Here is a 57,671-nt window from a genome sequence, read left to right as displayed (position 1 = left end):
GTGCTATCAATGATAAAAGCAAGGCGAGCGCGACTCATTTCAAATTTATCAAATAAATCACGAGATAGAATACCTGCGGTGAGCACACTTAAATTTGATTCAATAAAAATGACCACACCAGTAAACATGGTAACAGCACCAACTTGTCGTTTGCTTTTTGCTATCCCTTTACTTACCAATATATTCACTAAAGCAGTTACCCCTCCTGAATTTCTAACGTAAGCGAGTAATGCACCAATAAGTAAACTAAAAATCAATAATCGAGTGTTGCCCGGTGAACTAAATACCATAATGATACGTTCAACAACCCCAATAAAAGCGTAAAAAATCACATTGGAATGTTCTCGGTAAGCTAATAGTAATTCGGAACTAAATACCGCAATTAACAAAGCAAGAATAACTTCTTTTCGCCATATAACCACTACGATTGCCACAAGTGGTGGGAGTACCGACAACCATTCCATAAACTAAACCTTTAAATAAAAACTAACACAGTGTGACAAATACAAAGAGAATATCCAAGCTTAATAGCGTCAGAAGTTATTTATACCCATTGTAATAATAGTTATATTAACGCGCCATCAACATAGGTATAAATATTACCTTTACGGTAATCATATTTTATATTTTTCTAGACTGAGCATAATTATTATTTACAATGGTTGAACAACTTTTGTTAGAGATACATAATGTCAAAAACTACCATTACCTTTGAACTAGAAAAACAAAACAAGAATAGTGTTAGGTATAAAGAAGTGCCCAAAGATGGTATGCCCCCCATTTTAGGCTCTATCTATGTACAAAAATGGTTTGCAGGTAACAGTAAAACGATTGAAGTAACAATTGAGAAAAAAGAGTAACGTCCTAGGTAAAAAAGGCACTTTAAACGGTGAAAGTCGCGTATAATGTCATTAATATGAATGAACCTTCTTAAATATCACTTTTTATGTCAATATCTTTAAAATACCTGTCAGCATATTCGCCAACCGTGCAAAACCAAGTACAGCAGATGCTTGATAAAAAAACCTTGGAAAAATATTTACTTAATAAATACCCAAGCGTTCATGAGGTAACTAACGATAAAAGCTTACGTTGTTATGTTATGGACATTAAAAATCAATATTTAAAAAAATCATCACCACTAAGCCAAATAAAATTTGATGATAAAATTCATGTAATCAACAATGCTTTAGGTTTGCATACTTATGTCTCTCGCGTGCAAGGCAATAAATTAAAAAGTAAAAATGAAATTCGCATTGGCAGTTTATTTAAAAAAACACCTGAACCCTTTTTATCCATGATTACAGTGCATGAGTTAGCGCACTTAAAGGAAAAAGACCATAACAAAGCTTTTTACAAACTATGTCAATATATGATGAGTGACTACCACCAAGTCGAGCTAGACTTACGAATTTACCTTACCCAAATAGAGCAACTAGGTGATATTTACTAACGTGATAACACTAGGTTAGGTCTTATATTGAGTATATAACTGACACTTTTAGTAAAAATTAACCTGTCGACTTTAAGTGGATAGTATTTATAAATAACCTTGGGTCATCAATTTTATCCAACATTGCAATATCCGGCAAACAATCGTCATCAACATAGTCAACAAAATCGGCCGCTGAATCAAAAACTAAAATATCCAACGCTAACCGATCCAATCCATATAAACCACGGTGGATCATATCAGCTGAAAAAACTAACAAGTCGCCCGCGGCTAACTCAATTGTTTTACCGGTAGAGAGACTTTCATTACTCACTCTGCCCTTCTCTTCTTGTCGCACATCGTATTCTTCATCATTATCCCACCGTTTATGCGTTCCGGGAACTAGCTCCATGCCGAGTTCATCAAATAAAGGCACTCGAAGGTGCAATACTTGAGTGTCATGAATGACTTTTTTTTGCACTTCAACATCATGATCATATTGACAGTCTCGGTGCCAGAAATCTTTTTGCTCTGGATTAACGGGGTTAAAAAATAATTGGGTATTCATAAAAGCTGGATTAGCCGATATAACCGAATCGACTATATTCATTATTTTTTTTGAACTGATAAAATTAAAAAGCTCCACCCGATCGTCAAACGCTAAGTACCGGCTGCCGGTAATTAAAGACGAATTAAAAGCTTCTTCCTGATAGAATTTTGCGTTGTCTCGTTTCCATAACTCATGAAATTTCAATACTACTTTTCTAAGAGATGATACTTCAGTTGCATTAAAATAATTTCTAATAACAAAGTAACCTTGATCATCATAATTGATATTCAATTCATTTCTATTAACTACCATTAACTACCTTTCCCGCCCTTTTATTATAATTGACTGAACCGTGGCTTTTTCTGTCAGAAGTAAACAGATTGCTTTGGAACACTTCGCCCAATCATATAAATATGATCTGCTAGCATTTCAAACTAAGAAAGTGATTTTTTATACGCTAAATGTCCTTCCTCTCAAACTAGTCTCTATCTTTATAACTAAGGCAATGCCTACTTAATCACTTGGCTGCCCGTTTTAAGGGCAAAACAAGAGGCATTATTATAACCTTAAAACTTTATAAATTATTACTCCCTAAACACTAAAAAACACAAAAATGTAATGATTAAATCAACTCACTCCATCATGTCAAATTTTCATCAATTAAATTTTTAGAATGTGCCTTTATAATATTTACTAAGGCTTGAGCTGTAGAGGATAATGGAATTCGCCTCTTTTTGACAATGCCAACGCGACGGCTTACCAATGGCGATTTGAGTGGACGACACATTACGCCTTGTGATTGTAATTGCGGCTTACATAACGATGGCATAATACTTATACCGAGCTGCTCGGAAATCATTTTTCCGATCGTCGCTAATTGATTCGCTTCAAACTCTACGTTTAACTGTATATTGTTAGCTGTTATGGTTTTGTCAATTAGCTCACGAATGCTCGATGGCTTTTGTAATGCAATGAATGGGTATTGAGCTATAGCCTGCCAAGAAATATATTTACAGGTTAATAATGGATGATATTCAGGAAGCGCAACGATAAAGTTATCGCTAAATAAAGGATAAAAAGTTAGATCATCACAATCACCCGGATCAAAAGTTACCGCAAGTTCAACTCGTCCAGCCCGAACCATAGCAATAGTGTCTTCAGCTATTACATCATGCACTTTGATATTAATGTTAGGATGTTTATCTCGAAATAGCCTTATATAACTTGGTAACAAACTATTACCAAATGACGGCATAGCGGCAAGTTCTAACTTCCCTCGTTTTAAAGAAAATAAATCATTCAAGTCATTAAATGCATTATCCCAGTCATTAAGTAACAATTTTGCCGTAGGGTAAAACTCTCTCCCTTCCGGTGTTAGCACAGAGGTTTTAGTAGAACGAATCAATAATTTACCACCAATCCCTTGTTCTAAGTTCTTTATCGCGATACTTAAAGCAGGTTGCGATAGGTGCAATAACACGCAAGCTTCAGCAAAGTTACCTGAATCAACTACAGTAACAAAAGCTCGTAATTGCTTTATCGTGGCGTTATTCATAAATAACCCTCTTTAAATATTTAAATTATTTATTAATGATTATAAAAAATTAACTTGATAAATATTTCAACATACTTGATTATTGCAGTCAATATTTTTGCAGAATAAACCTCACAAGGATTAAAAACATGTCTGGATTTGATAAAGTAGTGACAAGCTACGAAGAAGCAATGGCGGGTCTTGAAGATAACATGACTGTTATCGCTGGTGGCTTCGGCTTATGTGGAATTCCTGAAGGGTTAATCGCCCAAATACAAAAAATGGGCACTAAAGGACTAACAGTTGCTTCGAATAACTGTGGTGTTGATGATTTCGGCTTAGGTTTGTTATTGCCAAACCGTCAAATAAAAAAAATAATTGCATCATATGTTGGTGAAAATGCTGAATTTGAACGTCAAATGATGGCTGGTGAATTAGAAGTTCAATTGACCCCACAAGGAACTTTAGCGGAACAGATGCGAGCTGGCGGAGCTGGAATTCCTGCATTTTTCACAGCTACCGGTGTTGGTACACCCGTAGCAGAAGGTAAAGAAGAGCGTAACATCAACGGCAGAGATTATATTTTGGAAGAATCTCTTACAGGTGATTTTGCTATCGTAAAGGCGTGGAAAGCAGATCGATACGGTAATTTAGTGTTTCGCCATACGGCTCGTAACTTCAACCCTATGGCGGCAACTGCCGGTAAGATTACTGTAGTTGAAGTGGAAGAAATTGTTGAACCAGGTGAGTTAGATCCTAATGAAATCCATACCCCCGGTATTTATGTTAACCGTTTAATCAAAGGCAACTTTGAAAAACGTATAGAACAACGCACCGTGCGTTCAGCTTAAGGAGAATAATATGGCTTTAACTAGAGAACAATTAGCGAAAAGAGTAGCGCAAGAATTACAAGATGGTTATTACGTTAACCTTGGTATTGGTATTCCTACCTTGGTGGCAAACTATGTACCAGAAGGCATGGAAGTAATGCTTCAATCTGAAAACGGTCTTTTAGGCATGGGACAATTCCCCACCGAAGATGAGATAGATGCAGATTTAATCAATGCTGGTAAACAAACGGTTACTATGGCTAAAGGGGCATCATTATTTGATAGTGCTACATCTTTCGCGATGATACGTGGAGGGCATGTAGATTTAACCGTGCTTGGTGCCTTTGAAGTTGATGTTAATGGTAATATTGCTTCATATATGATTCCTGGAAAATTGATTAAAGGGATGGGCGGCGCTATGGATTTAGTTGCCGGTGCAGATAACATCATAGTAACGATGACGCATGCTTCTAAACATGGAGTATCAAAATTATTGAGCAACTGCTCCTTGCCATTAACAGGTAGAGGATGTATCAAAAAAGTATTAACTGACCTTGCCTATATAGAAATTAAAGAGGGTAAGTTTCACTTACTTGAAAGAGCACCCGGCGTATCTGTGCAACAAATTATAGAGTTGACCGCTGGCGAACTTGTAGTTCCTGAAAACGTTCCAGAAATGAATATTTAGCAAAGTAAATTACATTTGTTAATTAACGCACTTTGATTGTATAACTATTTTAAAATGGAGAAGTAATTTGGCTAGAAGAGAAATGGTCTTTTTAAGTATGTTCGGAATGACGCTGCTGATTTTGGTCGTTATTTAAAGATATTTGGCCTACGGATTTAGTAGGTTAAATGGCTAGCTATTTCGGCTTATAGTCAGTGATAGCTAACATACAAATTACTATCTGTATTTATGGTGGGCAAGGAATAGCGCCTCTTATTGAACATTACGAAGAGTGCATGTCTACCGTAATTCTAAAAAGATGAAGTAATGTAAGTTATTGGCTACAATGCAGCAGTTATCTGAGCTGAATTATGACAGATAAAAGGCAGTAACTATGCTGGTATTATAATGGATATATACCCAAACCACCTCAAGATGCGAGTTTCAGGATGCCTGAGTAAACCATGATCAAGGCGCATCTTTTTATTAATGGTCATTCCATTAAAAACAGATGTAACGATGGGCATGTTTTGCTCAGGCATCCCCGCAGGGCTGGTTTAGAAACGCTTTATGCTGCGTTATTGATTTTGATAAGGGAGTAACCATTCTCTTCAATCAATGACTTGCCTAAAAACGTTTCTCATTCCAGCTGAATCCTGCATCTTGAAGTGGCTTGGGTATAAATATTATTAGATGAGGTTTAGGCCTTTGTAGGATAAAATACATTACTGACAATTATTCTATATAGAAACAAGTTTGAAATTTTTAAATAAAAATGTTTTGCTGTTTGATCTTGATGGTACTTTAGTTGACAGTGTTCCTGACTTAGCCTTCGCGGTAAATCAGACGTTAGTTGAATTAGGTTTAGTGCCTTTTAGTCAAGATATTATTCGAGGCTGGGTTGGTAACGGAGCACGTATATTAATACAACGAGCCTTATCTGGAAACGCTGAAATTTCAACAGAGCTAGATAACAATCTAACAGAACGAGCCTTAGAGATATTTTATCAGATTTATCAGTCCCATAATTGTATCGAAACCCAATTATATAATGATGTTCTAGACACATTAACAGAGCTTAAAGAAAGAGGCTATCGCCTAGCGATCATCACTAATAAACCCGAACGGTTTATTGCTCCTATCATTAATGGCTTAGGTTTGAATAGCCTATTTGAATTAATCATTGGTGGTGACACTCTAGAAAAACGTAAGCCCGATCCCTTACCTTTGAATTATGCCTGTCAGCAACTGTCTGTGAATATTGATCAGTGTGTGATGATAGGAGATTCTAAAAATGACATTCTGGCTGCAAAGGCTGCAAATATGCAAAGTATTGCACTAACCTATGGCTATAACTATGGTGAAAATATTTCGATATATCACCCGGAATTAACTATAGACTATTTTGCTGATTTACTTGGTACACTAATCTAATAACTTGACTACTAAACTTACACTAAATCAGCAGGATAACTCTTTGTCTTAGCGAATAATTCTGCTTTTGCAATGACTAACTTTAGCAGCAATGATTAATCACCAATCGTCACATTTACTTTAGTGTTATCTTCGATTAAATATTGTTGGTTATGTCTTAGCATTGTAGTGATATCTATAACATAATCAACACCACGTTCAGAATAAGGTAGTAAACCGGTTGCTAAAATTTCAGGGTTTAGTGACTGATCTTGCGATCTTAATTCAAAGCGAATAGTTCTAAAAACACGATAAGCATTATGAGAATTGATGTTATAAAAATAACGAGCTACCGATTCATCTAAACTTTTAAAAGCCGCGACTTCATGTTTAGCCCCAGTATCTCTACCTCCGGGAACCATACCGCAACCTTGTCGGAAACACCATATACCAAAAAAGTTTAACCCTATTCGAGAAAAGCGCGATGTACCCCATGCTGACTCATTTGCCGCTTGCACTAATACCAGTGGCATAGGAACCACATCAACACGAACTAATAGTTCATTAAGTTGTGATAATGGTGAAGCATCTTTATTAACGCGGTATAGCTTAACTAATGCCGTCAATTCTTGAGATTCTTGCTCAGACAAAGGTAACTCTAGTGATACATGCTCTAGCCAAAGGTTTAGTTTCACTCTAGTAGCAAGTAGCACGTTATTTTGTCTAACAACAGCTGGCCGCATAAAATCAAAAAACATTTTCTTTTTGGTTTTTACATCTCTAATCGCAGCGAAATCAGGTAAAATCACGTCATGTAATGGTTTTTCAAACACTTTCTGCGGTTTTTTATCCACAACTTTTGTTGAATCATCGAGTGTTTGCTCATTAACTTTTGGTTTTAAAAAAGTAAAGGGAGCGACTATAAAAACAACCAGTAAAAGTAATAACTCAATTTTTATTAATGTGGCACTTTTCATAAATAATCCATAATTTAGCTACGTTATATAATGCTATGCTGAAAAGGTATCATTCGAACCAGAGTCTACGTCTTTCGATGTTGAATTACCTGTATTATGATCTATGCCAGTATCCTTACTCTTTGCGATACTAATACCAAAAACTTCACGATATATAATACCTTTAACATTGTAAAACAATGGTGCAAGGAACGATATTCCAATCAAAAAAATCACGATACCAAGTGGCGCAACACTTGATTCAAGCAATAAAATAAACGGAAGTATCAAGACAATAAGTGATGAAAGTAAAAGTGAATATAAGGCTAATAGTGGAAAAAATTTAAAACGCAACGCTTTAATTGACAAAACAATAGCCTTCATTGGCATCATCTTTTTTTCGATAACCAAAGGAACAGTCAGTGATAACGTCACCGCTAGAAAAATTCCGGGAGCAATAAACAACTGAAAACCAACACTGATAAGCACAGAGGTTAACAGTGCGCACAATACAACCCAACTCGCTCGAGTAAGAAATGCAAAAGTCATTTTCGCATCAGTCTTCATACCAACAGCATGCTGAACTCCCATCATTTCTACACCAGCCATAAAAGGCCAAATAGCAACTGTGACCACAACATTTAATAACATACCCGCTTGAGGATCAGCTAATACATTTTCAATACCGCCAAGGTAACTGCTCGCGATAAAAGAAACTAATATACCAAGCACTAAAGAAAAAAGTAAACCTAGATTAATTGCCAATCGAGACTTTAGTGTTTGTTGCCAAGATTCAGTTAAAATAGCTTTAACATCAATTTGATAGTCGCCTTTCAATGCACGTTCAATACTGCCACCAACTTGTACAATAGTAATTTTTTCCGGCAAACCAATACCCTTATCTCTTAATAAAAGAATAAATAAAATAATAGAACAATAATTAGCAGCTATTATATCTGAATTTAAATAAGATTTCCTACTACCGGGTGAAGCCTTAAAAAAATCAAGGTAAGTCGCTTAACACTAGCTGTATTGCTAAAAACAATAGAACAGCTCCCATTACTCTATCAAGTATGTAACCTTTTAGTTGTAATAATCTACGCACTCTAGCCTGAGTTAGTAAGTAAGATAATAATACAAACCAAGCAGCGGTCGCCACTGTCATATAAAGGCCATAACTAAGTTTAATGGCGAAAGGTGTTTCAGGCATTATGATCACTGAAAATAAGCTGACAAAGAATAGTGTTGCTTTGACATTAAGACCGTTTATCAAGAAACCAGTAAAAAATGCTTTTTTCGGTGAAGGAATGTCAACTGTTAAGCTACTCGATATTTGAGACTCGTCACTTATAACTTTAGGTTTTTTAGCCCGTAAACTATGCCAAGCAATGTAGCAAAAGTAACTTGCAGCGAGATATTTCAATGCTGTAAAGAGGCGTTCATCACTGGCAATTAACAAACCTATACCAATTAAGGAATAGGTTACATGCAGTAAAATGCCAGTCGCAATACCAAAACTAGTATAAATTGCTGTACGCCTATCATAACGAATGCTTTGCTTTAAAATAATAGCAAAGTCAGGCCCTGGGCTTGCCACTGCTAAAAGATGTACTACTGCAATAAGAAAAAACTGCTCAATATAAGGCATATCATACCCGTAATAATTCAAAATGCTCGATTCAGAGTGCTTGAGAAATTCCAGTTTGAGGCGCGTCAATTAAATCATGGTTATTCCCTATTTCTTTGACGCAACAATAAAATGGGATGGTTCAAGCGCTTCTACGATGGGGCTAAAAACGATTTATACGTCGTTATTGGTTTTGATAATGGCGCTACATGGATGTAGCTTATTAGATAATGCAGGAGCACATTATCCTGAACAACCATTCTTTGCAATCAATGCCTTGTCTAAATCGTTTTTTTCTCCCACTGAAACATGTATTTTGAATTGTCACGGGTATATTTTCTATATTCTATTATGCTTTTCATGAATACGTGTTAATACTTGCTGGAAAAAGTTAGCGCCCTTCTCGTGTGCCAACTTAATGTTATTTTCTGGTATGTTTTCTGGTTCATTATAGACAGATAATACTCTCGACATACTCGTCTCACGGATAAGATGAATAATGGGGTAAGGAGAACGATTAGTAAAATTGCTCGCGTCATCATAATCTTCGCCATCAAAACAATACTCAGGATGCATACTCGCTATTTGAAATATTCCTTCAAAACCAGAATCAACGAGTAAGTCATTGGCGTAATCAACCAAATCTAAATAACGCTCAAACCCACGAAAACCACTACCATAAATAATAAGTGTGGTTTCTAATTCTTCATGGGCTTGTAAATATCGACATTGTTCAATGAACTCATGCAAGGCTGTTTTGACTTGTTCAATTTTTGATAAATGATAATGAATGGTGTTATTTACAAATTCTTTTTTCGCAAAAGGGCAAATATTAAGACCTATAATAATTTCATTTAGCCATTCTTTAGTTGCTACCACTTCATTTTGTTTATCTAAATTTATTGCTGTTGTCATTAAAAATTCAACTCGTTAATTCTTATTAATACCCGTTACCAATTAGGATACATGTTTCAGAGTGCTTGAGCTATTTCAATTCAATTCTCTATGACGAAATAATGGTTATTCCATTATAATACCAAATTAAATAATGAATCAATGATCCATTAATTACTTCAATTGGTATAAGTCTCAACAATGATAAAGTGATATTGATCAAGCGCTTATTCGATGGGTTTAAAATAGCGGGGTCTTTAAAAATTGTGTGCGCAACAGCGACACCTTGCTTATACCCATGTTACTTCAATATGTCGGATTCAGCTGGAGTTAGAAATGCCTTTAGGCACAGGTTCATAGTTCCAGACTGAACCTAAGTACCTACATCCATATACGCAAGGCTTTGATTGAAGATAATGGTTGTTCAGGAGAATATGATCCTGAACGACCCTTAATAAAAAGATGCGCCTTGACCATGAATCGTTCAGCTGCCCTGAAACGTACATCTTGAAGTATCATGGGTATATAACGCTCTATTGTTTATTATTTATTGTTTATTGTTTATTGTTATATATTCAGCAATACCTTAAACAATTAATTTAGTTTGCTCTTTTGTTTGACTATGTTTTTTAATATCTTTAGCCATTTTTTAGATTTTAACTGTGCATCTTTAGAAATATCATTACTCATTAGTCACCCTATAGGTAACGATTAACACCTTATGAAATATATTTTTATATAACCAATTATCAACAATAATTGAGTTATATACCCGTAATCATTCAAAATGCTCGATTCAGAGTGCTTGAGCAAATCTAGTTTGAGGCGCGTCAATTAAATAATGGTCATTCCCTATTTCTTTGACACAACAATGAAATAGGTTTGCTCATGCGCTTCTACGATGGGGCTAAAAACGATTTATACGTCGTTATTGGTTTTGATAATGGCGCTACATGGATGTAGCTTATTAGATAATGCAGGAGCACATTATCCTGAACAACCATTCTCTGCAATCAAAGCCTTGTCTAAATCGTTTTTTTCTCCCACTGAAACATGCATTTTGAATGGTCACGGGTATATAATCACCAAGCTTGCCAATTAATCATCGCATTAATAATGTAACTATCTAATTTGTAGTGCGATTTATTTTTCAACGGAACACCATAACTTACTTTAATCGAAAAATCATTCATGATATCAAACTCTAAACCACCACCGATACTGACAAGAAAATCTTCAGATTTACTACTAGAGCCATTGTCTCCTCTATATGGAAATGCTGCACCATGATCTAAAAATGCAAACACATTGACATCATGTATAAATTTATCTGTGATCCCTAAAGGATGAGTATATTCTGCACTCATTTTATAACCTCGATCCCCCGTTAACAGTCCTTCAGTGTAACCACGTACCGATGCCATGCCTCCAACAGTTATTTGATCAAACGATGGTAAATCATCAGTATCAGACAGCTGCCAACTAGCTCTAACCAATAGTCGATCACCATAATCAAAATAATGTAAACGAACTAATGATCCGGTGTAAAAAATATAATCACGCTGTTCCACTGCTTCTGAATCACCAAGTGTTATTGCGTGTGACGTTAACCAAGTGCCGTATTCATCAAAAAAACGCAAGTGCGTATTAAAGATAACATCGCGAGCAATAGTACTTACTAACTCGACATCATCAAAATAACTTTTAGAACTTTTACGAACAAACCCCACACTTAGATCCCAGTCGTAACTACGCTCTGTGGCAATAGGTTTAACCACTGAAAAACCTACATTGCTCGAATCGCCGGTAACATTAAGCGGCTTTAACTCACCATCAACTATTTCAATATCTCCGCCATCATAAGATAAAACAAAGCGAGTACCTGTATTGTCGATAGGAATTTCGTATGAGCCCCAAACATTGGTTGAGCCATGTGAAGAGCTAGCCCCGACTATTAAGCGATCTCGAAAACCAAATAAGCTAGCAACCTTCATGGTAAAGCCGGCTCTGTTTTCTCCAACCGTTTCTCGTCCTGCATTATCCGCAAACACGTTCAAACTATATTGCTGCGACTCATCAACCACCACAATAACATCTGTTGTACCATATGTTTCACCCGGCTGAAGACTAGCTTTTAGTTTAATATCATTCCAACGGTTAAAACTAACCAAGTTTTCATCTAATTCATTTAAATGAATCAACTCTCCTGTGTCCAAAGATATACTATCTCTGAGGGATGAATCCCGAGTATAAGTATTCCCTTCTAGTTCAATTTTACCGAGTGTAGATTCAATCAGCTGAATTTTTATCACGCCATCAGAGACTTTTTGCTTTGGTAAAATAGCTCTAGCCACTATTTGAGTTTTGGTGGCATAAAGCTGATTAATTTCATTTACGAGTGTGATAATTTGACTGATATCGAGTTTACGATTAACGTATTTATCAGTTAATTGACTTATATTTTCAACAGTTAAAACCTCAGATTCAGAAACTTCAAATCGCTTCACAAATATCGTTCGGCCAGCTGCTGGTTTTGTAGTGGTTGGTTCCTCTGTACGTTCAATAACCGAATTATTTTCCGCCTGTTTTTTAAGTTCTCGTTCTTTTTTAAGCAGCTCATAGTATTTTCGAGTATCTTGTTGATTTTTATGTAAATCACCTTGTGGTTTTACTTCCGTAGCAAAAACCGTACAGGTAAACAGCAAAAATGTGAACCCTGTCAGGGCAAACCGAAATATTGTCATTGAATATCCTTCAAAATACGAACTTAAATTTATTGATCATTAAAAGAGTCTACTTATTCATTTCATCTGTTAAGTCTTCAACAGAAGTAGCCTCATTACTATACGGTAAGTTAATTGCGCCATCATTTCTCTTAACCAGTTTTTTATTATCAGGGTGCTTAACTTGCTCTACTACGTTGGTAATTGGTCCCGTTAAATATGCCAAGTCTTTAGCCACTAACCGCGTCATGCTGTTTTCGGTGCTAAAGGCATTTACTATCCAGTCTGGATCGTAATAAATAATAAAGGCATCGGTGGTGATTTTTTTACGATCAGGTATAAAGTTCAAGAAAAACGGTGCGTCTTTTGAGTAAAGTTGAATGTTATATTGGCTACGTAAGCTGTTATCAGTGTGATCAATAAATACCGACGTTGCGTCATTGGTAAACAAACCTGTTTCACCCAATAATATATGGTCAAACTTAACGTCCTTAACATCACCCAAAATCAATGCTTGTTGAGTTTCAACTGTGCCAAAGCGCACTTTATCGTCAGACTGATACATGATAGTGACATCATCTGCCATTGCACCCGTCGAACTGGTAACTTCAAAATACAACTCTGACTCGTTACCACCGTGAACCAAGTTATCTGCGAAAATATTATCTGCGTTCCAAAGCATTTTTCCATCGACAAGGCCACCAAATATATTAAGTCCCGCACCTTGTTCTACTACCTTTAACACCACGGCTTCGCTGTCGTTATGGATAAAACTAATATTCATATCACCGTTAATTTCTGTTAGGTAAGTTCCTTTTGCTGCACTTAGATATGTGATTGTTTGAGTATCTAAGTGCAAGCTACGAGTAGTAGAACCAATAGAACCATGGTTAGCCTGTAATTCCAAATCGACTGCTTGGATAAGGCTGTCACCTGATAAGTCAAATATCGATTCGTCAGCCGTAAATGATAATGTGCCACTGGTGCTTTGATACTGCCCTGATTCAATCAAGGTAATATCAGAACCTGCAGTGATGTTTGAGTTATCAGCCACTAAAAGCTGACGAAGCGCTAAACTGCTGTCGGGATTATCAACAAAAGCGTCAGCTTGCTGAGCATCAACGGCTAAACCGCGTGCGCCTGAAGTTTCAATGGTCAGTGCATTGTCTGCTGAGCCAATTGAGCCCGTTTTGGCCACGAGATCTAATTCCACGGCAGTCAACCGAGTTTCATCATCCTCATCCAAAATAGAACCTTGTGCCTCAAGTAATAAACTACCATCAGTGCTAACAAACTTCTCTGCTGAGGCAAGTCGAACAATATCAGCGCCAGAGGTTAAGCGTGAGCTAGCCCCTAATTCCAATTGGCGAAGGTTAAGGTTACTGGCTGGACTATCAATAAATGCTGCGCCCTGTTTTGCCACAAGTGACGTACCTTCACTGACATTCACGGTTAAGGTGTTATGATCGGCGGCTATCGAGCCATTAATGGCATGTAGTGCTAACTCAACTGCCGAGAGCACAGTGTCATCATCTTCATCCGAAATTGAGCCTGTAGCGGTAAGTGATAAACGTCCACTTGTAGTAGTAAATTCACCCACGCCTGATAACAAGAGGATGTCTCCACCTGAACTAAACTCAGCATCATTGGCAGCGGTGACATTTTGCAGGTGCAAATCACTGTCAGGCTGTTCAAGGTAAATGCTACCTTTTTCAGCTTGCACCCACACCCCGCCAGCCACTTCAATATCTAAAGCGTTATCAGCAGAGGCTAAGTCACCTTTAGTTGCAATCAACTCAAGCTCAACTGCGGTGATCGCACGGCTACCATCATCTTCATTGATAATTTCGTCATCATCGTTCAAGGTCAATTTGAGTTCATCAAAAATTGAACCGTCAGCCAACAAGGTAAACTTGCCACTATTGCTGGTAATACCGCCATGTTCAGACTGCAGGTTAATATCCTTATTACCAACGATTCTTGAGCTTGCTCCCACATCAAAACGACCAATACGCATATTGCGATCTGGGCTGGTGATCCATGCACTGTTGAGAATATTCGCGGTCAATATACCTTGTGGGTTTAAACCAATATCCAGTGAATTTATCAAATCACCGCCAACGCCGAATGAACCGGCAATATTTAAATCGATGGAATCGGCTCTGACATCTATCCCTGCATCAGGTTCGTACTCAACCACATCAGCGGTTGTAGTTAGTGAAAATAAGTTGCTGGCAAAAACAGTGTCAATTGCGAGTGGATTATTTTGTGAGGTTTGCAACCAGATATTGTTACCAGCGCGCGCGGTAACCGAACCACCGGCAAGCTGTTCAATAATAAATGGCTGATCTTCACTACCAATACTCTGACTGCCCGACTCAAGAATGATGTCGGTACCGGTAACAACACTATTACCCCCCGCAGAAGCACCGGTAAGATTGCCGTTAGTGCGGATACGAATATCGCCAGAACCTGCAATATTATTAATAGCTAAATCTCCCTCAGAGCCTAAATAGATTCTTTGTGCGTTTACCGCATTTGCCGATAACGTGCCCGAGGCTTCAACATCAACATCTTCATAAGTGGATATCCACATTTGGCGATAACTTTCACTCGCTTCATCATAATTGGCTAAACGAACATCTTTACGCTCTGCGGTAAGTAAGGCTAATTTCTGCTCATCAGATAACTCGGTATAGTCAGCCACAGTATCTAAGTCGATTAAAATATCGTCAGGAACATAGGTGCCTATATCACCATTTTCTACGGTAATATTAACGTGATGTCCGGTGACATTTGCCTCTTCAATCCTGATCTTTGTATCTGAAATTTCTTTAAGCAGCCCTGGGCCAAATAGTGCTAATAATTCAAGTTCAGTCCAACCGGCTCTTTTAGTTAAATCTTGATATTCTTTTGTTCCTTCAATTACTTGATATTGATAAGACTTAATATAAGTATTGCCAATGTCGCCATAAAGATCATTCAAACGAGCAAATTCGTCAGAGCGCTCATCTGCTATCACTTGGGGATTATCAAAGAAAGAGGCTTCGGTATCACTCAAGGTAATGGTGGTGTCTGTCACTGGCACACTAGGATCGGCCAGTTTATTTCGATAATTCCAGTAAGTGTGATATTCACGGGTTTTAAGAGTTTCGGTAGCAGTGACATTTCGCGCTGCGACATCATAAACTTCACTAACATTACCAGTACTGTTAACGCCGTTATCTTCGCTAGTTTCAGTGATAAACTCCATGCTATCCCATATGCCTAGCAATTGTTCTATGGTACGAGTATCACGGGTTTCTACACTGTTGTTATCAACTAAGGTTCCATTAGCGACATTAATATTAACATCACCAGTACTTGCAGTTGCACTTACCAGATAAAGATCGCCATCTGTTTCAGTGACATTGATGTTAGTGGCAGCACTGACAATAACGCCGCCATCAGCACTCGCGTCACTGTTAACCCGAATGGCATTATCACTGGTGCCAACAGCGCCACCTTGTGAAATAAGAGTCACGCGTTCACCGGTCACTTTATTGTTTTTAGTTGGGTATGCAGCTTCATCATTGAGAATATCACCGCTGGCTTTTAACCACACATCGCCGTTGGTCGCGCTCATTTCACCAATCAATAAGTCACCATCAAGCTCTTCAATAACCAAATCACCCACACCAACATTGGCATCTAATAAACGCCCACCTTCAGCGAGATTTATTTCTAAAGGTACAAAAACTTTATTAACGCTGTTATCTGCCAGTGCCAATGCAATTGCACCTAAAGCTTGTGGTGCCACTGTAGCCTCACCAATACTACGACCACTTAGTGATAAATCTTTGGTCCAAAGTATTGCACTTGCATTAGATTGAACTATATCGCCATCACCTGCATTTATGGTGGTAAGACCCGTTGGATTGAGAATGGATCCGGCAATATCAATGTTTCCATAATTACCATTACCATCACCAGCTGAGGTTAAGGTAATCGACCCAGTTGAATTGCCAACAAAATTAATAGCAATTGGGTGATCCGCTTTAACAAAGTTTTTAACATAGACAAAATCAGTGCCTGTGCGGCGTTCTTTCCATTCTTCATGACGATATACAACGTATTCATCTTTATCGTAACTGCCTGATACTTGTGACCAACCACTTGAGGTGGTGTTGGTGGTTGTTTGTTTGGTGGCATAAGCACCATTGCTAGTAGCATCAGCTACTGTGCCTGCTGGTCGAGCTTTCACCACCAAGTCATCTTTAATCGGCGCTTGATCGATTGAAAAAACTTTACTTTTAGTATCGCGATCAACTTCAACATCGTCACCACCAAATAAGACAAAATAAGTTTCACGAACCACATCACGGTCTTGACTCCAACCATCTTTACGGATATTTTCCCATGAGTATTGTTGCCCAGCTAACGGCGAGTAGTTTAAGTTATTACTCTGAGTCTCAGACTTCCATTCACTCGATGTAGTACCCAGATAACTGGTAGTTACATCAACGCGCTGGCCAGCGGCATTATCTCGATAATAGGTATACTCACTAACCTTGTCATGCCCAGCGAGATTCAAGTCAAAATCAAGATCTGTGATACGTACTTTTGCTTTAACACCTGTGCCCGCGCTCATGTTGGTTATACGCACATCTAAACTGGTGTTATTAATTACTTCAATATCACCATAACCATCCATCACTTGAATTTCACCGACAGCGGTGTTGGTTTTATCAACAGGGGTACTGATAATGTGGCCATAAAGATCAACATAACCGCCAGCAATAAATAACGGACTCACTTCAAAATAAGTTTGCCCTTGTTCATCAACTTCTTTACTGACTAAACCGCCATTTTCAAATTGACCAGCGGCAGTGCCATTAATAGTGATAGTGCGCTCAGGCAAACCACTTTGAATTTTTCCATTAATATTTATAAATTCACCAGCAACATAAACGTTATTACCGGCAACTACCCCTGGGACAATGCCACTGGCCGGAGTACAATCGGCTGCAGCAGAAAAATCACATTTAACATCACCGGCGATATGCCTGATGCCGCCCGCATAGGAGAGCACCACATCGCGACCAGCACGAATAACGATAGTGTCACCGTCAATACGCACACCTGCATCGGTAGTAACGCCACCAAATAAACTTTCTAGGTGAATCAAGCCGTTAAAATTACTGATATTTTCACTTAGGATAAGATCAGGTCCTTGCGGTGGCTCTAACGAAGTGCCCCCCATGCCCGGTGGCGCATAATCATTTAAAAATTTAATCTTGGTGGGGTTGTCGGTGCCATCACCAATAGCTTGGTTACCCAAGGTCGCCGAGCGAATAGGGACATCGTTAACATAAATATTACCACCGGCATCAAAGGGGATTTCTGCGCCACCGGTAATTTGCAAATATGCCGGTGTTTTATTTAAAATAGATATCTCAGTATCACGGTTAGCGATTAAACTGCCGGAACCACCAAGCCCTCTTGAATCAACCACAATATCAGCTGAAGTGGCAAATAATTTATCAGTGAAATTAATCGACTGATAAGTTAATGACGGAACACCGGCAGCACTTGCCCCACCATAGTCATCAACCCGTCCTTGAATCCAGTCTCGCTCTTGCTCTAACCGATTAACATAAGGACGCAGTGTGGCATCAATATTACTCTCGTTAGGGGTGATGTCATCTCGATCAGTAAATGCCTGCTCAGATAAAGCCGACTTGTTAGCTTCTTCAGCGACAAGCGTGGTTTCTCGCGCTGCTAATGTGGAGCTATCAAAATTGTTGAGTAAAATATTATTCGCCGTAATTCGCACTTGGGCAGCAGCAATTAGTGAGCTGTTATCAACATTGTCCGGATCTGCTAACTCTTGTGCTCGCCAAGTGTCTATGCTGGTAAAATCACTGTTAATTGCCTCAGCGTGAACAATAAGGTTATCTTGAATTTCGCTAGACTGACTATGAAGATCGGCTACCACTGCTGCAGTCTGATCTGCATTTGCACCCGCAATCAAGGCTTTGCTGTCCCCATCTAACCAAGCTTGCGCCTCAGCATCTAAGGCGGCTTTTTGATTTTGCCACAAGGTTAATGACGTGGTAATTTTCTGATCATTATCCACTTCAGTATCTGCAGCAACAACCGCGCCACGTAACTGACGAACCCCAGCAAAAATAGTCACTACATTGTCTGAGTCCAAAGTATAAACATTGTCTAGCTGAGCTAACGCCTGCTCAGAGTCAGCCTTATAACCTTGCCCTTCTCGAAATAAAGTATCTCGTTGAATCACTTGCGCTGCTGTTAATCCACCTGATTTTAAGAAGATATCATCTAAAGAACTGTTAACTTCATCCAATCTGTCTAACATTACTTGTAGAGGATTAAAATCAAGATCTAACTTAACGGTAGTAGATAAACCATCTTTACTTGGTGCTACCACGTAGTTACCATCACCATCAATTGCAATAGCAAACTCATTGCCTTTATCATCAATACCGATCAAACCATTAGCGGTATCTCTAATAACAAGTGTAGGCATCATGCCATCAACATAATCCCCTTCATAAAATTCGAGATCATTGTTGTCTTCATTACGGACAATGCGGAATTTTTCTTTGTTATTAATACCCGCATTGACTATGCCGTCATTATTCACTTGCTCTATCGATATATTAGTGGATGTACCACCAGTAATATCAAAAGAGACATCATCGGCACCGACTAAATCACCAAAGAAATTAACGGTATCTTCTGCAGCCTGCCTATATAAGTCTTTACCTGTACCTTGCCCTTTAACATTAGTAGAGCCTTCATCAGCCACTAAATAAATATTACCGCCTGCTTTAACCGTTGAGTCATTATCAACATCAACAACGTTATTGTGAAAAAGGTAAGCATTAGCCTCTGGTTTAGTTTCTACTGGAAATGCAGTTTTATTCCAAATATCGGTGTAGGCCAAAATAGAATTACTGTTTGCTCGATCATTGGCACTACGTCCTGCCAATAACTTGGTTTGACCATCAGAGAGTAAATCAGCACCTGCAACATTCACGCTATTACTCACGTTTACCCTTGCCGTAGATTCCCCTTGAGCTGCTCCAGCTAAACCATAAGTACTTGACTTAGTATCTACCTGAATATTGATATTAGAATAAGCGGCAGCAATTAAATCACCTCCGGTTTCAACTGACGTTTGGTCGCCAAAAGTAATAGCTGCAATAACATTATTTGCCACTACTGAGGTATCAGCTAACGCGATAGCAATTGCACCACCGGAATCTAATTTAGCACTATCATCGGCAAGTAAGTTGTTTGCAGCTTCAAATGTTATCCCTTTATCATCTTGATCACCCGAGGTGATTTGTGCACCTTGGGTGATGGTTGAAGTCATCTGTTGAATTGTTGTTTGACTATCAGCTGCCGCGCCACCTAATAGACCACCTGCACCAGCGTTAATGTTATAACCTGATTGTAGATTTTTATTTACATTATTACTGGTACGCGCATCAATAATGCCCGCTTCAATATTTCCCGCTAAACTCACTGTCACTAATGCATCTACGGTATTATCTGCAACAGCGCCACTTGCACCTAATAAACCACCGCTAGTGCTATCGGCAGAATGATCAAAACGAGCAGTATGTGTTGCATCTATGTCGATATTATCTGAAGTAATTGTGCCATCACCCACTGAAACACTGGTGATACTGGTATTGTCTGTGTCTGTCACAGCGGCTGCACCTGCTACTGCGCCACCACTGCCCGATTTAGCCTTAACAAGATTTTTATCATTACCATTAGCATTAAGGATTAATGAGCCAGCAGCAATAGTGCTACCATCAGCGACATTGATAGTGCTAATGGTATCAGCTTCCCCAGTAGAGAATGCCCCACCCAATGCAGCAAGGCCCGCAGCAAAACTTTTAGTTTCTGCATACTGATCACTGTTATGCTGTGAGACGATACTGGTATCTCCAACAATATTTAACCATGTACCAAGACCTAATGTGGTTAATGCTTTTCCTGTTACAGAAGTGTTGGCAACTGTGGCGTTGGCTCCCAGTAATAAACCACCCGATGCCGCTTCAGCGTAGCCATCTGCAGTTCTTCCATTATTAAGCACTTTGGCAGAAACAAGCAAAGAGTCCGCATTGATATGACTGCCATTAACTGAGGTTGATACAGTAGGCGCAACGTCAACATCGGCGATTGACGCTCCCACGGTCGCCCCACCAAAACTACCCGCCGTAGATCTACTTAGCGCTTTAGGAGTTGCCTGAGCTGTAATTGCAACAGCGCCGTCAGCAACAATAATGGAATTATCCCCTGTTAAAGCTGAAACAGTTGAATTAATTTCGGTGGTTGCCACACCACCTGCGCCAGAGATAATCCCTGCAGATAATGCAATAGCTTTCGCAGTAGCTGTTTCCACAGCATTTGCTTTAACCTCAAGACTGCCAATAGCATTGTTAATACCAAGTTTAGTATTATCTGCGATTGACGCTGTAGTAAAGCCGTTCATTTCCACTGTTGCTGCTGAGCCACCAACACCAATAGCGCCAATAGCAGCACCTTTAGTATCGGCTGTTGCGGTGCGCGTTGAATCAGCGGTCACTTTCACTTCTTCGTTATCGTCGCCATCAACCCCATCAATAATTGAGCCTGCACCAATTAAAGCTGAAGTAGTGCTGCTATCCGATAAGGTGACCGCACCGCCAGCTATACCTGCCGTAAAACCACCAGCACCTACCGCTGATTGAGCAGTTGAAATAGCATTACTATCAGCATCTACTTTTATCAAACCTTCAGCGGATACTCGGCCTGTAGCGCCAACATCAATTAGCGCTTGGGTAGTTTGACTGGTGGTAACCACATTGAGGGTGCCGCCAATGCCTGCACCAAAGGACGCTGAAATAGCACCCGTTTTAACATCAATATTGGCATTATTAATCGCATTAACAGCCACATTTTGCTCAGTGATTAATGCTTGTGTGCTAAGATCTTGGTTAATATTTGCACCACTTTCAATTTGAGCAAGCGCTTGAGATGAATCAACTGTTACCCCAATTGAGCCAGCAATAGAGCCAGCACCACTTACCGCTCCTGAAGCAGCAGTAGCATTTAAAGTTTTATTATTAATCGCACTGACACTAAGCTGAGCGCCTGAATCTAACGTAGTATTACCGCCAACTCTTGCTTTGGTATTATTACCAATCACAGTGATAGAAGCAGCTCCTGCACCGGCAACGCCACCAACGCCTATTGCCCCTGTTAACAAGTTAGTATTAGTGGTGTCTGTGGCAATAACATTTAAGTTACCACCTGCTTTGAGTGTTGCACCATTGCCAATATCGGCGAGAGTACCAGAGCGAGGATCCGCCGAAGATGCTACATCATCACTTACGCCATAGTCAGTTTCACGCTCGGTATTTCGTTCATCAACATCATCTGCCAAGCTTGCGGTACTACTGAAATCATTTAGCTGTGAATTTTCATCATCAGAGGCTAATGGATTTACACTTGATGAAGTACCTGCTTTGTTAACAGAGCCACTGTCAGAGTTTTGATCACCATTGGCATCTTCACCGTTAATTTCTTTATAAGCATCATCATTAAGATCGCCACCGACTGCCGCCACAGCAATAGATCCAGACATTCCAAAACCACCTGCAGCTGCTGATACGGCCTTTGAGTCAAGATTTTTAACCGTGGTCGCAGCAATATTAATGCTGTTGTTTGCGATAATATCAGCATCTTCTCCCACTTTAGCTAGCGCTGAATTACGTAAAATATCTACACTGACCGCACCGCCAACGCCTACTGCACCTAACGCAATGGCTCCGGTATCAGAATCAATGGTTGAACTATCTGTAGCATTCACCATAACAGATTGACCAACATTGCCGCTAGTTAAGGAGTTAATAAATGCACCTAAACCGATAGAAGCCTGGGCGGTGGTATCAATCACATTAACTTGAATACCTCCAGCAACACCTACCGCACCACCAGAGGCTGCCACTGTGATAGTGCGAATATCTGAGACAGAATTTGCTGTCACTTCAGTAATATCATCAGCATCGGTAGTAGCACCGTCACCAATACGAGCCATTGTGCGATTGGCAACCACATTAGTACCAATAGCCGCACCCACTGCAGCAATACCCGCCAAAGAAAGGTTACCGTTTAGTGCATCAATTTCGGTATGACTATTGGCGCGAATATTTAGGTCGCTATCTGCTGCAATAACGCCATTGTTACCCACCTCAGCAGTAGTATCACTCACCACCACATGCACGCCAATACCACCACCAACACCAGCAATACCAGCACCAGCAACATTAACTAAAATCTCATCAATATCTTCTGACCCATCTGCAGTAACAATTACATCACCACTGGCAGTTACATTAACTCCATTGCCAGCTTCAGCATTAGTTCCTAAAGTCGCTTGGGTATTTTTAATAAAGTTACCGTTAGCAACAGCACCACCAACGCCCGCCACACCAGAGATAGCAAGACCGCCACTCAGTGATAAACTGCTGGTGTGATCTGCTGCGCTCAAACGTAAATCAGCAGTATCAACCGTGACACCTTTTTCAACCGTGGCATCAGTCTTTGTTTCCACCGTTAGTACTTGTCCTGAGCCGCTAACACCTGCGTATAAACCACCCGCAGCACTGGCATTGGAAGAAATAATATCTTCAGTTGAAGAAGCAATAACGGCTAAACCTTTGATCATTTCAGATTGTTTACTGTTATTATTTAAAGAAGGGGTGTCAACCAGGGTTAAGTCATCTTCACCTTTATTGGCACCACTTTCATCAACAACACCTTGCCATTTATCGGCCTGACCTTGAGACTGTTCTTCACTAGGGCCACTGCTACCTGACTCTTGTGGATCATCATCTTCACCGCCTTCAATGCGGCTAATCAAACCATCAACCAAATTATCCCCAGTGTTTGGATTAACCAGTTTTCCTGTATATACATCAATCATTGCCGCATTATTACCACGGGCATTAACGGTAGCGCCTTCTTCAATAACCGCGCTGGTATTTTTAATGATGGTGTTCACGCCAAATGAACCACCAACACCAGCGCCACCAATACCGATGGCAACCCCCCATGAGTTGGCAATCAACGAAGTATCATCTTCTGATGCCAGCAAAATATTGCCATCAGAATCTACAACTGCACCAGCGTTAATTTTCGCTTGAGTGCTGGTATTAATGGTATTGACATTAATGACACCACCGACGCCAGCAACACCGCTAATAGCAGCGCTTGCGCCATTGGCAATCACTTGCTCTGAGCCATCTGCAATCACTTTAACATCACGCATGGCTTTAATTTGTGCAGAATTGCCAATGGTAGCGTTGGTTCTACTGTTGATCACATTCACCAAAGCAACACCACCAACTGCAGCCGTTCCTGATCCTGAAGCATTCGCAGTAGTAGCAACCAAATTAATACTATTATTAGCATCGAGAATAACCGACTGGTTGTTATCTGCTACAAGTAAATTATCTTGATTAATTAATGCGTTATCACCGATACTCGCTTCTACGCGTGAGTCAACCACATTTAATAACAGTGAACCAGAAACCGCCGCCGCACCCGCTGCAGAGACCGTAGCAGTGACATCAAAAATTTTACTATAAGCTTGTGCATTAATATTAAGTTCCCGTGCAGCATCTAGCTCCACAGCATTAATATCATCGTCTTGAACAAGTGCTCGTGTACCTTGGTTAAGTAAGACTAAAGCACCTGAGCCTCCTACACCTGCAGTACCACCTACAGCAATCGATCCACCGACAACATTTATACTAGTATCGTCATTGGCGCTAATTTCAAGATCGCCTTTAGTTTGAATTTTCGCGCCAGAGGCAACAACCGCAACAGTATCCCCAGTTACACCACTAGCACTGTCTAAGGAGAAATATTCAGATCCGGATGTTTGCGAATTATCATCAACAAATTGTGACACTGTGACACCCGATGATACTTCAACATCTCCTTGCGCGCCTAAGGTATCGCCGGTTCGACTTTCTGAACCACTGTCAGCAACAGCAAACTGTGAAGATTCATCGGCATCATCACCGGTACTGGAAAATGTTTCCATATCGCCGCCGAAGCTATCACTGGAATTATCCTGCTCATCAAAGTCAGAGCCGACAATTAATATTGATGCAGCACCCGCCACTCCAGCAGTGCCACCAGCGCTACCTGCTATTGATACCGCCGTTAGATCTTTTTCTGAAGTGGCGCGTACTGATACTCCATCTTCAACAAACACACCATTCCCTAAATCGACATTACCATTGCCAATTGAACCAGCATAAATTTCGGAATCACCTACCGATGCCCGTACATGGTTTTGTACCACATCAGCAGTTAATGCCCCGCCAACCCCAGCTGTACCACCAAGAGAAATGGTACCTGAAATAGATAACAGCTCAATATTATTATTAGCCAACACGGCAACAGATTGCTGCTCTTCGGCCGCCGCATCTACCCATGATTCTTTGTTAATAGTAACGTTATCTTCAACTATAGCCTTAGTGTCTGATGCGAGTACATGTACAGCCAATTGACCAGAAACACCAGCAGTACCACCACCTGCAGCTCCCATGGCAATACCGATGATTTTTTCCCGAGAATCGGCACTGATAACCGTACGCTGATTAGTATTACTAACGGTTCCTCGACCTAATTTGGCCTCAGTTTGGCTAGTCATCACTACTATGCCAGCTGAGCCACCAACACCAGCAGTACTACCCGCAGCTAATGCGGTATTAAATACAAATAAGTTAGTGTTATCTTGTGCCTCAACAATAAAATCACGCCCAGCATCTATGGTTGTTGTCCGGTTATCGAGATTAGTTTCGCTGTAAGCACGAGTTTCATTATTGATCACCAACACACTTGCGCTACCTGATACACCAGCAGTGCTACCAACTCCTACCGCGGCAGCAACAGAGTCAATATCTGATTCAGCTCCCGCACGGATCACCACGTCTTGCTCTGCGTCAATATCAGCACGAGCATCAATATGCGCGGTTGTAGTTTTACTGATCACTGAAACATCACCTGCAGCGCCAACTCCCGCAGAACTTACTCCTACTGCGCCACTACCTAACATGGAATTTAAATCAGTATAATCAAAAGATTGCACAAATACTGAAGCACTATTATTAGCGGGATCAACACCTGAAGCATTAACCCTTGCATCTGCGCCAATAGCCGCATCTGTGGTATTGGTAATCACATCGACAGATAAGTTACCAGCGACAGCAACGCTTTTACTTGCAGATGCACTAATGCCAATAGTTTCAATATCTTCTGTACTAAATGCGGTAACCGATAAGCCACGATGGGCAATAGTTTGTTTTTCAGCATCCGTTAATTCACCAGAGCTAACCGCAATAGGATCTTTGTCGTCACTGTCGGGACGATCAATGGTGCCAATTTGGGTAAAACCTGAACGATCGACATCGCCACTATAAACTTGTGAATCACTTAAATCGCCTCGCGTAGTAATATCAACACCCGCACCCACTCTGGCCGCTGTATCTTTAACTAAAGTATTAACCGCAACAGCACCACCAACACCCGCACTACCGCCGCTAATAGCGATGGTGCCATCATAAATATTCAAGTCAGTATCAGACTGAGCTAAAAGATCAACATTACCTGTGGCATTAACGCTTTGGGAGTTAAGCAAGGCATGAGTGGTATTAACAACAACCTTAACTGAAGCCACACCAGCAACTGCCGCACCTGAAGATGATGCAGCCCCTGCACCCGTTAACGATGCAATATCATCTTTGCTTTTAGCGGTTACTTCAACATTACCTTCAGCACTAAGTACTGAGCCAGATTTACTCTCTGCAACGGTATTTTTACTGAATACAGCAACATCCGCCGCTGCACCCACACCTGCTTTACCGCCAATAGCACCACCACCAGCTAAACTAAATAAGTTAGAATTATCAGTGGCTTTAATTGAAATAGTGTTGACTTCACCTTCAGCGTTACGGGCATCGGTTTGAGTAACTATAGCATTCTGGCCTATGGTTGCGGTGGTTGAAGCAGCAATGATATTGGTTGCAACTGAACCTGCTACTCCCACTTTTTTAGAAGCGCCAGCACCCACAACAATCGAAATAATATCTTCTTGCGCCGTTGCCGCTACATTGACAGAATCAGTAGCTAGCACATTTGCTCTATCACCGATAAGCGCGTGGGTTTGCCCCGAGATAACACTCGTTCCAATAGATGCACCAACACCAACTTTATCCGCTAAACTAATGCCACCTACCACAGTAACAATATCGGTGAGCCCTTCAGCACTTATATCAACACCGCCTGTAGAATAAACCTTGGCATCATTAGCAATTTGAGCTTTAACTTCATTGATTAATACCGCAGTAGTTAACACTCCACTAACAGCAACACCCCCACCTCCTTCAGAGTCAGACGAACTACTTGCCGCAGCAGCACTAACGCCTATCCCTAAAATATCCTGATCAGATGATGCATTTACGTTTAAGCCCCCAATGTTATTAGCGACATCCACTGAGCCAAGTGCGAGCACTCCAACACCATCATTATTGCCAACCAGGGCTTGGGTTGAATCTAAATTCACTAAGGTTGTCGCTGAAACTCCAACGCCAACACTGCCCGCTTTAACAACTGAGCCAGTAAAACCAGCAATATCGGTATCGGTTTCTGCACTAACATCAACATTGCCAGCAACATTATTAATGGTGGCATTTCCTATTGATGCTTCAGTTTGGTTTTGTAACACAGTAACTGCAAAAGAACCGGCTACGCCGTACTTGGCAGAACCACTGGTAGAAGCTGAGCCTGCAGCGGCTTCAGTGTAATAATTGTGGGAACGAATATAATCTTCAAGCGCGTGTTTAGCATCAGTTGCTTGAGATTTCAGCTCATCAAAAATTAATGATGGCCCACCCATTTTAGGGTCTACTTCAGGCTCGGTACCGGTATTTTCACTATCGTCGTTTGACGCAGTAGTTCGTCCTGCTAATAAAGCAGAATCAAGGACATCATTAAAGTTAATGATGTCATCAAAATTAAGGCCAACGGTTTCAGGCGTTACTCGATGGTTGGTCGCTGCAACATTAATCGAGTGAGCAGAATCAATGCTAACGCCATCCCCAATTCGGGCAATATTTTTATTTTTAGAAACTAAAATTGCCGCACTAGCACCTACGCCAGCGGTAGTTTTTTTGGCTGGGTCAACCCAAGCAATGGCTCTAGAAGATATTTTACTTTGATCATCTGAAGTCACATTTAAAGCATTGATATCACCAATGATGGCTTGATCAAGAATATTAGCCTGAGTATTATTATTAGTGACCACCGTCGCCACAGCACCTGCAACTCCCACTTTGTCAGCGCTGGCTCCAGCAATCGCTTCTGAGGTTAATTCCTTAATAAAATCATCATGCATATTCTGCTTAGAATTGGCGGCAATGGTGACATCAGCCGCATTGTCAATCGAGGCAACCTCAGCAAGTGTATCATTGTCTGTCACCGTAACTGCCACACCAATGCCAATACCGATACCACCACCTTCACCCGTGTTAGCAACTGCTTCACCCGATCCTAGGGTCATATAATTACTGTCGCTAGTGGCGCTAACATTTATAGAGCTATCAGCCGCAAGTGCTTTATCAGAAGCAACCTTAACGCTGGTCTCATTATTTACAACATTAACTCCCACGGCAGCGGCAACCGATACATTCCATTTGCCCTTATCGCCACTTTTATTATCTGCTTCATTATTACCGGTATCAGATTGTTCCATTGCACTGGCATTATCTGACAACACTGCGGTACTGGTGGCTTTGTTATCGTCTGCGCCATTACCAAAATCACCTGAGTCAACTTCTTCTTCGGTAGCACCATATTTGTCTTGAACTTTTTTCTTAGAAGCCCCTTTAGCAGAAGCTTTCGCGAGTGCCTTATCGGCTGAGGTAGATGAAGCGGTTAAGTTAATAGCACCCGCTGAAGTTTTCAGATCGCCATTAATTGTTACACCCGTGACAGATGTAGCCAGATTAGCCGCAACGACAGCACCAATAGCAACTGAACTGCCAGCAGTATCGCCATCTGCTTCAGTAGTATTACTTTGTTCACTCGTTGCCGTTAAATTTATGTCACCAGAGTATCCAGATGAGTTATTAGTTTCTCCAACGGCAACAGTAGTTTCATTATCAGCAACAACTAGGGCAACCGCGGCATCAATGGCAATATCGTTAGCAGGATCAGCACCTTCTTCGCCTTCAGCCCCTGCTTCAGTTTTGGTTTGTGATTGATATTTAGAAGTCGCAGCCATCGACAATGAACCAGCTTCGATAGCAACATTAGAACGTTCACCACCAATAGTGACACCATTTCCTATTTCAGACTGGGTTTTATTGGTGAAAGTATTAATACTAACGGAAGCACCAATACCGACACTCTTACCACTTTCAGCACCGGTATTATTGCTACCGCTTGAACTATCTGAACTGTCATCACTACTTCCTGTCGCCGAAGCCTTGGCAGTAGTGACATGACTGGCATTATTGCTTGCAGTAACACCAAGGACACCTTGACTATAAACCCTCGCGGCAACACCATTACCTTCATCCCCTGCAATATAGGCACGCGAATGATTAGTGACAACATTTAGCGCCAAAGATCCAGCAACGCCCACTTTTGCAGCACCAGCACCAGAGGTAGCATCAGCAACAAACGTATTGGTATTATCGGGGTCATCTTCTCCTTCAACGGTATTTTCTTTCATCAAAGCAGAGACAGATATATTGCCACCTTGCACATCTGCTCCTTGATCAATTAGCGCAAGATTATTGTTATTAGCCACGTTAATGCCGACACCAACACCGACACCAATATCTCCTCCAACTGCACTACCATCAGCAACGGCCTTAGCATCAGTATTTGCCAACGAAGAAACAGAAATATCATTGGTGGCGGTGATTATTACGCCTTTATTAATTTTTGCTACGGTGTCGATATCGGTTACCGCAACAGCAACCGCTGCAGCAACACTCACTTGACCTTCTGAACTACTGGCATCTGCTTTCTCAGTTTCTGTATCAGAAGTTGAACCAGAGTCATCCTTATCGCTGGCAAACGTTTGCCAACTATCCACATCCTTATTTACGCTAGGTTCTTCATCGGCTGTAGTTGAAGATTCTTCTTCCTCTTTTGCCTTGGCACCTGAGGCACCCGCTTTCGCTTTGGTCACATTTGAACTGCTTGAGTTAGCAATAAGTTCAACACTGTTAGCATTGACATTACGGTTGATCATTGCTTGGGTATCGGTATTCGAAACGCCAATTGCAATTGACGCACCAACTGCCGCAGTACTACCTGCCGCTTCAGCATTGGTTTCAACCGCAATGGTATTGGTGTTGCTTGCGCCCACGTGGACAGCACCAGCAGATAACAACGTAGTATCAGCAGCTGCAATCTCAGCTTGAGTATTATTACTGTACACACCCACGGCTACCGTGGCATTTACCCCCACCGAGCCGCCATCTGCACCTTCACCTTGACCTGCTTCACCTTTTAAATCAGCAGCAAAGGTAGAGTCTGCATCCACCACTACCGAGTCAGAGCCGGTAATATCTGCATCTGAAGCAATTAACGCTAAGGTGTCATTCACCCCAACATCAATGGCAATGCCAGCACCCACGCCAACACTGTCACCTTCTCCTTCAATACTTGCTCCCGCTTTGGTGGTACTACTGGCATCGTTAGAAGCCTTGATAATCACGTCACCTGAGCTAACTGTGCCATCGGCATAAGTCGCCGCTGCCCGATTGTTCACCACATTCACCGCCACTGAGCCAGCTACACCGACATTAGCGGCACCCGCACCTGAGGTAGCTGTAGCGCCGGTATCATTAATCTCATCTTCAATTTGCGTGGCACTGACCGTCAACCCCCCGTTACTGGTAATGTGTCGAGCAGTCGCGGTATTACTTTGGTTTAAGCTGTTCACGGCTACCGCAACACCAATGCCGACACTGTTACTACCATCAACCGCAGAGCCATCTCCTTCTGCTTTAGAGTCTGCTGCCGCGGCAGTAGTAATTTGAGTTTGACCTGTGGTGGTGATTGAACCGGTATTTTGTGCACTAACAGTCGCTTCGGTGGTGGTTATCGCTAAGCCCGCGGCTACCGAAACACTGCCACCAGGAGTTTCCGCTGATTCGGCTTCGGGGGTATCTTCGCTATCATCGGCTTTTTTATCACTGGCAAACTGTGTTAAACCTGAGGCTTGTTTGTCAACGCCGGTTTTTTCATCAGGATCTGTTGGGGGTTCAGTTTCTTCTTCATCTTCCTCAGCACCTGCTGCACTGGCTTTGGCGACACTACTGTTACTGGTATTACTGATAGCGTTAAGTGTGACACTTCCCGCTTCAACATCACGGCTTAACAAAGCTTGAGTGTCTGCATCTGAAACAGAAATAGCAATCGACGCGCCAACTGAAGCACTATCTCCAGCGGCTGAGCCATCACTGGTAACATTGATTGAATTTTCATGATCTGCAGTAATATTTACACCACCAGAGGATAGTAACGTATCATCATTACCTTCAACTACCGCATGCGTAGTATTATCAATCACACTCAAAGCAATAGAAGCACCGACACCAACTTTTGATTGAGCTCCCTCTTGTGCCGGTGCAACACCAGCAGTAGCATTAACGGTGGTATTAGACTGACTATTTGACACTAGGCTTACATTGTTAACATTATTAATATCAACCCCTGAGCCAATGCGAGCGTCGGTGGTATTACTAAGTACGTTGATGGCGATAGCAACGCCAACTCCTGCAGCCCCTTCTTCATTGGAACTTGCAGAGTCTGAAAATTTATTTTCTGCCTGCTGTTGCTCTTGTGTTGATAAAGTCGCCGATGCCTTAACAGTATCAGACACTTGGCTAGCTGCAACAACATCTAAATCGCCATTAACATCGACCATCAAGATATTATCACCACTGATATTAGCTGTTGTATCACGATCTTGAATATTTATAGCAAATGCACCTGCTACGCCTAAATCGGAGCTATTACCACCAGAGTATGCAAGTGATGCCATATCTCCAACTTCATTATCTGCTGATAAATGATCTTCATTTAACGCCGCAACTTTCAAAGAAACGGCAGTGACGGTAAGTTTTCCTTGTTCAGGTGCAACACTGGCATTAATTAACTCTTTCGAATTAAGGATAGAAATACCGGCGCTGATCCCCGTATCAGCACCATCAGCGGTAGTACCTTTAGCCAGATTAGATCCATCTGTGAGCGATTTAGCAATCAGTTCAATACGTCCGTCTGCATTGATTTTGGCACCATTAACATCATCAATAAAAGAATTAATAATTGCCTGCGATGAACTGCCTATATCGGTATAAGCAAAAGCACCCGCAAACTGGGGAGATGACGTTTGTTCATCGTTTTCTACATTGAAAGATTCATCTAATGAGGTGTCGATGTTGGTTTTTAATTCCGTATCATTACTTTCTTTGAGATTGTCATCATTATTTACCGCATCACTGATTGTTTGAGGATCACCGGTAACAACAGATCGAGCGGAGGTATTAATCAAATTACTAACCGATGAAGTAATTGCAATGGTGGCAGAGTCTACTATTTGGGCATTGTCAGTCACTGTTGCAATAGAGCTGTTATCCGCATCAGTAATGGCAATAGCCAGCCCGCCACCTGAGCCATCATTTAATAAACCATCGGCAACAACCTTTACATTCATATCACTTTGGGAGTTAACAGCCACATCACCGCTGCTATTAATTGTTGTAGAGCCATCAACGACTGCTGATGAGTCATTTTTAATACTAGCCACGGCTAGTGTCAATGTGGCAGTTGATGATTCTGCTTTCGCAATAGCAGATATTGTTGTTTTTGCCGATGAACTAATGGTGACATCACTCGCCGAAGTTATCGTTGAATTGGTTATGTTAACGCTTGAAAGCGCATCTGATTTAGCAATAGCCGCTGAAATTGGTGCGCCATCAAAACCACCAACATTTAAATCGACACTTGCTTTAGCGTCAATAGAAATAGCCCCATTACTTGAAGTAATACTTGCGTCATCAATGTCAACAGTGGCTGAAGTAGTATTCCATTCAACTAAACCATTATCAATTCGAGCTGGAGTTTGTTTAGCGAGGGCAACAAGATGAATATCACCCTCGGCCTGAATAGTTGCACCGGCTTCGACTACTACACTCGCTGATGTGTTTTTAACAGGATTGATATCATTGATGATACCTCCAGATAATCCAGCAGCGCCTATCACCAAATCACCATCAACTTCAAGAATTGCTAATTCATCTTGAAAATCATCAGAAACGTTAACTAAAGCACTAAATAACTCAGCACCAGAAGCATACGTGCTTTGTACCGAAAAAATACCACCGTCAGCACCAACATTAATTTTATTAGCTAGCAGTAATACGCCACCTTGGGCATTAATGGTACCTTGAATATTAATCTCGCCATTTTCAGCCAGCTGTAAGTCACCAATAAATAACAAACGTTCATCTGCGGACGATGCTCCATCTTGTAAGGCTGAAATATAATCATCCATAGCCGCTTGCGTTGGCACCGCCATAGATAAGGAGCCAACATTAACAACACCAGCAGCACCAACGGTAATACCATGAGGGTTAACAAAAAAGAGATTACCACCTACTGTGTTACCTGCATCACGATAAGCATTTAATACACCATTAATATCTGAACGACTCGCAGTAACAAGATTAACTAAGTTATCAGCTCCATTTAACCGAAAATTAACAGTATTATCTGCCTTAACGCCAAAGTGTTCAAATGAGTTATATGAATTACTGCCTATTTGTCTAGCGCCAGTTATTTCCGTGACGCTACCATTAGTGGCGGCATTTGTAGTCCAGCCGTTATTGGTAGTTGTAACAATTTTAGTACCTGCTACGGCAGCCTGCAATTGTCCAAAAAAGAAAAATACAATAGTAAAGTGCGTAATAACACGCATTTTGCGGCTAGGAACGTAAGACTTACCTATACGACAATGTTGAAACACCATAGTGAACTACCTCAAGTTGAGAGTTCTAACTCACTTCACACTGTGTAGATACTCCGCTACACGATAAGAACTACCGTATAATCTATAGTGTTCGTCAATTTAAAAATTTAATGATACGAATAATGATTTAAGTAATATTTGTAAACAAATATTATCAGAGCTTAGCACTTTTAAAATAATTTGCTTAAATATGCCGGTATAAACTCTAATGTTCATGAGTAAAATCAGTATATTAGTACGCACCTTTTCGTATCCAAGAAATAGAGGCATTATTCAAGCCACATCCTCAACAGATTGAATTTAAAAAATAAATCTTAATGACAACAATTAATATTCTAATAACTGTAAAAAAAACTGACAGTTTCTGAATGATTTAAACCTTTGAAATAAATTAAATTTTATCCATGACTACTCAATAATGACTAACAATGCTTTGCCGAATTAACTTAAGTAGGCTATACGGTCCATTATCATGGCGCTTTAATAAATAAAGGTACTGAGTTTGACAATTCACTTGACGTGCTGAACCTATCGCCTTTCTACTTATACCAGTTTCATTAATTAGGTGATCTATTTTATACGTAGAAAAAACGGTCAAATACAAGGCGTTTATTTCAATAACTAGTTGCTCTAGCTATTAAATAAATAACGAAGTAGTTGATCGTTTTAACAAGTAGAAATGATCACATAGTTAGTGAGATTGGTATTAATAGTGTGATCAGTGGGTCGACGGAAGGAGTTCAACGAATAGTGGTTGAAGAAAAAATCAATTATTTATCCCTAGTGAACTAGGTTATGGCAATCGAAGTGCTGACAAAATACCAAGGGGATAGGTACTAATGTTGAATGTTGAATTACTCAGTATTAATTAACCATTACAGCTTTATTCCACCTACTTTTAGCGAAAAAAAGCCATACATTTTACTACTATAACTAATTATCATTATTCAATTGAGCTTCCCACAAGGACGCATATAACCCATTTTTTGCTAATAGAGTCGAATGACTCCCTTCTTCTGCAATTGCACCGTTGTCTATAAATATTATTCTGTCTGCATCGACAATTGTTGACAATCTATGTGCTATAACCAAACTGGTTGAATTCTGTGATATCTCTCTAAATGCAGCTAAAATAGCTTGTTCTGAATGACTATCAAGTGATGAAGTCGCTTCATCAAAAATTAGTATTGGAGGGTTCTTGATAATTGTTCTAGCAATAGCTACACGTTGCTTTTCACCACCGCTTAATTTTAACCCTCGCTCGCCAACAACAGTTTCGACACCATCAGGAAGCAATTTTATAAACTCATCTAAATGAGCTAGCTTAATAGCTTTATAAACATCAGCATCACTAGAAGAAGGGTTTCCATAGCGAACATTTTCAAAGATTGATTCATTAAAAAGAACGGTATCTTGTGGAACTACGCCAATAGCACGTCGCAATGACTTTAGTGTCACTTTTTTTATGTCTTGTCCGTCTATACAAATTGAACCATCATTTACATCATAAAATCTAAATAGCAACTTCATCAACGTCGATTTTCCGTGGCCACTTGGACCTACTATGGCTACTTTTTCTCCAGCATTAACAGAAAAGTTGACATTACTTATTATTTTTCTTTTCTTGTTGTAAGAAAAACTAATGTTATTAAAATCTATCTTCCCACTAACAACATTTAACTCTTTTGCGTCATCCAAATCGACTATTTTTGGCTTTATCGACATTAGGCCAAATAGGTGTTCGATATTAGCAAGTGACCCCTTAATTTCACGGTAAACAAAACCTAAGAAATTTAATGGTAAGAATATTTGCATAATAAAGGCATTAATTAGTACAAAATCCCCAAGTGTCATATCACCTTGGGTAACGTTATAAGCGGCTAACATCATCATTGCTGTGATTGCCGTAGCAATAATAAAAGCTTGCCCGCCATTTAGCGCAAAAAGAGACAGTCTATTTTTACGTTTTGCGATTTCCCAAGCCTCTAGATCTTTATCATATCTATTCGCTTCAAAATCTTCGTTCGAAAAATACTTTGTCGTTTCATAGTTGAGTAAAGAGTCAACAGCATGATTATTACTACTAGAATCAGCTTTATTCGCCTCCCTTATAAACTTCACCCGCCAATCAGTTGTTTTAACAGAGAACGTAATATATGCAGCTATTGCGGTTAAGCTAATACCAGCAAAACCTATTGAGTAGTTATAGAATAAAACACCTATCACCATAGTGATTTCTAACAGTGTGGGAACTATGTTAAAGACCATAAAGCGCATAAGAAAGTTTATACCTGATGCGCCTCGTTCTATATCTCGCGCTAACCCGCCAGTTCTTCTGTCTAAATGGTATTCTAAATCTAATTTGTGTAAGTGTTTAAAAACATTTAGGCTAATTCTTCGGATAGATCTTTCAGTAACTCTACCAAAGAGCACATCTCTAATTTCACCAAAAACGACATTAGACAAACGCACTAAACCATAAGCTAAGACAAGCCCAATAGGCACAACCAATAGTGAAGCTTGGTCGAATTGAGAAGTATCTATTCCATCTACAATATACTTAAGGATAAAGGGTAGGCAAACACTAGCAACTTTAGCTAATATCATAAAACCTACAGCAAACAATACCCTACTTTTATATTCAATCAGATACGGAAAAATATCTTTGATGATATGCCAGCTAAAGTGCTCAGCTTCTACTTGATTTATTTTGCTTGCTCGCATGATTGTAATCCGTTTAAGATTTGAAAATAACTGATCTTAAAATTATTATTCAACAGTTAGTTTTATACATAAATATAAATGAGGATAGATATTTCAGTTTTTTAAAATGATTTATCAATAGTTAATTTAGACCAAAATATAACGATTAAACTAACTATTTTGATAAAATTTTTAATTACAAATGTAATAGCAAAAAGCCAATAATTATGTACTATTGGCTTTCTTTATTCACTATTCGTATGACTACAAATAACCGGTTTATTTAGATATTTTAGCCCAAGTATCACGTAAGCCAACCGTGCGGTTAAACACTAAGTCGCCCGTGTTTTTGATGTCACTGTCCAAACAAAAGTAACCTTGACGTTCAAATTGAAAAGCTTGCTCAGCTTTAGCATTGGCTAAAGATGGCTCTACTTTCGCATTGTTAATAACAACCAATGATTCTGGGTTCATCACACTCTGAAAATCAGTCTCTGCTGCAGGATTTGGTACTGTAAATAATCGGTCATATAAACGCACTGTTGCGGTAAGTGATTTTTGCGCATCAACCCAATGAATAACCCCTTTAGGTTTTGTGCCATCCGTTGGGTTTTTACCTAAAGTATCTTCATTGTAAGTACAATATACTGTTGTTACATTGCCCTGTTCGTCTTTATCACAACGCGTAGCGGTTACAACATAAGCCCCACGCAAGCGCACGGCTTTATCAACCACTAATCGCTTATACTTTTTATTCGCTTCTTCTCTAAAGTCTTCAGCTTCGATATAAAGTTCACCGCTAAATGGCACAATACGTACCCCTTGGCTTTCATCACTTGGATGATTTTTTACCGTTAGGTCTTCAGTTTTACCTTCAGCATAGTTTTCGATCACAAGTTTAATTGGATCAAGTACTGCCATTGCACGTGGTGCATTATCATTTAAATCTTCACGAATACAAGCTTCTAATACGCTCATTTCAACGGTGTTTTCCATCTTGGTAACACCAATACGTTTAGCAAATTCTCGCAGTGAAGCTGGCGTATAGCCACGGCGTCGAAATGCGGCAACTGTTGGCATGCGAGGATCATCCCAACCATCAACTAACTTTTCTTCCACTAATGTGTGTAATTTACGTTTACTCATTAATGTGTATTCAAGATTTAAACGAGAAAATTCATACTGATGTGGTATAGAAGGTACTGAAACATTATCAATAACCCAATCATATAAACGGCGGTTATCTTGAAACTCTAATGTACAGATCGAATGCGTGATACCTTCAATGGCATCTGATAAACAATGGGTAAAATCATACATTGGATAAATACACCATTTATCGCCTGTTTGATGATGATGAGCAAACCTAACACGATAAATAATCGGATCACGTAAACACATAAAGCTTGAGCTCATATCAATTTTTGCGCGAAGCGAACATTCACCTTCTTGACACTCGCCGTTTTTCATCTTCTCAAATAACGCTAAATTCTCTTCAACTGAGGTATCGCGATAGGGGCTATTCTTACCCGGCTTGTTTAACGTACCGCGGTATTCACGCGTTTCTTCACCATTTAAGAAACACACATAAGCTAAGCCTTTTTCAATTAATTCAACAGCAAAGCCATGTAATTGATCAAAATAGCCTGAAGAGTAATGAATATCGCCAGCCCATTCAAAACCTAACCACTGCACATCTTTTTTAATCGCATGCACATAGTCTATATCTTCTTTTTCAGGGTTCGTATCATCAAAGCGTAAATTACATAATCCGTTGTAATCTTGAGCAATGCCAAAATTCAAACAAATGGCCTTAGCGTGACCTATATGTAAAAAACCATTCGGCTCAGGCGGAAAACGCGTTTGTACTGCGTTATGTTTACCACTAGCAAGATCAGCATCGATAATTTGGCGAATAAAATTGGTTGGTCGATTTTCAGCTTCCGACATCCACAAAACCTCTAAAAAATAATTAACGTAATTGTCGGCATTATATCAAGAGTTCAGAGCAGCGAATAGCAAAAAAGGCTCAACTGAGCCTTTTATACCTCAGCAACTTCAATAGGTAAGTTGCAGAGGGTTCGAGTATATATATGGATAACTACATTTTTTGCATTTGAATAACTACTCTTCGGTTTTTTCCACGACCTAATGTAGTATCGTTAGAAGCAATATGGCGTTTTTCACCGTAGCCTTTTGCTTCAATTCTATCCGCGTTTATCCCATTTTTAACAAAGTAGTCACGTATTTTTAATGCACGACGTTCCGATAGTTTTAAATTAGACCAACGACCACCATAACTATCTGAATATGCATCAACAAGTACCAATTCAAGATTTGGATCTAAACTTAAATACTCACGAATCATATTAATACGTCTTTGTGAAGCTTTAGTAAATTTATCGCTATTGGATTGATAGTTTAAAACCGTATAGGAAATATCATCAAAACTATAATCAAGTAAGTTACCTACGCAAGCGACAAAGTTTCTGTATGCAGTATTAAAGCGTGCGGTTGATAAGCTAACCGAAATTTTATCTTGTTTACTATGCCAATCATCATAGTAAAACGTTGGGCTCATGCCCTGCTCTAATTCACTTAACATAGTCCACGCTACTTTTTTAGGCAAACTTGGGTTAAATTGTTTATATAATTTCATATCCGCTAATACACGGCCACCATGCCCTGGACGCCAACTAGGTGATTCACTACGAACCTGAGCAAGAGAATAGCTGTCGGGCAAAAGCAGCATATCTAATTCAAATTCCATATTCAATTTTCGGCTTGCTTTTGCTGAAAAACGCGCTTGACCATAATGAGGGATTTGATGTGCTAAAGTACATTGCAAACGAGAGTCATTTGCTAACTGCCATTGAGAAGTATTAATACTGGCGCTGTATTGGCGAATACCAGCTTGTGCATTATTGACAAAAACACTACAAAACAGACCAAAAAACAGTAGTACTTTTACTTTTGTCAAAGAGCCTAAGCAGTAAGTCATCAATGATTTATTGGTTTCAAGAAAAAGTTTTTTCATAGTTTTTGCAACAAAATTAATAGATGGCACTCTTTGTATCGCCCTACCTTAAAATAACTTTAACACTTTATAGTAATTTTATTAACTATTAGTATTTATTTCACCCTCGTCTTTATTCTATTTTTCTGAGATAATCCCCCAAATTTTTAGCAACATCAACTAATCTAAAACAGCATGCCAGAAAGTGTAAATAAAAAAGACAATAATGAGCAAACTAAACCCCTTTTCGCACAGCGTTTTAGAGGCTATTTCCCCGTAGTCATTGACGTTGAAACTGCGGGTTTTAACGCGCAAACCGATGCCTTACTAGAAATAGCCGCTTCAGTTTTATCTTTAGATGAGGTGACTGGTAAATTTTCTATCGATGAAACAATACAATTTAACGTGCACCCTTTTGAAGGGGCAAACTTAGAGCCTAAAGCGTTAGAATTTACCGGCATTGATCCCACTAACCCATTACGTGGCGCAGTTGATGAAGAAGTCGCTTTAAAAGCGTTATTTAAGTTAGTAAGAAAAAAAATGAAGTTAGCCGGTTGCCAACGAGCAATTATTGTTGCTCATAATGCCGCATTTGATTTAGGTTTTTTAAATGCAGCAACAAGTCGCTGTAAAATAAAGCGTAGCCCGTTTCATTCTTTTGTTAGTTTTGATACCACGACACTAGCGGGGCTAGCCTTAGGCCAAACTGTGTTAGCAAAAGCTTGCATCGCTGCGAAAATTGATTTCAATAATAATGAAGCCCATTCGGCTTTATATGATACAGAAAAAACCGCCGAGCTTTTTTGTCACATTGTCAATAAATGGCATGGCTTAGGTGGTTGGCCGCTAGCTGTGCCCGAAGCGAATAGCGAATAGCGAATAGCGAATAGCGAATAGCGAATAGCGAATAGCGAATAGCGAATAGCGAATAGCGAATAGCGAATAGCGAATAATAATTTAAACAAATAAAAGGCTAGAGTCGATAAAACTCTAGCCTTTTTAAATGATTTTTAGCATTAACTATAATCTGCTCGTGAAGAATATCACGAGACTAAATTATTATAGTTTATCAGCATTATCCGTAAGGTAAGCAGCAACACCGTCTGGAGAAGCAGTCATACCTTTGTCGCCTTTATTCCAACCAGCAGGACAAACTTCACCGTGGTCTTCGTGGAATTGTAAAGCATCAACCATACGTAACATTTCATCAACATCACGGCCTAGTGGTAAATCATTCACTACTTGATGACGAACATTGCCTTCTCCATCAATTAAGAATGAACCACGAAATGCAACGCCAGCTTCAGGATGTTCTACATCATATGCTTTACAAATTTCATGTTTAGTATCAGCAACTAACGTATATTGTACTGGACCAATACCGCCATCATTAATTGCAGTATTACGCCATGCATTATGAGAAAATTGTGAATCAATAGAAACACCAATAACTTCTACGCCACGGCTTTTGAATTCATCCATACGGTGATCAAAAGCTAATAACTCAGACGGACATACAAAAGTAAAATCTAATGGGTAGAAAAAAACAACTGCTTTTTTACCTTTAATAGCTTCGCTTAACGTAAAACTATCAACAATCTCGCCGCTACCTAATACTGCTGCTGCAGTGAAGTCTGGTGCTGGACGACCAACTAATACGCTCATCTTAATACTCCGTTTTTTGTGAAAATATATAGCCACTGTTTAACACTGTGGCTGTTTTAAAAATTTAATGCTTATTCAGCGTTGCTATCTTCAGTGCTATTTTTAGCAACTGCTTCTTCAACTAAAGTTTGCAGCTCACCTTGTTGGAACATTTCGATAATAATGTCACAACCGCCAACTAATTCACCCTCAACCCATAGTTGTGGAAAAGTTGGCCAATCAGCATATTTAGGTAATTCAGCTCTAATATCTGGGTTTTGTAAAATATCTACATAAGCAAATTGTTCATTACAATTGATCAGCGCTTGTGAAGCTTGTGAAGAAAAACCACAACTTGGTAATTTTGGTGAGCCTTTCATATACAGTAATACTGTATTTTCACTAATTTGTTCTTTAATGCGTTCAATAGTATCCATAATAACCTCTAAAAAATAATATTCATTATATTGAATTCTCTTGTGTACAAGTTATGGAGTCAAAAACTCACTTTTCAATTCAATATAATAAATACTTCACATTAAATACTATTTTCAACTGAACTACTTGAAAAATAGAACAAGAAAACCTATACAGTAAGTAGTCAATATAGTATAAATTTAATACCTGAGTATTTTACTCAAGTTTTAAGGAAAACACACTCTTTATTCGTTAAAACACTTAAATAAAGAAAATTGGAGAGCACCATGGCTATTGAATTACCTGCGTTACCTTATGAACAAAACGCATTAGAACCACACATTTCTGCAGAAACGTTATCATTTCATTATGGGAAACATCACAATACTTATGTGGTTAAGCTTAACGGTTTGATTGAAGGCACCGAATTTGCGGATAAATCATTAGAGGAGATTGTAAAATCTTCTTCTGCTGGCATTTTTAATAATGCCGCACAAATCTGGAATCATACCTTTTACTGGAATAGTTTAAGCCCAAATGGTGGAAATGAGCCTAGCGGTGCATTAGCTAATGCGATTAATGCCACTTTTGGTTCATTTGCACAATTTCAAGCAAAGTTTACCGACAGTGCCATTAATAACTTTGGCTCAAGTTGGACTTGGTTAGTTAAAAATGCCGATGGCAGCTTAGCAATAGTCAATACCTCTAATGCGGCAACACCAATAACTGAAGCTGGTGTAACGCCATTAATCACTGTTGATTTATGGGAACATGCTTACTATATTGATTACCGTAATTTACGCCCTAAATATATGGAAGCATTTTGGGCATTAGCTAATTGGGATTTTGCCCAAGCTAACTTTAGCTAATCCTGCTAGTTTCGACTATAAAATAAGTGATGAAAAACGAACGTGTATATTCGTTTTTCATCACTTAGCATAATAACCGCATAACTTGACCAGATAATAAAAGGCCTTTATTGACGAAAAATTATCGACTGTTCGACTGATATTAAACACAGAGAGTAAAAGACACAACTCCCCAACATTCACTTTTCTTTTCTTTTCTTTTCTTTTCTAAAAAACAGATTTAAACTAGCAAGCACAAGCCACGATATATCGTGTTTATTCAGAACACGTTAAACAACAAAAGAGTTAGCTAGTGCATGCCTGATAACATCGAGCAATTTTTAGTCAGTTCAAACCTATTATTAAATGCTGTTGGCGAGGGCATTTATGGGTTTGATATAAACGGTAATGCCGTATTTATAAACCCTGCTGCGGAGCAAATGACCGGTTGGAAAGCAAAAGAATTACTGGGAAAAAATATTCATGAGTATCACCATCATAGTCATGAAAATGGCGATCCCTACCCTAGTCATGAATGCCATATTTACAACACTATGCGCGATGGCATAGAACGAAAAATAACCAATGAAGTTTTTTGGCGCAAAGATGGTAGCAGCTTTCCTGTTGAGTATACATCTACACCCGTTTATAAACAGGACGAACTCATTGGTGCTGTAGCAATATTTCGCGATGTTAGTCAACAACGACTTGCTGATAATAATCTCAGAGCAGCCCTAAAAAAAGTACAAGATCTGACTGAAAAATTACAAGACGAAAACAGTTACCTACAAGATGAAATTAATAAAACATGGAATGGCTCTGGCTTAGAAGGTAACAACCTTGCCTACAGACAAATGTTACAGCAAATAAAACTTGTTGCTAAAACCGACAGCACTGTATTAGTTCTAGGTGAAAATGGTACCGGAAAAGAAGTGGTGGCTCGTAATTTACACCAACTTAGTCAACGTTGTAGCTCACCGTTAGTTAAAGTAAATTGTGCAGTAATTAGCGCCAATTTATTAGAATCAGAATTATTTGGTCATGAAAGAGGCGCCTTTACTGGCGCAAACGAAAGGCGTAAGGGTCGATTTGAATTAGCTGATAAAGGCACATTATTTTTAGATGAGATTGGTGAACTATCGTTAGAAGCACAAAGTAAATTATTACGAGTATTACAAGAAAGAGAGCTCGAACGTGTCGGCGGTTCTAAAACCATTAAAGTTGATATTAGAATTATTGTCGCCACTAATAGAGATTTATTCGCTATGGTCGAGCAAGGTCTTTTTAGAATGGATTTATATTACCGTTTAAATGTATTCCCTATCTACATACCTGCACTAAGACAACGTATCGAAGACATTCCTTTGTTATGCCATGGCATATTAAAGCAACTAAATAATAAGCTGAATAAAAATATTCAAGGCATCAATAAACGCAGTTTAGCCAAACTTGCCAGCTATCATTGGCCTGGCAACATTCGAGAATTACAAAACATTCTAGAGCGCGAAGTTATTTTATCCACTTCAGAACTGCTCAATATTCAACAAACTTTTTCTAAAAGTCATCAAGTGACTAATACTTCACAAAAACCACTTGCCGACATTGAAAAAGCTTATATTATCGAGATACTCAACAATTGCCACTGGCGTGTTGGTGGAGATAACGGCGCAGCAAAAATATTGGGTATGCCCGACAGTACATTAAGATCTCGAATGAAAAAACTTAATATCAGTCGACGATAATTTAAAAAACCACGATATATCACTATTCCACGATATATCGTGTTTTCCACTTTCCCCTTGAATATTTTAATCCATTAAAATACAACAACTTAAATAAAATAACTTTTGGCTCATTAATTGAAGTAAGGAGAACACTCACTTATTACTTTGTACCTAATCAATGAAGTTTAATTTTAAAGAAGAACAACTGATAATCAAACCACATAAATCTCAACAATCGATATATGTTCGAGAACAAAAAGGCGTATATCAAAACTATCGGCGATTACTCAGTTGGTTATTAATGATAACTTTTATCATCATTCCTTTTTTGCAATACCAAGGGCAACAAGCGGTGCTATTTGATATTGGTAAGCAACAATTTAGAATTTTTGCTTTTACTTTTTGGCCACAAGACTTTGTACTACTGGCCGGTATTTTAATGCTTGCTGCTTTCGCACTATTTTTTGTTACTACTTGGCTAGGGCGTGTTTGGTGTGGCTATGTCTGCCCACAAACTATCTGGACATTAGCTTATGTCTGGGTTGAACATAGAATTGAAGGAAAGCGTAACCAGCGTATAGCACTAGATAAATCACCATGGAGTTTACATAAACTTCAGAAAAAATCGCTTAAACATTGCATTTGGTTATTAATGTCTTTTTTAACTGCAACCACCTTTATTTCATATTTCATTCCAGTACAGAGTTTGTATCTTGATTTGCTTTCTTTTAACTGGACAGCACTCATTACCTTTTGGGTTTTATTTTTTACCTTATGCACATACGGGAATGCTGGTTGGTTAAGAGAGAAGGTATGCATTGACATGTGTCCTTATGCCAGATTTCAATCAGCAATGTTTGATAAAAACACCTTATTAGTCGCTTATGATGCTCAACGTGGTGAAAACCGAGGAGCACGCAAACTTAAAGATGATTCACAGCAGCTTAAGCAAGAACAAGGTTTAGGTGATTGTGTTGACTGCAATCTATGTGTTGAAGTGTGCCCTACCGGCATTGATATACGTAACGGTATGCAATACGAGTGTATAAATTGCGCACTATGCATTGATGCTTGCGATGAAACCATGACACGCTTTAACTACGCAAAAGGGTTAATTAGTTATACCAGTGAACAAGCATTAACGGGAGAAACATCGAAAGGTTTTAGCTTCAAACTAGCTGCTTATGCCAGCTTTTGCCTAGTGTGTTCTATCGCGATGGTTTTATGGATTAACGCAAGAATTCCATTAGAAGCTAGCATACTACGCGACAGAAACGCCTTATATAGTGTTGACTACCAAGGTATTATTGAAAATACTTACACCTTAAAAATACTCAATAAAAGCCAGCAGCCATTGCATTTTAGTATCAAGGTACCTGAAATTGATACTACATTATTAAAACTACCAAAAAAATTGTTAATAAAATCAGGTGCTATGCAAACTGTTCCTTTAACTTTAACCGCTGATGGAAATAGTCTAGAAAATAAAATGACCAACATCAGCTTTATTATTCAAGCAATTGAACAGCCTAGTATTTTATTGAAAAGAGAAACAATATTTTTCCGTGATTAAAGGGTTTATCTACCATAAATAAATATATTAACTGTTTATCTAAGCGGCTTTTTAACACTCAGTTTAGTAAACAGTTATACCCATGTTACTTCAATATGTCGGATTCAGCTTGAAGTATCATGGGTATATATCCCACCTTTTGCACGAACGCTGCACTTTCATTAAAAAATATATTTTAGCTAAAAACAGTTAACGAACACGCATAACAACCCCCTAATTAATTACGACTTTTCAAAATACTAGTACATTTTATTTACAATTTTTGTTAGCAATATCAGCTAAAACAACTAATCTTAAAGTAAGACATAAATAAAATGAACATTGGTAGGTTAGCACGCAACCCTTTGGAGATGGTTATGACTATTTTTCAACATTATCAATCACGTTACGAACAGGCTCAACAGGAAGAGTTTAGCCTGCAAGAGTTTTTAGCACTCTGTAAAGAAGATAAACTTGCCTATGCTAGCGCATCAGAAAGACTACTTAGTGCTATTGGCACACCAGAAGCTGTAGATACTTCTACTGAACCCACGTTAAGCCGGATATTTTCCAATAGAGTCATTAACAGATACCCTGCCTTTACGGAATTTTACGGGATGGAAGAAGCTATTGAACAAATAGTTGCTTACCTTAAACATGCCTCTCAAGGCTTAGAAGAGCAAAAGCAAATTCTTTATTTACTTGGTCCTGTTGGTGGTGGTAAATCATCATTAGCTGAAAAGTTAAAAGCCTTAATGCAAAAAGAACCAATTTATGTACTAAGTGTTAATGGCATACGTAGCCCAGTAAACGATCACCCCTTTTGTTTATTTGATGTACATTCAGACGGAAAAATATTGAAAGAGGAATATAATATTCCTGAGCGCTATCTCAATAGCATAATTTCTCCATGGGCGGCTAAACGATTACATGAATTTAAAGGTGATATAGCCAAGTTCAAAGTTGTAAAAGTATACCCATCAATATTGGATCAAATTGCCATTGCTAAAACTGAGCCCGGCGATGATAACAATCAGGATATTTCAGCACTTGTAGGGAAAGTGGATATAAGACAGTTAGAGCATTTTGCTCAAAATGACGCTGATGCTTATAGTTATTCTGGCGCATTATGTAGATCAAACCAAGGGCTGATGGAGTTTGTAGAAATGTTCAAAGCACCAATCAAAGTGCTACACCCTTTGTTAACGGCAACTCAGGAAGGAAACTACAATCCAACCGAAGGATTATCAGCCCTGCCTTTTAATGGCATTTTATTAGCCCATTCAAATGAATCTGAATGGCAAACCTTTAGAAATAATAAAAATAACGAAGCCTTTTTGGATAGAGTTTATATTGTTAAAGTACCTTATTGTATGCGCGTGTCTGAAGAAGTTAATATCTATAAAAAATTATTGGAACACAGTGAATTAAAAACGGCACAATGTGCACCAGACACTTTAGAAATTTTAGCGCAGTTTTCCGTACTTTCTCGTTTAAAAGATCCAGTTAACTCTAGCATCTATTCTAAAATGCGAGTTTATGATGGCGAAACATTAAAAGATACTGATCCAAAAGCAAAATCTTATCAAGAATATAGAGATTATGCCGGTATTGATGAAGGCATGTCAGGTCTATCAACTCGCTTTGCTTTTAAAATACTTTCCCGAGTATTTAATTTTGACAATGTTGAGGTTGCCGCCAACCCCGTACATTTATTTTATGTGCTTGAGCAGCAAGTAGAACGTGAACAATTACCAAAAGAAATTTCAGAACGTTATTTGGAATTTATAAAAGGATATTTAACACCTCACTATATTGAATTCATAGGAAAAGAAATTCAAACTGCGTATTTAGAGTCTTACTCTGAATATGGCCAAAACATTTTTGATCGCTATGTCACTTATGCTGATTTTTGGATTCAAGATCAAGAATATCGTGACGCAGAAACAGGACAACTATTTGATAGACAGTCACTAAATGATGAATTAGAGAAAATTGAAAAACCAGCCGGCATTAGTAATCCTAAAGATTTTCGTAATGAAATTGTCAACTTTGTACTAAGAGCAAAAGCAAATAATAATGGTCATAACCCATCGTGGGTTAGTTATGAAAAGCTTCGCACTGTTATTGAGAAAAAAATGTTTTCAAACACTGAAGATTTATTACCTGTTATTTCTTTTAATTCAAAAACATCAAAAGATGATCAACAAAAACATGATGATTTTGTTGAACGTATGATGAGTAAAGGCTATACCCAAAAGCAAGTTAGGTTATTGTCAGAATGGTATTTGCGCGTAAGAAAATCGTCATAAGTAGTGTCTCTTTAACTAGACGTTTTAACTTATTCTCATAAATAAGCTAAGCAGGTAACTAAAGAGGTAAGGAGTTAATAATGGCTAACTTTATTGATAGACGACTCAACAGTAAGAATAAAAGTACTGTTAATCGTCAGCGCTTTTTAAGGCGCTATAAAAACCAGATCAAAAAATCAGTATCTGATGCCATTAATAAACGTGGTGTCACAGACATAGACTCTGGTGAGAATATAGTTATTCCCAAAAAAGACATGTCTGAACCCGTGTTTCATCGAGGCAGTGGCGGCATTAATGATAGAGTCCACCCAGGGAATGATCAATTTATTACTGGTGATCGCATACCCAAACCACCGAATCAACAAGGACAAGGTGGTGGCAAAGGCGATGCAAGTGACAGTGGAGAAGGAGATGACGACTTTACTTTTTCAATATCAAAAGAAGAGTACTTAAATTTACTTTTTGAAGATTTAGAGTTGCCAAATTTAGAAAAAAATCAACTCGATAAACTGATTGAATATAAAACGGTACGTTCAGGCTTTTGTGCTGAAGGGGTTGCCTCCAATATTGATATTGTAAAATCATTGCAAGGATCAATTGCAAGACGCATAGCGATGACATCGTCAAAACGCAAACAGCTTAAAGAATACCAACAAACATTGGACGATTTACAGCAGGATAAACACGACCATATAAGTGAAGAACGAGAACTTAAAAAATTAATACAAATACTTGAAGAAAAAATAGCAAAAGTTCCCTTTATTGATACGTTTGATTTGCGTTTTAGAAATTTTGCTAAACAAGCAGTACCGACATCAAAAGCGGTAATGTTTTGCTTAATGGATGTGTCTGGTTCGATGGATCAAGCAACCAAAGAAATGGCAAAGCGATTTTATATTTTGCTCTATTTATTTCTCAGCAGAACTTATAAAAATATTGACGTTGTATATATTCGCCACCATACCCAAGCGAAAGAAGTAGATGAACATGAGTTTTTCTATTCTCAAGAGACAGGGGGCACTATTGCTTCTAGTGCCTTGCAACTAATGAATGACATAATCACAGAAAGGTATGATGATAACCAGTGGAATATTTATGGTGCTCAAGCTTCTGACGGAGACAATTGGGCTGATGACTCTCCGCTATGTAAATCATTATTGATTGATAAAATATTACCAAAAACACGTTATTTCAGCTATATAGAAATAACCCAACGAGCTCACCAAACATTATGGCAACAATACCAACAAATAATGGAAACTCATCCTCATTTCGCCATACAACATATAAAAGAAGCCGCAGACATATACCCTGTTTTTAGAAAACTATTCAAAAAAAGTACCAAGAATGCTGCCTAAACACGGTTAATGCAAAAAATAGGAGATAGGTGAAATTATGGTGACAACAAACAAAAAAAAACCTTCAACAGTTACTCCACAAATAAAACCATTAGACGATTGCCCAGATTGGACATTCGAGTTACTAGAGCAGTATCAAACTGAAATAGCACGTGTAGCTGAACATTACCGACTAGATACTTATACTAATCAAATAGAGGTAATTACCGCCGAGCAAATGATGGATGCTTACGCTGGTGTTGGTATGCCAATTGGCTACAATCATTGGACTTTTGGTAAAAAATTCATACAAACAGAGCAAACTTACAAACGAGGACAAATGGGCTTAGCCTATGAAATAGTGATCAACTCTAGCCCATGCATCTCTTATTTAATGGAAGAAAACACCATGCCAATGCAAGCGTTAGTTATGGCTCATGCTTGTTATGGTCATAATTCATTTTTCAAAGGAAATTATCTTTTTAAATCTTGGACAGACGCTAGTTCTATTATTGATTATTTACTTTTTGCAAAAAACTATATCGCTAACTGTGAGAATAAATATGGCATAGATGACGTTGAAGCAACATTAGATGCCTGTCATGCTTTAATGAACCATGGTGTAGATCGTTATAAACGACCGCAAAAAATTTCTCTTGATGAAGAGTTAAAACGTCAAAAAGAGCGGGAAGAATACCTACAATCTCAAGTTAACATGTTATGGCGAACTGAGCCTAATGCTAATAAGAACAACAACGAACCTAAGTATAAATTTCCTTCAGAGCCTCAAGAAAACATCCTTTACTTTATTGAAAAAAATGCCCCTTTACTGAAACCTTGGCAACGAGAAATAGTCAGAATAGTCAGAAAAATCTCTCAATATTTCTATCCACAAAAACAAACTCAAGTAATGAATGAAGGTTGGGCATGTTTTTGGCATTACACTATATTAAACCATCTCTACGACGAAGGTTTAGTAACCGATAAATTTATGTTGGAGTTTTTACATAATCATACCAACGTAGTCGCGCAGCAAGAATATAATAGTAAATATTATTCAGGCATTAATCCCTATGCTTTGGGTTTTAATATGTTCATTGATATCAGGCGTATTTGTGAACACCCTACAAAGGAAGACAAAGAATTTTTTCCTGAAATTGCCGGAAGTAACTGGTTAGATACATTACATTTTGCGATGGAAAATTTTAAAGATGAAAGTTTTATAAGCCAATATTTATCACCAAAACTTATTCGTGATTTCAAACTATTTCACATTCATGATGATGAAAATAATAATTATGTTGAAATCGGCGCAATACATAATGAACAAGGTTATAAAAAAATTCGGCATAAGTTAGCCGACCAATACAACCTCAGTAATTTAGAGGTTAACATTCAAATTATTGATGCAAATATTGATGGTGATAGGTCGCTCACTCTACGTTATATACCACACAATGGCACAGAACTAGGTGATTCTAAAGAGGAAGTGCTTAAGCATTTACATTATTTATGGCAGTTTGATGTGAAAATTGTGCAAGAAAAAAATGAAGGAGAGGATGTTATTATTGCTCAATGTTCTGATACGTTAAAGAAACCAGAGTAAAAAGCAAAGTACTGTACTTTATCAATAAAAAAGGCGACTACAAAAAAATGGACAATGCCCATGTCGCCTTAAAAATTTAAGTTCAGCTTTAAAATAAATCAGTCTACGGTAAGTTCTTTCAAAACATCATCTTTCAAGTCAGCCCAAAGTTTTCCCGATTCAATACCATATTTTCTTACTGCAAATATAGAATCATCAAAACGATTCTCTTTAGCTAAATCAATTAACTTTTGGTAATAAGTTCTAGAAATTTCGCGTCCCATCGGATGAGAAAAATACAAACTACCAATACGTGAGTATAGACCTCTGAAACCATTCAATATTAATAAGTAAATAGAATTACCAGAAGCCGTCACTAACGCTTTATTTAATTTATAATCAAAGTCAGCAAAAGCCTCGCCAGTATCTTCTATATCGACATAGGAACTTAATAACTCAATTGTTTTTTCTGGATTGTTTTTTATTGCACCACGTACATAAATAGCACTAATATTAGTACGAGCCGATAGTAGATTATCCACCAAATCAGGAATACCTTCTTGATCTAACTGAGCTAACGTTTCTAAAATATTTAAACTGGATGTTTCCCAAAAATAATTAACTTTCGTTGGCTTTCCATGCTTTATTGTTAACCAACCATCTCTAGCTAAGCGCTGAAGAACTTCTCTAAGCGTTGTTCGAGTTACACCAATTAGCTCTGATAACTCACGCTCTGCAGGTAAAATGGATCCTGGAGGAAACCCTCCATTCCAAATAGATTCAACAATATATTGCTCAGCGAATCCCGCAGGGCTTTTAGCTTTTATAACCATGTCGGCTTAACTACCTATAAACAAAAACAATACAAAGGATTCTACCAGAAGATTTTTTTGGTACAAGCGTAATCAAAACTGAAACGTGTATTCATAGCCACTTAAGTTGAAAATATTCATTATGTGAGTGTTTTAGAACGATGAGATTCAATAACAGTTACTTTAAAAACACATCTAAACTCGCTATGAAAAAATTGGCCATTATAATTATACGATTCAGTCAAAACTAATATCCAAACATTTCAGACAAAATCAACACAACGTCATAGTTCAGTGTTAACTTAATTCAGGATCAAGCTGTTTATCCTGAGTTTTCAATTCAAAATCACTTTCATCATGGCGTTCATGTAACTGCTCGTCCAATTCTCCCCAAGTACGATTAACCATTCTCCCACGCTTAACTGCTTCCCGTTTGCCAACTTCCTCAGTCCAACGTACTAAGTTTTTATAAGATTGAGTTTGTAAAAATTCTGCTGCTTCATATACTTTATTTTGCAATAGTGCACCATACCAAGGCCAGATAGCCATATCCGCAATGGTATATTGGTTACCGCACATGTATTTGTTATTAGCTAAATGTCGATCTAACACATCAAGCTGACGCTTTACTTCCATGGTAAACCGCTCTATCGGATATTCGAATTTTTCTGGTGCATATGCGTAAAAATGGCCGAAACCTCCGCCTAAATATGGCGCACTACCAACTTGCCAAAATAACCACGATAAGCATTGTGCCTTAATCAACGGCTCTGTTGGTAAAAAAACATCAAACTTCTCTGCTAGATATAAAAGTATCGCACCAGATTCGAAAATGGGCAGTTTGCTATCACCGCTATTATCCACTAAAGCAGGAATTTTAGAGTTTGGGTTTACTTCGACAAACCCTGATGCAAATTGGCTCCCCTCCAGAATTTCAATCAGGTGAGCATCGTACTCGGCTTCTTTTATCCCTAAAGCTAATAATTCTTCCAATAGAATGGTCACTTTAACGCCATTAGGTGTGGCCAACGAATAAAGTTGAAAAGGGTGCTTACCTACAGGCAAGTCAGCTTGATGTGTAGCCCCTGCTATAGGGCGATTAATACTGGCAAACTTACCACCACTCTCTGTTTTCCATTGCCAAATTTTTGGTGGTTCATAAGTATTTTCAGACATTCTCAGCTCCATTATTATCATTTATTAATATAAGGTTATCAGTATCTATTCACCTATCGTCACTCCCGAGGTATTTAAATCGGGAGTCTAGACTTTTAAACACTGTGATTTCAGCTTCAGCTTTGGTGTCCAGACCAAAGCTAAATACCTACGTCCTGTGGGCAAAGACACAACTGGAATACAATATATGGTGAATAATTACCATTTTTGTTTTTATTAAAATTATCACGTAGGTCGATAATGCAGGTTATCTTATTCAATCTAACCTCTCTCTACTCTCTGACAGTTAATCACAGGCTACAAGTAGCCTCTTGCGCTACAGTGAACAAAAATCTAACTTATTAGAGAATGTAGGAGTTGCTATCATGAGTATATACTCAGGATACTTCAAAATGTCTGTTTCAGGACTACTGAGAGGTTCATGATCAGGACAATCTCCTGAATTGTCCACATAAGCTGCATCCATGCAGCGTTAATTATTAAATAAACAACAAAGTAGTTGGTTATTTTAACCAGTAGAAATGATCACATATTTAGTGAGATTGGTATAAAGGTTATTCTCTTAAAAACAGATGCAACGACGAGCATGATTTGCTCAGCCTTCCCAGAATGACTGGTTTAGAAACACTTTGATTGACTTACTGACTCGCTGCTTGCTGACTATAGTACTCTGCAACAGCGACTATCTGCTCATCTGTTAACTCTTGCGCAATGACTTGCATGATAGGCGATTGTCGCTCACCACTTTTAAAATTACGTAATTGTTTTTGTAGATACTTGGCCTGCTGCCCTGCTAAGTTAGGCCACAATTGCGTCACTGTGATCCCTGTCATTCCATGGCAAGAAATACAACGAGCGCGAACATTTTCTCCTTGTTTATTCTGTATTTCACTAGCGTTAATGTCATTTTTTTGCATTGAGAAATAACTAGCCAGCTTAGTAATATCATTATCACTAAGCTTATTAACAAAAGGTAGCATCAACGGATTATGACGTTTACCATCACGAAAGGCTTTAATTTCTTTATTAAGATAACCTTGTTTTTGCCCTGCTAAGTTGGGGTAATTCGTGTTGCTAGAAACCCCTTTCTCCCCGTGACATGTAATACAAGCTTTGACTAAATCATCAACATTACTTTGCTCATTGGCAACAACAGGTTGATTGATGGCCAAACACGTCAAAAAAGCAATCGGTGCTATTTTATTAAATTTGTTCTTTGTAATTATTTTCATCGATTGTCCTAAATTTATTAATGTAAAATCCCAAAAGCTAATTAATGGCTAATTAACTTCTAATTGCTTGATTAACATTTTTCTATATTCTACAACTTCAAATAAAGACTTCTGTCGTAACTTAGCAACTTCATTCGTTGTATAATATTGCATATTTTTTGGCACACTCTCGCCACCAAACTCTATAATCATCCAGTTAAGTACTTCTGCCAACTGTTCATTATTTAGCGACGAATTAGCAGAGCCAGGCACTCTAACTAAATATTCACGAGCAACCTGATTTTGTAGAAAATAACCAATATGATTTTTAATTTTAGGTACCGACTTGCCGCCAGTACCATCAGGGGTATGACAACCTTGGCAGAACATTTGATAATTAAACTTAGCTCTATCGGTATTCATTTTTAGCAGATTATCTTCAGCAAGTGTTTGGAAACTACAAAAAACAAATAGTCCCCAAACAACAGGTTTTACGCATAAACTTAACGCACTCACTTGCTACTACTTTCATCAAAAGCAATACCAACAACAATGGCCGTTGAACAATGGTAAACAGAGCTAGTTGCGCCTAAACACCAATTTACATCGTTTGATTTATCAGAGCGGTATAATGGTCTATCCCCTTCATCTCGTTGACACAAACAAGTACCACATTGGGTTTTACCACAACAGTCATTATAGGAAATCACATAGTTACGACCATCGATAGGATTACGACAGGTACCAATCCACGTGATGGGTGACATTTCAGTCCCAGGTGGGCAAGTATTGTAACTTCCCCCACAACAATCACATAAAAAACCGTCTATTGCGCAATAACGCCAATAATCACAACTGGATGGATCGCCTGCTTCTTGCGGTAATACTGGCGCATCTGCCGCTCTAGCTACCGGTAATAAAGGAATAGTCGACGCACCAACTAAGCTTGCTGCTATCCCTTTAATAAAACCTCTGCGATTACTCAACTGAGCAACATTACGTGCTTTTTTTTCAAAAAATTTATCAATAAAATTCATGGTCAATTTCCATTATTTAGCTGGGTAAGCTTGCTTAGACATAAACTCTTGAATAGAAGCCACTTGATGTTCTTTGGCTTCAAATAAACTATCAATATGTTCTCTCGAGTTAATAATACCCATCGAGGCAATAACACCGTCTTGATTCATCAACACAGCATAAGGTAGCTTGGCAATACCAAAGCTTTTACCTAGTACTTCTGAAACAATATAAGGAAAACTTGTTAAGCCTTGTTGATCGATCAAGCCTTGATGATCATCATTTTTGCCATCACTAGCAAACACTACATCAACCCAATCAGCTTCAGCTTTAGCCGCTGATTTAATTGCGGGTAATAATGTTTTACACACAGGACAAGTAGGCGAAATAAAAAACAGCAGTTGTGAATGACCATTATCACGCGCACCACCAACATTCACTAACGTTGAACCCATCGTTTGTAACGTTAGTTCCGGCGCTACTTGACCGGCTTCAAGCTTTTGGTTAATGGCAAGGGCGCCAGCAGGCGCAACACGCTCATAAAGTACGCCTATTTGACGAGTAAGTGCATAAATAATCACAGCAAAAACTACTACTATGATCCAAAGAACTATATTTGATATAACTAGCAAATCCATATTTACATCCTCAATTTTTAGTGACTAAGCACTTTTAGTCGTTGAGCATTAACAATAAGCTGCTCAAACGTTAAATTTAATAAAATCATCACCAAAGAGATAACTATCGTCATCACCATTGCACTGGTAAAAAAGCTGTTACCGGGTGCTAAACACAACCAAGCCAAAACAGAAAAAATACTATTACGTAGTAACAAGCTACCACTTATACTTGTCTGCCCTGCTGGGCCCATACAACCACAATCTAACTCTTTATTGCCTTGCACTATTTGAAAAGCCATCAGTAGTAAATAAGAGACTAATATAACGATTGCTAACATTGCGGCAACGGCTCTAGTACTTGGTATAACAAGTGCCAATGCTACTGTTACTTCTACTATGCCAATACCTTTAGCAAGCAATTTAAATTGCGATTTTGCTTGAGCACTATGATCTAAATAAGCTTCAAGGTTTAAATATTGCGCAATCAAATTGGCATAATAAGCACCGTTAGCCGATTGCACTTTATGTAAGCCCGCCTGCGCAAAAACCCACATTAAAAACAAAGCACTCGCATCAGAAAATACATAGCTCATCATTAATACGCCTTATGAATAAGAAGTGGAGTAACGTTGCCAAAGTCCCCAATAGTTTGTATCAATTTCCCTGTTCTTGGGTTAAATATATCAAGTTGCAATTCACCATTAGTAACTACCATTAATGGCTCTTTACCTCGGGTTACCGCAACAGAAACAGCCCAACTAGGTATATCTATTACTTTAAGACGTTGTTTTGTTTGCATATCAAATAACCAAACCTGACTACCGCCATGAGTTTGTGAGCCATCATAACCATCAGGATGCATAATTTGGTACATAATCCCTTGCTCATCAACATCGTTAAGCACTAAACCACCCGGTCTCCAGTTTTTCTTCTTTTCGTCTTCCGTAACTAAGCTCCAATGCTCAAGGTATTTTGCCACCTCACCTGAGAAATCAAACACATGAACTTCACCAGTAAAGCTTGGGAAATATGCAATTTCGTTAATGATTACTGGTCGCTCAAAAATAGGCGTTTTGTCGGTATCAAAAAACGCTTTAATTCTATGTTGAGATTTTAGTTTGCCCGTTTCATCTAATACTGTTGTTAGCATTCCGCCATTACTACAGAGCGAAGAAACGCTTCTTTTACCAGTGGTAAAAGTTAACACACAACCAGGAGTACCGATGGTTGCGGTAATTTCTTTGGTGTCTAGATCAACCACGGTAATGGATGCAGCAGGACTAAAGTTAGCCACAAATAGAAATTTTTCATCTGGCGTCAATGCCATTGCATGACGCCTAGGTAAAGACTGTAAACGAGTGTCTGGCCAAATAATTTCTTTAGACGTCGCCATCGTCGTTTTGTTATAGATAGTTAGCACATCTGTTTTAGGCCCTCTTGCGCCACGGGAGTGAAATGACTCCATAATATAAAATTCAGGTCTTTTTCTAGCTTGAATAAAATTACCGAGCAAGTTTTTATCTGCGGTGCCTTTGATACGATCAGCGTGCTTACTTTCAGCAACATCAAGTAAAATCATTTTGCCGCCAAACATACTCATAAAGCTTGCTTCATCAACAAACATCCACGTTTCTGGAAATTGACTCGGCAAAACTTCTACGTTACCTGTTTTTTCTACTGGTAATGGGGGCAAATCCGTCCTTGGTGCCACATCACCAGCCGTTTTTTAAGTTGCCTGTGCAGTCATAAAAACGGTTGTTGAAAAAAAGAGGCAACACACTAAAAAAACTTGCTTAAAGTGTGTATAAACTTTCATGTTTTATTCCTTAAATTAATAATTGAACATGCCTATGCACTTGGCTCAGGAGTTCATTAATAACGTCATCTTCGAAGTCTTTTGTCGAAGATCCATTGTTTTTTGCTTGGATTCCAGCCTAAAAC

At 38.9% G+C, this 57,671-nt stretch carries 34 protein-coding genes (1 of these 34 running past the window's edge); 12 read left to right on the top strand and 22 right to left on the bottom strand.

From position 1 onward, the window contains the following. Positions 1 to 464 carry the 5' portion of a Na+/H+ antiporter NhaC family protein gene (locus tag DWA31_RS02335; RefSeq protein ID WP_114325064.1) on the bottom strand. It extends 931 nt beyond the left edge of the window, so only the first 464 of its 1,395 coding nucleotides appear in the window; the start codon lies at positions 462 to 464; its stop codon lies off the left edge, out of view. 225 nt (positions 465 to 689) lie between these two features. Here DWA31_RS02335 and DWA31_RS17090 point away from each other — a divergent pair, with 225 nt between their 5' ends. Both DWA31_RS17090 and DWA31_RS02330 read left to right on the top strand, forming a co-directional pair. Continuing rightward, complete coding sequence (locus DWA31_RS17090; RefSeq protein ID WP_168427270.1) at positions 690 to 860, top strand: hypothetical protein; 171 nt, start codon at positions 690 to 692, stop codon at positions 858 to 860. An 86-nt stretch (positions 861 to 946) separates the two neighbouring features. Then, positions 947 to 1,453 carry a M48 metallopeptidase family protein gene (locus DWA31_RS02330; protein ID WP_114325063.1) on the top strand — a complete coding sequence of 169 codons (507 nt, stop codon included), beginning with the start codon at positions 947 to 949 and terminating at the stop codon, positions 1,451 to 1,453. A gap of 58 nt (positions 1,454 to 1,511) precedes the next feature. Here DWA31_RS02330 and DWA31_RS02325 read toward each other — a convergent pair whose 3' ends face one another. Continuing rightward, positions 1,512 to 2,294, bottom strand: a complete 783-nt coding sequence (locus DWA31_RS02325; protein ID WP_114325062.1) for a phytanoyl-CoA dioxygenase family protein — start codon at positions 2,292 to 2,294, stop codon at positions 1,512 to 1,514. A gap of 328 nt (positions 2,295 to 2,622) precedes the next feature. After that, positions 2,623 to 3,537 (bottom strand): LysR family transcriptional regulator, encoded by a 915-nt coding sequence (locus DWA31_RS02320; RefSeq protein WP_114325061.1) that lies wholly within the window; start codon positions 3,535 to 3,537, stop codon positions 2,623 to 2,625. A gap of 128 nt (positions 3,538 to 3,665) precedes the next feature. Here DWA31_RS02320 and DWA31_RS02315 point away from each other — a divergent pair, with 128 nt between their 5' ends. From DWA31_RS02315 to DWA31_RS02305, 3 genes are all read left to right on the top strand, one after another. After that, positions 3,666 to 4,367: a CoA transferase subunit A gene (locus DWA31_RS02315; protein ID WP_114325060.1), complete on the top strand. Its 702-nt coding sequence runs from the start codon at positions 3,666 to 3,668 to the stop codon at positions 4,365 to 4,367. 10 nt (positions 4,368 to 4,377) lie between these two features. Next, entirely contained in the window at positions 4,378 to 5,034 is a 657-nt protein-coding gene (locus DWA31_RS02310) for a 3-oxoacid CoA-transferase subunit B (RefSeq protein ID WP_114325059.1), read from the top strand. Between the two features lie 735 nt (positions 5,035 to 5,769). Beyond that, positions 5,770 to 6,447 (top strand): phosphoglycolate phosphatase, encoded by a 678-nt coding sequence (locus DWA31_RS02305; protein ID WP_114325058.1) that lies wholly within the window; start codon positions 5,770 to 5,772, stop codon positions 6,445 to 6,447. A gap of 95 nt (positions 6,448 to 6,542) precedes the next feature. Here DWA31_RS02305 and DWA31_RS02300 read toward each other — a convergent pair whose 3' ends face one another. The 9 genes from DWA31_RS02300 to DWA31_RS02260 form a co-directional block, all read right to left on the bottom strand. Beyond that, entirely contained in the window at positions 6,543 to 7,403 is an 861-nt protein-coding gene (locus DWA31_RS02300; protein ID WP_114325057.1) for a glucosaminidase domain-containing protein, read from the bottom strand. A gap of 33 nt (positions 7,404 to 7,436) precedes the next feature. Further along, on the bottom strand, positions 7,437 to 8,270 hold the full coding sequence (locus DWA31_RS02295; RefSeq protein WP_114325056.1) for a hypothetical protein: 834 nt from the start codon (positions 8,268 to 8,270) through the stop codon (positions 7,437 to 7,439). 115 nt (positions 8,271 to 8,385) lie between these two features. Then, a complete protein-coding gene (locus DWA31_RS02290) occupies positions 8,386 to 9,030 on the bottom strand; it encodes a LysE family translocator (protein WP_114325055.1) in 645 nt (214 codons plus the stop codon). A gap of 318 nt (positions 9,031 to 9,348) precedes the next feature. Next, complete coding sequence (locus DWA31_RS02285) at positions 9,349 to 9,924, bottom strand: DUF1415 domain-containing protein (protein ID WP_114325054.1); 576 nt, start codon at positions 9,922 to 9,924, stop codon at positions 9,349 to 9,351. 1,061 nt (positions 9,925 to 10,985) lie between these two features. Continuing rightward, a complete protein-coding gene (locus DWA31_RS02280; RefSeq protein WP_114325053.1) occupies positions 10,986 to 12,647 on the bottom strand; it encodes a ShlB/FhaC/HecB family hemolysin secretion/activation protein in 1,662 nt (553 codons plus the stop codon). Between the two features lie 49 nt (positions 12,648 to 12,696). Continuing rightward, complete coding sequence (locus tag DWA31_RS02275) at positions 12,697 to 33,756, bottom strand: hypothetical protein (protein ID WP_114325052.1); 21,060 nt, start codon at positions 33,754 to 33,756, stop codon at positions 12,697 to 12,699. Between the two features lie 933 nt (positions 33,757 to 34,689). Continuing rightward, on the bottom strand, positions 34,690 to 36,480 hold the full coding sequence (locus DWA31_RS02270) for an ABCB family ABC transporter ATP-binding protein/permease (protein WP_114325051.1): 1,791 nt from the start codon (positions 36,478 to 36,480) through the stop codon (positions 34,690 to 34,692). A 258-nt stretch (positions 36,481 to 36,738) separates the two neighbouring features. Beyond that, positions 36,739 to 38,409, bottom strand: a complete 1,671-nt coding sequence (gene glnS / locus DWA31_RS02265; protein WP_114325050.1) for a glutamine--tRNA ligase — start codon at positions 38,407 to 38,409, stop codon at positions 36,739 to 36,741. 151 nt (positions 38,410 to 38,560) lie between these two features. Continuing rightward, on the bottom strand, positions 38,561 to 39,496 hold the full coding sequence (locus DWA31_RS02260) for a flagellar protein MotY (RefSeq protein ID WP_245942444.1): 936 nt from the start codon (positions 39,494 to 39,496) through the stop codon (positions 38,561 to 38,563). Positions 39,497 to 39,670: 174 nt separating this feature from the next. On the opposite strand from DWA31_RS02260, the gene rnt reads away from it, so the two are divergent. Next, on the top strand, positions 39,671 to 40,351 hold the full coding sequence (gene rnt, locus DWA31_RS02255) for a ribonuclease T (RefSeq protein WP_114325049.1): 681 nt from the start codon (positions 39,671 to 39,673) through the stop codon (positions 40,349 to 40,351). 183 nt (positions 40,352 to 40,534) lie between these two features. Here the strand turns inward: rnt and DWA31_RS02250 are convergent, their stop codons facing one another. Next, complete coding sequence (locus tag DWA31_RS02250) at positions 40,535 to 41,140, bottom strand: peroxiredoxin (protein ID WP_114325048.1); 606 nt, start codon at positions 41,138 to 41,140, stop codon at positions 40,535 to 40,537. 71 nt (positions 41,141 to 41,211) lie between these two features. Beyond that, the gene (gene grxD, locus DWA31_RS02245) at positions 41,212 to 41,556 is read right to left on the bottom strand and encodes a Grx4 family monothiol glutaredoxin (protein ID WP_114325047.1); all 345 of its coding nucleotides are present in this window, start codon (positions 41,554 to 41,556) and stop codon (positions 41,212 to 41,214) included. 267 nt (positions 41,557 to 41,823) lie between these two features. Here grxD and DWA31_RS02240 point away from each other — a divergent pair, with 267 nt between their 5' ends. The 6 genes from DWA31_RS02240 to DWA31_RS02215 all read left to right on the top strand — a co-directional run bounded on the left by DWA31_RS02240 (position 41,824) and on the right by DWA31_RS02215 (position 50,915). Then, on the top strand, positions 41,824 to 42,405 hold the full coding sequence (locus DWA31_RS02240; protein ID WP_114325046.1) for a Fe-Mn family superoxide dismutase: 582 nt from the start codon (positions 41,824 to 41,826) through the stop codon (positions 42,403 to 42,405). Between the two features lie 296 nt (positions 42,406 to 42,701). Further along, positions 42,702 to 44,126 (top strand): sigma-54 interaction domain-containing protein, encoded by a 1,425-nt coding sequence (locus DWA31_RS02235; protein WP_114325045.1) that lies wholly within the window; start codon positions 42,702 to 42,704, stop codon positions 44,124 to 44,126. 160 nt (positions 44,127 to 44,286) lie between these two features. Then, a complete protein-coding gene (ccoG, locus tag DWA31_RS02230) occupies positions 44,287 to 45,681 on the top strand; it encodes a cytochrome c oxidase accessory protein CcoG (protein WP_114325044.1) in 1,395 nt (464 codons plus the stop codon). A gap of 356 nt (positions 45,682 to 46,037) precedes the next feature. Beyond that, positions 46,038 to 47,972: a PrkA family serine protein kinase gene (locus DWA31_RS02225; protein WP_114325043.1), complete on the top strand. Its 1,935-nt coding sequence runs from the start codon at positions 46,038 to 46,040 to the stop codon at positions 47,970 to 47,972. A gap of 80 nt (positions 47,973 to 48,052) precedes the next feature. After that, positions 48,053 to 49,330 (top strand): YeaH/YhbH family protein, encoded by a 1,278-nt coding sequence (locus DWA31_RS02220; protein ID WP_114325042.1) that lies wholly within the window; start codon positions 48,053 to 48,055, stop codon positions 49,328 to 49,330. Positions 49,331 to 49,367: 37 nt separating this feature from the next. Next, on the top strand, positions 49,368 to 50,915 hold the full coding sequence (locus DWA31_RS02215) for a SpoVR family protein (protein ID WP_114325041.1): 1,548 nt from the start codon (positions 49,368 to 49,370) through the stop codon (positions 50,913 to 50,915). A 98-nt stretch (positions 50,916 to 51,013) separates the two neighbouring features. Here the strand turns inward: DWA31_RS02215 and fadR are convergent, their stop codons facing one another. From fadR to DWA31_RS02175, 8 genes are all read right to left on the bottom strand, one after another. Beyond that, a complete protein-coding gene (gene fadR / locus DWA31_RS02210) occupies positions 51,014 to 51,727 on the bottom strand; it encodes a fatty acid metabolism transcriptional regulator FadR (RefSeq protein WP_114325040.1) in 714 nt (237 codons plus the stop codon). A 276-nt stretch (positions 51,728 to 52,003) separates the two neighbouring features. Further along, on the bottom strand, positions 52,004 to 52,882 hold the full coding sequence (gene yghU / locus DWA31_RS02205; protein WP_114325039.1) for a glutathione-dependent disulfide-bond oxidoreductase: 879 nt from the start codon (positions 52,880 to 52,882) through the stop codon (positions 52,004 to 52,006). A 638-nt stretch (positions 52,883 to 53,520) separates the two neighbouring features. Beyond that, positions 53,521 to 54,114 carry a c-type cytochrome gene (locus DWA31_RS02200; protein ID WP_114325038.1) on the bottom strand — a complete coding sequence of 198 codons (594 nt, stop codon included), beginning with the start codon at positions 54,112 to 54,114 and terminating at the stop codon, positions 53,521 to 53,523. Positions 54,115 to 54,162: 48 nt separating this feature from the next. Continuing rightward, positions 54,163 to 54,609, bottom strand: coding sequence for a cytochrome c (locus DWA31_RS02195; protein ID WP_245942443.1), 447 nt, complete (start codon positions 54,607 to 54,609; stop codon positions 54,163 to 54,165). Beyond that, complete coding sequence (locus DWA31_RS02190; RefSeq protein ID WP_114325037.1) at positions 54,606 to 55,130, bottom strand: methylamine dehydrogenase light chain; 525 nt, start codon at positions 55,128 to 55,130, stop codon at positions 54,606 to 54,608. The genes DWA31_RS02195 and DWA31_RS02190 overlap by 4 nt, the downstream gene beginning before the upstream one ends. Before the next feature lie 12 nt (positions 55,131 to 55,142). Beyond that, entirely contained in the window at positions 55,143 to 55,748 is a 606-nt protein-coding gene (locus tag DWA31_RS02185) for a redoxin domain-containing protein (RefSeq protein WP_114325036.1), read from the bottom strand. Positions 55,749 to 55,765: 17 nt separating this feature from the next. After that, positions 55,766 to 56,326: a MauE/DoxX family redox-associated membrane protein gene (locus DWA31_RS02180; protein ID WP_114325035.1), complete on the bottom strand. Its 561-nt coding sequence runs from the start codon at positions 56,324 to 56,326 to the stop codon at positions 55,766 to 55,768. After that, positions 56,326 to 57,423: an amine dehydrogenase large subunit gene (locus tag DWA31_RS02175; RefSeq protein ID WP_245942442.1), complete on the bottom strand. Its 1,098-nt coding sequence runs from the start codon at positions 57,421 to 57,423 to the stop codon at positions 56,326 to 56,328. The genes DWA31_RS02180 and DWA31_RS02175 overlap by 1 nt, the downstream gene beginning before the upstream one ends. Positions 57,424 to 57,671: the final 248 nt, after the last annotated feature.

The sequence above is a fragment of the Candidatus Colwellia aromaticivorans genome (genome assembly GCF_003333305.1).
GTDB lineage: Bacteria > Pseudomonadota > Gammaproteobacteria > Enterobacterales > Alteromonadaceae > Colwellia > Colwellia aromaticivorans.
Note: the sequence above shows the minus strand (reverse complement) of the source record. Positions and strands in the feature narration are given on the sequence as shown.

What these genes read in the sequence shown, in the direction of transcription:
- DWA31_RS02225 (WP_114325043.1), top strand. Translation starts at nt 46,038, where the DNA reads ATGACTATTTTTCAACATTATCAATCACGTTACGAACAGGCTCAACAG.
- DWA31_RS02300 (WP_114325057.1), bottom strand. Translation starts at nt 7,403, where the DNA reads ATGAAAAGTGCCACATTAATAAAAATTGAGTTATTACTTTTACTGGTT.
- DWA31_RS02200 (WP_114325038.1), bottom strand. Translation starts at nt 54,114, where the DNA reads ATGAAAATAATTACAAAGAACAAATTTAATAAAATAGCACCGATTGCT.
- DWA31_RS02220 (WP_114325042.1), top strand. Translation starts at nt 48,053, where the DNA reads ATGGCTAACTTTATTGATAGACGACTCAACAGTAAGAATAAAAGTACT.
- ccoG (WP_114325044.1), top strand. Translation starts at nt 44,287, where the DNA reads ATGAAGTTTAATTTTAAAGAAGAACAACTGATAATCAAACCACATAAA.
- DWA31_RS02250 (WP_114325048.1), bottom strand. Translation starts at nt 41,140, where the DNA reads ATGAGCGTATTAGTTGGTCGTCCAGCACCAGACTTCACTGCAGCAGCA.
- DWA31_RS02325 (WP_114325062.1), bottom strand. Translation starts at nt 2,294, where the DNA reads ATGGTAGTTAATAGAAATGAATTGAATATCAATTATGATGATCAAGGT.
- DWA31_RS02270 (WP_114325051.1), bottom strand. Translation starts at nt 36,480, where the DNA reads ATGCGAGCAAGCAAAATAAATCAAGTAGAAGCTGAGCACTTTAGCTGG.
- DWA31_RS02215 (WP_114325041.1), top strand. Translation starts at nt 49,368, where the DNA reads ATGGTGACAACAAACAAAAAAAAACCTTCAACAGTTACTCCACAAATA.
- DWA31_RS02240 (WP_114325046.1), top strand. Translation starts at nt 41,824, where the DNA reads ATGGCTATTGAATTACCTGCGTTACCTTATGAACAAAACGCATTAGAA.
- DWA31_RS02180 (WP_114325035.1), bottom strand. Translation starts at nt 56,326, where the DNA reads ATGATGAGCTATGTATTTTCTGATGCGAGTGCTTTGTTTTTAATGTGG.
- DWA31_RS02280 (WP_114325053.1), bottom strand. Translation starts at nt 12,647, where the DNA reads ATGACAATATTTCGGTTTGCCCTGACAGGGTTCACATTTTTGCTGTTT.
- DWA31_RS02315 (WP_114325060.1), top strand. Translation starts at nt 3,666, where the DNA reads ATGTCTGGATTTGATAAAGTAGTGACAAGCTACGAAGAAGCAATGGCG.
- DWA31_RS02290 (WP_114325055.1), bottom strand. Translation starts at nt 9,030, where the DNA reads ATGCCTTATATTGAGCAGTTTTTTCTTATTGCAGTAGTACATCTTTTA.
- DWA31_RS02190 (WP_114325037.1), bottom strand. Translation starts at nt 55,130, where the DNA reads ATGAATTTTATTGATAAATTTTTTGAAAAAAAAGCACGTAATGTTGCT.
- DWA31_RS02285 (WP_114325054.1), bottom strand. Translation starts at nt 9,924, where the DNA reads ATGACAACAGCAATAAATTTAGATAAACAAAATGAAGTGGTAGCAACT.
- DWA31_RS02235 (WP_114325045.1), top strand. Translation starts at nt 42,702, where the DNA reads ATGCCTGATAACATCGAGCAATTTTTAGTCAGTTCAAACCTATTATTA.
- DWA31_RS02310 (WP_114325059.1), top strand. Translation starts at nt 4,378, where the DNA reads ATGGCTTTAACTAGAGAACAATTAGCGAAAAGAGTAGCGCAAGAATTA.
- DWA31_RS02330 (WP_114325063.1), top strand. Translation starts at nt 947, where the DNA reads ATGTCAATATCTTTAAAATACCTGTCAGCATATTCGCCAACCGTGCAA.
- DWA31_RS17090 (WP_168427270.1), top strand. Translation starts at nt 690, where the DNA reads ATGTCAAAAACTACCATTACCTTTGAACTAGAAAAACAAAACAAGAAT.
- grxD (WP_114325047.1), bottom strand. Translation starts at nt 41,556, where the DNA reads ATGGATACTATTGAACGCATTAAAGAACAAATTAGTGAAAATACAGTA.
- DWA31_RS02260 (WP_245942444.1), bottom strand. Translation starts at nt 39,496, where the DNA reads ATGAAAAAACTTTTTCTTGAAACCAATAAATCATTGATGACTTACTGC.
- fadR (WP_114325040.1), bottom strand. Translation starts at nt 51,727, where the DNA reads ATGGTTATAAAAGCTAAAAGCCCTGCGGGATTCGCTGAGCAATATATT.
- yghU (WP_114325039.1), bottom strand. Translation starts at nt 52,882, where the DNA reads ATGTCTGAAAATACTTATGAACCACCAAAAATTTGGCAATGGAAAACA.
- DWA31_RS02185 (WP_114325036.1), bottom strand. Translation starts at nt 55,748, where the DNA reads ATGGATTTGCTAGTTATATCAAATATAGTTCTTTGGATCATAGTAGTA.
- DWA31_RS02320 (WP_114325061.1), bottom strand. Translation starts at nt 3,537, where the DNA reads ATGAATAACGCCACGATAAAGCAATTACGAGCTTTTGTTACTGTAGTT.
- rnt (WP_114325049.1), top strand. Translation starts at nt 39,671, where the DNA reads ATGCCAGAAAGTGTAAATAAAAAAGACAATAATGAGCAAACTAAACCC.
- glnS (WP_114325050.1), bottom strand. Translation starts at nt 38,409, where the DNA reads ATGTCGGAAGCTGAAAATCGACCAACCAATTTTATTCGCCAAATTATC.
- DWA31_RS02275 (WP_114325052.1), bottom strand. Translation starts at nt 33,756, where the DNA reads ATGGTGTTTCAACATTGTCGTATAGGTAAGTCTTACGTTCCTAGCCGC.